This window comes from Streptomyces tsukubensis, assembly GCF_003932715.1.
GTDB lineage: Bacteria > Actinomycetota > Actinomycetes > Streptomycetales > Streptomycetaceae > Streptomyces > Streptomyces tsukubensis.
Genome location: NZ_CP020700.1, coordinates 4,257,161 through 4,313,576 on the forward strand (window position 1 = coordinate 4,257,161; position 56,416 = coordinate 4,313,576).

Here is a 56,416-nt window from a genome sequence, read left to right on the forward strand (position 1 = left end):
CGAAGGCGGGTGACCATGGCTCGAAAAGTGCGTCCATAATCGGACGTTAACCGCCGGTAGGGGGTTCTGGCCAGGCCCCCACCAGCACGGATGCCGAAAAGCTATGAAGGCGTGACGAGCCGGGCCTCGTAGGCGAATACAGCGGCCTGGGTCCGGTCCCGCAGCCCCAGCTTCACCAGTACCCGGCTGACGTGCGTTTTGATCGTCGACTCGGCGACCACCAGATGCTCCGCGATCTCCGCGTTCGACAGCCCCTGCGCGATCAGTACGAGGACCTCCGTCTCCCGCTCGGTGAGATCACCGACCTGGGCCACGGCCCCCGCTTTCGGCGCCTGGGTGATCCGGGAGAACTCGGTGATCAGCCGGCGGGTCACGGTCGGGGCCAGCAGCGCCTCGCCCGCGGCGACGACCCGGACGCCGTCCGCGAGCTGCCGGGCGGAGGCGTCCTTCAGCAGGAACCCGGACGCCCCCGCGCGCAGCGCCTGGTACACGTACTCGTCCAGGTCGAACGTGGTCAGCACCAGCACCTTGGTTTCGGCGGCCGAGGCGACGATCTCGCGGGTGGCTTCGATCCCGTTCAGCTCCGGCATCCGGATGTCCATCAGGATCACGTCGGGCGCCAGCTCGGCGACCTTGGTGACCGCCTCGCGGCCGTTGACGGCCTCACCGACGACCTCGATGTCCGGCATGGCGTTGAGGAGGACGGAGAAGCCTTCCCGGACCATCATCTGGTCGTCGCAGATCATGACGCGGATGGCGGAGGCGGTCATGAGGGCTTCTCCTCGGTGGGGGCGGTCACGGCGGTGGGCTTCTCCAGGATGACGGTCCGCCGCTCCTCTCCGGCCGCCGGGCCCGTACCGTGGGTGCCGGGGTTCCCGGTGGCACGCGCCCGCTCCGGTCCCGCCGGCTCCGGCTCCGGCGTCGTCTCCTGCTCCGTGAGCGCGACCGGGACGAACGCGACCACCTCGTACCCGCCGTCCCGCGTCGCCCCGGCCGTCAGCTCGCCGCCGAGCATCGCGATCCGCTCCCGCATCCCGGTGATCCCGTGCCCGGCGCCCGGCGACGGCCGCACCTCGCCCTGCGGCGCGGTGTTCACCACCCGCAGCCCGAGCCCCCCGAGGACATAGCTGACCTCCACCCGGGCGGTCGCGCCGGGCGCATGGCGCAGCACGTTGCTCAGCGCTTCCTGCACGATGCGGTACGCGGACAGCTCGACGCCCTGGGGAAGGGGCCGGACCGCTCCGGTGACGATCTTCTCCGCGTCGAGACCGGTCTCCCGGACATTGGCGACGAGGCTGTCGAGGTCGGCGAGGACGGGCTGGGGCGCGTCGGGCGCCTCGTAGTCCTCCGCGCGGACGACCCCGAGGATGCGGCGCAGCTCGGTCAGGGCGGAGACGGCGTTCTCGCGGATGGTGGCGAAGGCCTTCACCAGCTCCTCGGGCGGGTCCTCGACGCGGTAGGGCGCGGCCTCGGCCTGGATGGCCACCACGGACATGTGGTGGGCGACGACGTCGTGCAGTTCGCGGGCGATGGTCGTGCGCTCCTCCAGTACGGTCCGCTTGCCGCGCTCCACGGCGGTCACGGTCCGCTCGGCGCGCACCTCCTGGTCGGCGGTCCTGCGGACACTGATCGCGACGGCCACCACGAGCACCACGGCGGAGGCCAGGAACATCTGCGGATTGTTCTGGAAGTAGAAGTCGCCGATGACGACCTCGGCGCCGACGCTGCTGGCGGTGGTGAGCAGCCACATCCAGGCGGCGGTCCTGGGCCGGGACCGGACCGCGATCACGAACATGATCAGCAGATGGGCGACGAAGGCGCCCGGCAGCCAGTGGTAGGAGTCGTAGTAGCCGGTGAACAGCGAGGTCCAGGTGGGCGCGGTCAGGGTGAGCCAGAAGGCGCCGACGGGCCGGATCACGGCAAGGGCGATCAGCGCGGCCGGCAGCATGTTTTCGAAGAACATGTCGGCGTTCAGCCCCTGGTAGACCAGTCCGGCCATGGCGATGACGGCCGCGACGGAGAGTATGAAGGCGTGCGGTACCCATTGCACGCCCTTCCGTATCAGGTCGGGCAGCCCTCCGAGCAGGGGCCCGTCGGTTCGCATCGGCGGCAAGGGGCGGTAGGCGAAGGCGTCGTGGATGAGGTCCTCCCGTAGGCCGTGGAGGACCCCGACGGCCAGGTGGTATTCGGGGCTGCGGTTCGTCTCGGTCACGACAACGACGGTACGGGGGCCGTGGGGGCCCGTCGTCCGTACGGATACGGATCCCGCGCCGTCCGCCTCAAGGACTACGCCCCCTCCTCAGGACGGGCAAGCACCCCCGCGCCGCCAGGCGTTTCCCGGGCCGCTGGGCGGGGGCCCAGGGGCGCTGGGGGCACCTCCCACGCCGCCAGGCGTAGGTGGAGGAACTGCGCGATCGGCCACGGACTGCCCGCAGTCGGTTACGGCGCATTCCCCTGCGGGCAGGTGTTTTCCGGGTCCCTGGCCAGGAGCACTCAGGGGCGCTGGGGGCACCTCCCACGCCGCCAGGCGTAGGGGGAGGAACTGCGCGACCAGCCACAGACTGCCCGCAGTCGGCAACGTGACAGCAACCCGCCCCCACCTGACCCGCCCCCCCCAACCCCGCCGGACGGCTCACGGCAGGGTCAGGCCCCACGCCCCCGCCCTCAGCACCCACGTCCTCGTCCTCACCGGTCCCGTGACCGTCGTGTCCGCCCGGTAGCGGAAGTCCGCTCCGGAGACCGTCACCGTCGACGCCTTCACGGTGACCGGCCGGCCCGGCGCGGGGTGGTGCACGGTGACCACCGCACGCCCGTGCGCCGTACGGAGAGTGACTCCTGCCACTTCCTGGTGGAGATCGCACAGCAGCGCGCCGTCCGCCTCCACCCGCAGCCGGTGGCCGGGACCGGGCTCGGGCGCGGGTGCGGCCCGCCGCGCTCCCCGCCGCCCCCGGAACAGCGCCCGCCACGCGCCCCGCAGCGCCGTCCCGGCCCCGCCGCGGCCGCCCGGCGGCGCCGGGATGGCCACATCCCCGACCACGATCCCGTCGCTCTCGTCGACCAGCAGGTCGAGCCGGCGCACCACCCCGTCCAGCACCGCACGCGCCGCCGCGACCGGCCCCGGCGGCACGCCCAGGGAGTGCGCGAGCCCCACCCCGGGCCCCACCGGGACCAGGGAGAGCGTGCCGTCGCCCGGCGGCCGGTCGCGGTGCAGCAGGGCGACCGCGCGCAGCAGCGCCCGGTCGTCGCCGACGATCACGGGCCGCCGGGAGCCCCGCCGGGCGAGCGCCCTGGCGAACTCCTCCGGACTCTCCGGAAGGCAGATTTTCGCCCGCGATCCACCGCACAGCACATCTTTCGCGATCCGCACGGACTCGCCGTCATTACGGCGGGCGACCGGGTCGATGACCACCAGGAGCTGGTCGTGAGCCGACACCTCGGTCCTTCCTCGGGTAGCATCTTTGTGCAAGAGCCCCTTGCGCGATTGCGCCAGGGGCTTCGTCTATTCCGGGGCAACCGGTCCAATGGATCCAGGACGAACGAGGGACGCACTGATCCCCCTGACCTTGGACATGCCCCGCCCGGAAGGGGTGTACGCCTGTGCCCGCACTTGTGCTGCTCGGTGCTCAGTGGGGTGACGAGGGCAAGGGGAAGGCCACCGACCTCCTCGGTGGATCCGTCGACTATGTGGTGCGTTACCAGGGCGGCAACAATGCCGGCCACACGGTCGTCGTCGGCGACCAGAAGTACGCACTGCACCTCCTCCCCTCCGGGATCCTCTCACCGGGGTGCACCCCGGTGATCGGCAACGGCGTGGTGGTCGACCCGGCCGTCCTTCTTTCCGAGCTGAGCGGGCTCAACGATCGGGGCATCGACACCTCGAAGCTCCTGATCAGCGGAAACGCCCATCTGATCACCCCGTACAACGTCACGCTGGACAAGGTGACGGAACGGTTCCTCGGAACGCGCAAGATCGGCACCACGGGCCGTGGCATCGGCCCGACCTACGCCGACAAGATCAACCGTGTGGGCATCCGGGTCCAGGACCTCTACGACGAGTCGATCCTGACCCAGAAGGTCGAGGCGGCGCTGGAGGCGAAGAACCAGCTCCTCGCCAAGGTCTTCAACCGCCGGGCCATCGAGTCCGAGCGGATCGTCGAGGAGATGCTCCAGTACGCGGACCGGATCCGGCCGTACGTCGCGGACACCACGCTGATCCTGAACAACGCCATCGACGAGGGCAAGGTCGTGCTCTTCGAGGGCGGCCAGGGCACCCTGCTGGACGTCGACCACGGCACGTACCCCTTCGTCACCTCGTCGAACCCGACGGCGGGCGGCGCGTGCACGGGTGCGGGCGTCGGCCCCACCAAGATCAGCCGGGTCATCGGCATCCTCAAGGCGTACACGACCCGCGTCGGTGCCGGCCCGTTCCCGACGGAGCTGTTCGACGAGGACGGCGAGGCGCTGCGCCGTATCGGCGGCGAGCGGGGTGTGACCACCGGCCGTGACCGCCGCTGCGGCTGGTTCGACGCGGTGATCGCCCGTTACGCGACCCGGGTCAACGGCCTGACGGACTTCTTCCTCACCAAGCTGGACGTCCTCACCGGCTGGGAGCAGATCCCGGTCTGCGTCGCGTACGAGATCGACGGCAAGCGGGTCGAGGAGCTGCCGTACTCGCAGACCGACTTCCACCACGCCAAGCCGGTCTACGAGATGCTGCCGGGCTGGTCGGAGGACATCACCAAGGCCAAGACCTTCGCCGATCTGCCGAAGAACGCGCAGGCGTACGTGAAGGCGCTGGAGGAGATGTCGGGCGCGCCGATCTCGGCGATCGGTGTCGGTCCCGGCCGTACCGAGACCATCGAGATCAACTCCTTCCTCTGACGCGGTGACCCCGGGCGCAGAGCCCGGGGACCGGAGTGCCGGACGGCGCCCCGGGCGGGACCCCGCGGTCCCGCCCGGGGCGCCGCTGTATGCGCTCCGCGTGCGCCCCGGGTGTGCTCATCCGTCTAATGGCGCGTTGTAGCGACCCCCGGCATGGCCGCCCCGAACGCTGGTTACGTATGGCGACGATCAGTAACCGAGTGTGGGTGAAGGGATGGTTGTCCTATGCGTTCTGTGCTGAAGGCGAGTGCCGCTGTTGTCGCGGCTGCCGGTGCGCTGGCCCTGGGGATGTCCGGTACGGCGACGGCGGGCGCGCCGGTGCCGGTGACGGAGGGCGCCGCGGCTGCCGCGGTGAGCGTCCAGAAGGTCACGCTGCGGCTGGCGAGCGACCCGGGTCAGACCGCCGACGTCAGTGGTGCGTCCACCGAGAACGGCGCGAACGTCATCCAGTGGGCGCTGACGCGCAACACCAACCAGCTCTGGGAGCCGGAGGCGACGGGCGGCGGCTACTACCGCTTCAAGGCGGTCCACAGCGGGCTCTGTCTGAACGTCAAGGGCGCCGGCAACGAGGACGGCGCGCAGATCATCCAGTGGACCTGCGGCACCGACGCCAACGAGCAGTGGAAGTTCGTCGCGAAGGGCAACGGCTACCAGCTCGTGGCCCGCTCCAGCGGTAAGTGCCTCAACGTCGAGGGCGGGGTCGGCCAGGGCCGCAACCTCATCCAGTGGACCTGCACGGCCGACGGCGCGGCCAACGACGTCTGGCTGCCGGTCTGGGAGACCGTCTGACGGTGACGGCCGGGGCCGCCGCCGGGTGCTCAGCCCCGGCGGCGGCCCCGCGGGCGTCCGTAGGGCCTTCCGTAGGGCCTTCCGTGGGGACGCCCCGGGGGGACGCGTTTCTCCAGGAACGCCCAGACGCCGAAGAGCGCGGTGGTCGCCGTGGTGGTCCAGAGCACGGGGGCGACCCAGACCGGCGCGGACGAGACCCGTTCGGTCCCGTCGTAGACGCACCACTGGTCGGGCGGGAAGGCGTCGTAGCCGGTGTCGGTGAGATCACCGGAAGCCGCCGCGTAGCGGCAGTCGTGGGACTCCGGCAGCAGCATCAGCAGAGCCGTCGTATAGGCGACGCTCAGGGCGATGAAGGACCAGCTGAACGCGGTCCATAAGGGGCTGCGGTCCGTGTGGGGGCCGGGGGCGCAGGCTGTCATCTCCACATGATGCGGATGGCGGTGGGGGGAGGGGCAGGTGGGGTGGGTGTTGTCCCTGTGATCAAGTGCGCCGGGCCGTGGGGAGGTTGGCCGGTACGGGCCCCGGAACGGCCATCGGCACCGCCCCGGGGCGGGTCGCGGCGGGGCACACCCCACCGCAACCCGCCCCGGGAGCCCGGCACGGTCCACAGAAAACTCTCTAGACCGCAGCCCGCGTCCCCTCTTCCGCGAGGCGTTCCGCGAAGCCTTCCGCGAACTGCGTGTCGTGCAGCTCCGCGTACCGTCCCCCCGCCGCCAGCAGCGCATCGTGCGTCCCCCGCTCCACCACCCGGCCGTCCTCGACCACCAGGATCTGGTCCGCCGCCCGGACCGTGGACAGCCGGTGGGCGATGACCAGGGCCGTACGGTCGGCGAGCGCCTCCGCGAGCGCGGCCTGGACCGCCGCCTCCGAGGTGTTGTCGAGATGTGCGGTCGCCTCGTCGAGGATCACCACCCGCTGCCGGGCCAGCAGCAGCCGGGCGATGGTCATGCGCTGCCGCTCGCCGCCGGAGAGCCGGTAGCCGCGTTCGCCGACGACGGTGTCGAGACCGTCCGGCAGGGCGCGTACGAGTGGGGCCAGCCGGGCCCGTTCCAGCGCGGACCACAGGTCGTCCTCGGTCGCTTCCGGCCGGGCGAGCTGCAGATTCGCCCGTACGGACTCGTGGAAGAGGTGTCCGTCCTGGGTGACCATGCCGACGGTGGCCCGCAGCGATTCCGCCGTCAGCCCGCGGACGTCGACCCCGCCGATCCGGATCGCCCCGGAATCCACGTCGTACAGCCGCGGCAGCAGGCCCGCGATCGTCGACTTGCCCGCGCCCGAGGTACCGACGAGGGCGATCGTCTGCCCCGGTTCGGCGCGGAACGAGATTCCCTTGAGGACCTCGTCGCCGCCGCGGGTGTCCAGCGCCGCGACCTCCTCCAGCGACGCGAGGGAGATCTTGTCGGCGGACGGGTAGCCGAACCGCACGTCGTCGAACTCCACCGACAGCGCGCCGCCGGGCGTCTCGCGGGCATCGTCCGCCTCTTCGATCAGCGGCTTGAGGTCGAGGACCTCGAAGACCCGCTCGAAGCTGACGAGCGCGCTCATCACCTCGACCCGGGCGCCCGCCAGCGCGGTCAGCGGGGCGTAGAGCCTGGTCAGCAGCAGGGCGAGGGCGACGACGGCCCCGGGCTCCATGCTGCCGCGCAGCGCGTACCAGCCGCCGAGTCCGTAGACCAGGGCCAGCGCGAGCGCGGAGACCAGGGTCAGCGCGGTGATGAAGACGGTCTGCGCCATCGCCGTACGGACACCGATGTCCCGTACCCGGCGGGCCCGTTGGGCGAACTCGCGCGACTCCTCGTCGGGCCGCCCGAACAGCTTCACCAGGGTCGCCCCGGGCGCGGAGAACCGTTCGGTCATCCGCGTCCCCATCTCCGCGTCGAGCCGGGCCCCTTCCCGCTGGAGGGCGGCCATCCGGGTGCCCATGCGCCGCGCGGGCAGCACGAACACCGGCAGCAGGACCAGCGCGAGGAGGGTGATCTGCCACGAGAGGGTGAGCATCACGACGAGCGTGAACAGCAGTGTCACCAGATCCCCGGCGACCCCGGACAGTGTGGTGCTGAAGGCCCGCTGCGCGCCGATGACGTCGTTGTTGAGCCTGCTGACCAGCGCGCCGGTACGGGTCCGGGTGAAGAAGGCGACGGGCATCTTCTGCACATGGTCGAAGACGGCCTTCCGCAGGTCGAGGATGAGCCCCTCCCCGAGCCGTGCCGACAACAGGCGCTCGACCAGGCCGAGTCCGGCCTCGGCGACGGCGATGACCGCGATCAGCACCGCGATCTTCACCACGGTCCCGGTCTCGCCGCCGCTGACGATCGTGTTCACGACCCGCCCGGCGAGTACGGGTGTGGCGACGGCCAGCAGTGCGGTGGCGACGCTGAGCGCGAGGAACTGTGCGATGCGTCTGCGGTGAGGCCGGGCGAACTCCCCGATCCGCCGCAGGCTCGCCCGGTTGAAGGGACGCCGGTCCTGCTCGGCGTGCATGGCGCGGTAGGCCTGCACCCAGGCCGTGGTCTCCATACTCATAACGGGAACCGTAGAACCTCAACTAATCTTGAGGTCAACTGCCGAGGCGGCCGGGCGCCCTCGGGAGTCACGACGGCCGGTTGCCCTTGGGGGTCACGACGGCCGGCCGGCGCGTACGTAGACCCCGATCCGGACCTTCCCCACCAGCCGTTCCTCCCGGAGCGTGAACTCCGCCGCCAGCACCTCCCGCTTCATCCGCTCCCCGGGGAACGGGTCCAGCGGCTGGCCCCGGCGGTCCTGGACGACCACGATGCGCGGGGTCCGCAGCATCCGGGCACGGATCCCCTCCGGCGGAAGTTCCCTGCCGTAGAGCGTGTTCGAGGCGCGGGGGGACGCTGCCAGGGAGACGTCCGTCAGCCCGTCCAGCGACGAGGGGTGGACCAGGATCTGCACCCGGCGGCGTACCGGGGTGAACAGGACGCCGTCGCCCGGCTCCGCGGCCGCCGCGATCGCCGCCGCCACCTCGCCCACATCCTCCTTCCGGCTGTCGGGGGTGCGCAGCGCCGGGCCCTGGACCACCAGGGTGAGCAGCGAGGCCGCCGCCGTCGCCAGGACCAGCCCGCGGGACCAGTAGCGGTCGAGCGCGGCGCCCAGCAGCAGGGCTGCGCCGATGGCGTACGACAGGACATAGCGGCCGACGAAGAGCTGGTGCACGGTCGACACCGCCAGCAGCAGGGCCGTCGGGACGACCAGCACCGGGACGGCGACCCTCCGCAGCACCGCCGGGCCCGGGCCGCGCAGGCTCAGCAGGGCGAGGGCGGCCACCAGACCGACGGTGATCAGATCGGGCGTGCTGGGGAACGCTATCCAGTCGACCTGCTGGGACTGGGTGACGCTGAACCCGGCCAGCGGCGCCAGCCCCAGCAGGACCGCGGCCGCCGCGTTCCGCCAGCCCCGCGGCAAGGCGTGGAGCGGCCCCTTGGCCCGCGGCAGGCTCTTCGCCCGGGCCTCCAGCAGGAGCGTCGCCCCGTGCGCCACCAGCATCAGCACCGCGAATTCGTGGAGCAGACAGGCGACGAGCATCACCGCCGCGTACGCCGTCCACTTCCGGCGCAGCAGCAGCCAGGTCCCCCAGGTGACGCAGGCGCAGACCAGGGCGTACGACCTGCCCTCCTGCGCGTACCACTGCACCGAAGGCAGCAGCGGCAGCAGCAGCCCCGCCAGCAGCCCGGCGCGCGGCCCCGCCAGTTGCCTGCCGATGACCGCGACCCCGGCCGCGGTTGCGGACATCGCCAGCGCGGACGGCAGCCGCAGCGGCACCGTCCCCGGCTCCCAGACCGTGAACACGCCGTGCATCAGCAGGTAGTAGAGGCCGTGGACCGCGTCCGCCGAACCGAGCGTGCGCCAGATCTCCGGGACCGTACGCGACGCCATGTCGTACGTGACCGCCTCGTCCGCCCACAGCGCGCCCTCCCGCTCGATGCCCCACAGCCCGAGCGCCAGCATCAGCAGCGCGGGCGGCAGGGCGACCCGCCACGCATCGCTAGGTGCCCGGGTCACAGGAGGGGCGGGCAGGGAAGAGGGGGCGTGGCGGGCCGGTGAGAGCAGTGCGATATCGGGCATGCACCGAGCACACCGGTCCCGGCCATTGATGCGCAGTCCCCGCCGCCGGACCCATCAATTCATTACCCTCGCAGGTCAGCAGGGGTGGCAGGACCGGTCCCGCCCTGGTGGGTCGTGATCCGGGGCCGTGCCGGACGAGACGGAGGAGTCGGGGGATGGGGCGCAGGGAGAAGCCGCTGGACCCGGGCGCCGGGCCCGTCCAGCGGTTCGCGTACGAACTCCGGGAGCTGCGCAGGTCGGCCGGTGGCCCCTCGTACCGTGCGATGGCCCGCGACGCGCCCTACACCGCCCCCACCCTCTCCGCCGCCGCGTCCGGCGAGAAGCTTCCGTCCCTCGCCGTCGCCCTCGCCTATGTCGCCGCCTGCGGCGGCGGGGAGCGGGCCGCCGCGGCGTGGGAGCGCCGCTGGCACGAGACCGCCGCCGCCACCGAGGGGCCCGCCCCGGACGACGGGCCCGCGCCCTACCCCGGTCTCGCCCGCTACGGCCCCGAGGACAGCGACCACTTCTTCGGCCGCGACGAACTCGTCGCCGAACTGCTCGACCTCACCCGCCGACGGCCCTTCGCCGCCGTCGTCGGCGCCTCGGGCAGCGGGAAGTCGTCCCTGCTGCGGGCCGGGCTGGTGCCTGCCGTACGGGAGGCGGACCGGCCACCGGACGTCATCCGGATCCTTACCCCGGGCCCCACCCCGGCCCGTACCCACAAGGAACTCTTCACCCCCGGCGCCCTCGTCCTCGTCGACCAGTTCGAAGAGGTCTTCACCCTCTGCGACGACCCCGCCGAACGCGCCGCTTTCACCGCGCTGATGCTCCACGGCGCGGCCCGTGTCGTGGTCGCCGTCCGCGCCGACTTCTACGGCCGCTGCGCCGAACAGCCCGCGCTGGTGCGTGCGTTGAAGGACGCGGTGCTGCTGGTGGGGCCGATGGAGCGGGAGCAGCTGCGCCGGGCCGTGGTCGGTCCGGCCGGGGTCCGGAACCTCGTCGTCGAACGCGCCCTGACCGCCCGGGTGGTGGCCGATGTCGCCGACGAGCCCGGCGGGCTGCCGCTGATGTCCCACGCCCTGCGCGAGGTGTGGCGCCGCCGCCGCGGCCGGACGCTGACGGTCGCCGCCTACCAGGCGGTCGGCGGGGTGCAGGGCGCGATCGCGCATACCGCCGAGGACGTCTTCGGCGCGTTACGGGACGACGAGGCGGAGGTCGCGCGGGCGCTGCTGCTGCGGCTGGTCGCCCCCGGCGACGGCACGGAGGACACCCGCCGCCCCGCCGCTCCCGCCGAGGTGGTGCCGGAGGGGTACGGGCATGTTCTGGAGCGTCTGGTACGGGCCCGGCTGCTCACGGTCGACGATACGGCGGTCAACCTGGCCCACGAGGCGCTGATCACGGCGTGGCCGCGGCTGCGCGGGTGGATCGACGCGGACCGGGACGTCCTGCGGCTGCACCGGCGGCTGGCGGAGGCGGCGCGAACGTGGGAGCAGGTGGGCCGGGACGCGGGTGCGCTGCTGCGCGGCAGCCAACTGGAGGCGGCGCGGGAGGCGTTCGCAGCGGAAGCCGACGCAGCGACAGTGGCGACGGCGACGGCGACGGCGGTGTCGGCTGGTGCGGGGCGGATCCGGCGCCGGTACGGGAGCGGCGCCGAGCGCCCGGGGCCGTACCCCCGCCCCTCTCACCGGCCCACCGGCCCCGGCCCCGGCCTCCGATCCCGTCGGCCCGCCGTCCGCCTCCCCCTCACCCCCACCGAGCGCGCCTTCCTCGACGCCTCCACCGCCGCCCGCGACCGGGAGGCCCGGGCCGCCGTCCGGGCCGCCAGGGCCCAGCGGCTGCTGCTGCTCACCCTCTCCGTCCTGCTCTGTCTGGCCTCCGTCGCCGGGGTGATCGCCTGGCGGGAGAGCCGGACCGGCGAACGGCGGGCCGTCGAGGCCGAGGCGCGGCTGACCGCGGCCGTCGCGGACGCCCGCCGGGCCACCGATCCGCGGACCGCGATGCGCCTCAGCGTGGCCGCGTGGCGGCTCGCCGAGACACCGGAGACCCGGCAGGCGCTGTTCGCCGCGGCCGCGCAGCCGCACACCGACGTCTACGCCACCGCGCTGCCCGAGTCGCTCGTCGAGACCAACGACATCTGGAACCGGCTCAGCGACGACGGCCGCACCATGACGTCCGTCGGCCCGGAGACCGTCGCCCGCTGGGACATACCCGGCCGTTCCGAACTGCCCGCGCTCCCCGGTATGGGCGCCGACGCCCGGCGCATCCTCGACCTCAGCCCGGACACCACGAAGGCCGTCTACGCGGCCGCGGACGGCATCCGGATCCGCGATCTGATCACCGGGCAGCCGACGGGCATCCGCTACGGGCCCGCCCGCCCCCGTACCGAACCGCACTCCGACTACGCCTGGTTCGGCCCCGGCGGCCGGACCCTCGCCACCCACCGCGACGGGGAACCGGTCCGCCTCTTCTCCACCCGCACCGGCCGCGAACTGCTCCGCACCGGCCCCGAACGGCACGACATCCGGCTGCCGCTGGTGTCCCCGGACACCGGGCTGTTCTCCTTCTGCCCCGCCGAGGGCCCGTTCCAGGTCTGGGACGTCCGCACCGGCCGCAGACTGCCCGCCGCCCGGGGCGGTTTCGACTTCTGCAAGGACGCCGACGACCACTGGTCCCACCCGGACGGCCGGTCCCTGGCCGTCGAAACCGACCAGGGCATCCGGATCCGCGACCTCCGCACCGGGCGCGAGCGCGCCGTGATCCCCACCGGGCCCGCGGCCTCCGTCGCGTTCAGCGCCGACGGCAGCCATGCCGCCACGGTCACCACCGACGAGATCCGGCTCTGGCGGCTGCCGTCCGGGGCCGCGCCGGTGAGCGTGTTCCGGGTCGCGACCGGACTGCAGAGCTTCTCGGAGCTCCGTCTCGACCTGGCCGGGGGGACGATCAGATACCGGGACGGCCGGCTGCCCGGCGCCTCCGTCTGGACGCTCTCTTTCACCCTTCCCCCGGCGACCGGTTCATCTGCGGGCGGCACCCCCGCCGTCTCGGCGCTCTACGGCCCCGACGGCCGGACCCTCGCCGTCGAGTACGACGGGATCCGGCGGCTCCACGAAATCCCCGAGCTCCGCGAGCTCCCCGAACGTCCCGGCGGCCGTACCGCCGGACCCCCCGGTCTGCGTACCCTCGCCGAACTGCCCGCGGCCCGGCGCCCCGAACCCTGTATCGACCCCTGCGGCGGAATGGCGTTCGCCCCGGACGGCCGCCACTTCGCGCATATCCCGGCCCCGGGCACGGTCTCCGTCCGCGCACTGCGCTCCGGCACGTCCCGGTCGGTACCGCTGCCCGCCGGCGCCGACGGCACCCTGGCCGTCGCGACGGGCGGCCGGACGGTGCTGGCGCCCCGCTGGAGCATGGAGCACAAGTCGCTCGCCGTCCTCGACACCATCCGCCGCCGCTGGTCGACGCTGACCGCGGACCCCCACTACCGCCTGATCGCGACCGCGCCGGACGGCCGGGTCCTGAGCGCGTACCGCCAGTTGACCGCCCCCCGTACCGGCCGTTCCCGGATCGTGGCGCGCGGCGAGTCCGAGACGACGGCGGCGGCGTTCAGCCGGGACGGCCGCTTCCTGGCGGTGTCCGACGTCTACGGCCGTACGACCCTGTGGGACGGGACCGGCCAGGCGTTGATCGCCGTCCTGGTGGACACCGCCCCGGACCTGGCCCGCAGGTCCGACGGGCGTATGCCGGTGCTCGCGTTCTCGGCGGACGGCAGGCGCCTCGCCCGCGGTGATCCGGACGGCGGGATACGGGTCTGGGACACCGCGGTGCCCGACGCGGACGGCTTCCCGCTGCCCGCCGCGGACGGCCCGGTGCTGGCTTTGGCGTTCGCCGCGGACGCGGAGGAGCTGCGGGTCACCACCCCGTACACGGTGATACGTACGTACTCCCTCTCCGCGGAGGATGCGGTACGGGCCGTCTGCGCCCGGGCCGGGGGAGGGCCGGAGCCCGCGGAGTGGGCGGCCCATCTGCCGGACGTGCCGTACCGGGAGGTCTGCCCGGACCGGTGAGCGGCGCCTGTGCGGGGCGCGGGACCGGGACGAAGGGCATCGACGCGGAGGTGTCCCCGATGTCAGCATGTGCCGCATGACGAATATCCCCAAGGGCGCGAACGTCCATGTGCCGCATGCGCCGTTGCGTGTCCTGATGGGGTACACGCCCACTCCGGCCGTTCCCGTCATCGAGTCGCTCGCGCTGCTGTTGGACGCCGGGGACCGGGCGCGCTCGCGGTGCGACCTGCTCTACGTACCCGACCAGACCCGGCACCCTTCGGGCGCGGTCGCCCACCTCGGGCGGACGAACGTCCTCGGGATCCTCGGCTACGAGGACCAGATCGTCCAGTGGGACGTGATCCTGCCGGTCGTGGAGCCGGAGGTGGGGCGCATCCTGATCCTCGCCACCGCCGACGGGCTCTCCGACGGCCCGGTGCTCGGCCAGGTGCCGGGGCTGTACGTCCAGGTGCAGACGGTGGAGGGGGCACCGGTCGCGCGGTACGACGTGACCGACGCGGGCAGCGAGAAGGCGCTGCTGCTGGGCGAGTTCTACCGGCGGGACGGCGGCTGGAAGTTCCGGGCGGTGGGGCAGGGGTACGACTCGGGGCTGGCGGGGATCGTCGCGGACTACAAGCGGCTGGGCGGGGCGGCCGGGGCGGCCCCGGCGGCGGGGGCGCCGCAGTTCGCACCGCCTCCGGCCGGGGGTGCCGTACCGCAATTCGCACCGCCTCCGGCCGCGGGTGCCGCCTCCGGATCCGTACCGCAGTTCGCACCGCCGCCGTACCAGGCACCGCCTCCGGCCGCGGGCGCCGCCTCCGGATCCGTACCGCAGTTCGCACCGCCGCCGTACCAGGCACCGCAGCAGGCACCGCAACAGATGCCGCAGCAGCAACAGCACACACCCCCCGGCCCGTATCACCAGCAGTACGGCACCCAGCCCGGAAACCAGCAGTACGACCCGTACGCGCCGCCCGTCATGCCCCAGCAGGCAGGTGCCACGGGCCAGATGCGGGCGCCCCTGCCCGGGCGTTCGTACGCCCCCGGCCATCGCATCGTCGACCCGGTGGCCCCGGCGGCGGCGCCCGCTCCGGCGCCCCCGTTCCAGGTCCCGCAGCCGCCCCAACAGCATCACCATCAGCACCAGGCCCAGCAGCCGTACCAGCCCCCGCACGACCCCTTGTTCGGACCGGTCGCGGACCTGTACCGGACCCCGGCCCAGCAGCCCCCGGAGCCGGCCGCCCCCGCCGACCCCTTCGCCCGCTACCCCGCCTTCGCGCCCCAGTCCGTCCGCGGTTCGGGCAACGGCGCCCCGCTCTTCCCCGGCCCCTTCCCGCCCGGCCCGATCCTGCTGGAGATGGTCTTCCGCGACCGGGACACGGACTGGCCGGTGGTGCACCAGCTCAACCAGCGCCGGGAATCGGCGAATCTGCTGCTGGGCGGCGAGTGCGAGGGCGAACTCGTCGCCCGGGCGCCCGCGGTGGCGCCCGACAGCTACCCCCTGGGCGTCAAGGTGATGGCCTCCTCGGACTGGACGATCACCGCGCTCCCGCTGTCGGGGGCCCGGCGGCTCGGCGCGCGGGTGCCCGCCCACGGCGAGGGCTCGGACGTCCTCTCGTACCACGGCCCGGAGGCCCGGCTGGAGATCGACTACCGGGGCGATCCGCGCGACCACGAATCGTCGATGAGCCTGATCGCCATGGGTCTCGACGAGATCGACATGGCCGAGGCGGACTTCGTCGACACCGACTACCTCCTCACCTCGGCCGTCGGCCCGTTCCGGCAGACGGTGCATCTGCCCGGTGGCACCCGGCTGATCCACGTATCGGCCAAGGGGGGATGGACGCTGACCGCCCACCCCCACCACTGAGTCCGGGGAGGACTGTCAGTCGGCGTAGGCGTCGGCCGCCGACAGCGCGGCGTCCAGCGCCTCCAGGCCCTCCTCCGCCTCGGCCGGAGTGATGGTGCACGGCGGCACCACGTGCGTGCGGTTCATATTGACGAACGGCCAGAGCCCGTTCGCCTTGCAGCCCGCGGCGAAGCCCGCCATGGCCACGTTGTCGGCCGGTCCCGGGTTGTACGGCACCAGGGGCTCCCGGGTCTCCTTGTTCCGTACGAGTTCGAGCGCCCAGAACACGCCCGTACCGCGGACCTCGCCGACGCTCGGATGCCGTTCGGCCAGTTCGCGCAGGCCCGGTCCGAGGACGGTCTCGCCGATCGTGGCCGCGTGCTCGACGACGCCCTCCTCCTCCATCACCCGGATCGTGGCGACGGCGGCGGCGCAGGCCAGCGGATGGCCGGAGTAGGTGAGTCCGCCGGGGTAGGGGCGCTTGTCGAACGTGGCGGCGATCTCCGCGGAGATCGCGACCCCGCCGAGGGGTACGTAACCCGAGTTGACGCCCTTGGCGAAGGTCAGCAGATCGGGGACGACGCCGAAGTGCTCGGCCGCGAACCACTTCCCCGTCCGCCCGAAGCCGGTCATCACCTCGTCGAGGACGAAGACGATGCCGTGCCGGTCGCAGAGCTCGCGGACGCCCGCGAGATAGCCGGGCGGCGGAACCATGATCCCGGCGGTGCCGGGGATGGTCTCCAGCACGATCGCGGCGATCGTGCCCGGCCCCTCGAAGGCGATCGTGTCCTCCAGATGCTTCAGCGCGCGGGCGCACTCCTCGGCCTCGGTGACGGCGTGGAACGGGGAGCGGTAGAGGAACGGCGTCCAGAAGTGGACGACCCCTGCGGTGCCGGTGTCGGACGCCCAGCGGCGCGGATCGCCGGTGACGTTGACCGCGGTGTGGGTGCCGCCGTGGTACGAGCGGTACGCGGCGAGGACCTTGGGGCGGCCGGTGTGCAGCCGGGCCATCCGTACGGCGTTCTCGACGGCCTCGGCACCGCCGTTGGTGAAGAAGATCTTGTCGAGGTCGCCGGGGGTGCGCTCGGCGATCAGCCGGGCCGCCTCGGAGCGCGGTTCGACGGCGAAGGCGGGGGCGAAGGTGACGAGCTTCGCGGCCTGCTCCTGGATCGCGGCGACGACCTTCGGGTGCTGGTAGCCGATGTTGGTGTAGACGAGACCGCTGGTGAAGTCGAGATAGCGGCGGCCGTCGTAGTCCCAGAAGTACGAGCCCTCGGCACCGGCGACGGCGAGGGGGTCGATCAGGCCCTGGGCGGACCAGGAGTGGAAGACATGCGCCCGGTCGGCGGCCTTCACAGCGGCACCGGCGGCCCGGGACACGGCCGGAAGGGCGTCGTCCTGTGTGCCGTCGGCCGGGGAGGGGGCGGTGGTTCGAGGGGTCATGCGCGTCAGCGTAAGGAGGGACTGCCCCGCCCCGGCAGCGGCACGTTGTCTGCGATGCGCCCCTGAGCTGCGGCGTTCTGTCGCTTCGGCGGGGTCGTCCACAAGATGATTGACAGCATGCTGTCATGATGACAGTCTTCTGTCATGACAGCAGCCACGGAGCAGCAGAACAGCGGCAACGGCACCGACCGCACCGACCGCGTCGTTCACCTTGCGGTCTACGACACCTGGGCGGACTGGGAGACGGGCCACGCTGCCGCCTTCCTCGCCCAGCACGGCTGGACCGTGCGCACGGTCGGTCCGGCCACCGACACCGTGACCACCATGGGCGGTCTGAGGATCCGGCCCGATCTGGCCCTCGCCGATCTCGAACCGGCCGACAGCGCGCTGCTGATCCTGGCGGGCGCGGGCGCCTGGGACGCGGGCGACGACCTCGCGCCGTTCGCCGCGAAGGCGCGGGAGTTCCTCGGCGCGGGCGTGCCGGTGGCCGCGATCTGCGGCGCGACGGCCGGGCTCGCCCGTGAGGGGCTGCTCGACGACCGGGACCACACGAGCGCGGTCTCCTTCTATCTGGCGGCGACCGGTTACGGGGGCGGCGAGCGCTACCGGGAGGCGGACGCGGTCACGGACGGCGATCTGATCACGGCCGGCCCGACCGAGCCCGTCGCGTTCGCCCGGGAGATCCTGGCCCGGCTCGGGGTCTACGAGGGCGAGAAACTCGACGCCTGGTATCGCCTCTTCCACGATTCGGACCCGTCGGCGTACGCGGTCCTGGAGGGCGAGGCGGCGTGAACGGTCCGGACGGGGCGGCGGAGACCCCGGACGAGCGCCGGCGACGGCTGGAACAGCAGGCGCTGCTGACCCGTACCGCGCTCGGGGTGTTCCGGCTCAACGGCCACTTCATCGCGGTCTCGGAGCGGATCGCGAAGGCGGGCGGGCTGACGGCGGCCTCGTGGCAGGTACTGGGCGCGGTGGCCCGGGTCCCGCAGCCGGTGTCGGCGCTGGCCCGCGCGATGGGCCTGACCCGCCAGAGCGTCCAGCGGACGGCGGACCTCCTGGTCGACCAGGGCCTGGCGGTCTACCGCCCCAACCCGGCCCACCGCCGCGCCAAACTGCTCTCCGCGACCGCCGATGGCCGCGCCGCCCTGGGCCGCCTGAGCCCGGGCCACGCAACCCTCGCGTCCTACTTGGCGGAAACACTGGGCCCGGAGGCCTTCGCGGAAACGGCAGAGGTCCTGGAACGCCTGTCGGACGCCATGGCAGCGGCGGACGCACCGGACCCGACGGGGCCGGGCGAGTAGGGGGTGCGCACCCGTACCCGCACCGACAGGGCGAGGGGCGGCAAGAGAGGGGCGCTGGGGGCACTCCCCCTGGGCTTCGCCCGGAGGCACCCCCACCCACGCCGCCAGGCGTAGGGGTGGGGGTACCTCCCACGCCGCCAGGCGTAGGGGGAGGAACTGCGCGACCAGCCACCCACAGCCCGCGGCCGGCCACGCATCCGCCACCACCAACGGCGCGTCCCGCACCCCCTCCCCGGGGCCCGAGGCCTACGGCTGAAGACGTTCGATGGTGAACGTCTGGCTCTCCTTCGCCAGCTCGCACTCCGTCTGCACGATCGGCGCCCCCGCCGCCTCACTCCCGCCCTTCACATCCAGGCACTTCCCGGCGAACGTCTCGATCACATAGCCCTCGCCGCCCGGCACCACCCGGAACCGCTGGTTCGGCTGCCCGCCGCACTCGTAGCCGATGACCGGCGCGTCGGCCGCGGTGCTGGCTTCCTTCACGTCGAGGCACTGGTTGGTGCCCAGCTCCCGGATCTCGTACGCGCCCCCGCCGACCGACGCGAACTCGAACTGCTGGTCGGCCGCGCCCGTACAGTCCGACTGGACCAGCAATTTGTCGGCGGCCCGGAGTTCGAGGCAGAGGCCCGCGAACGATTCGGCCGTGTAGAGGGTCGCGGCCGCGGCGGCCTGGGCGCCGGGCGCGCCGAGCAGTCCGGTCGCCGCCGCGCCCGCGATGACCGCGGCCGCCAGGGTCTTCTTCCCCGCACGCACAAGCATGGGAGCACCTTTCGAGAGTTTCGGACGTCGCACTGGAGGCGACAGGAGGGGGCCGGGGCAGGCGCCCCGGCCCGCCCAGTCTTCGGCCGCGCGAGATCACCGGGAAAGGGCGACCGGCGATCTTCCCGCCTTCGGGTGAACCCCGGCGCACGCCCGTGACGCCGGTCGGCGCAACCCCCCTGCCCGGCCGCCGTCCGCAACCGCTTCCCGGTAGCTGATCAGGGGTGGGGCACGGCCTGCGCCGGGCGCGGCCTATCCTCATGGAATCCAGCGACGGGGATGACGGGGCCGGGGGGAACGATGGAGATGCTGGCGCCTGAGGATCCGCGCCGGATAGGCGCGTACCGGCTGCTCGCCCGTCTCGGCGCGGGCGGTATGGGCCAGGTGTATCTGGCCCGCAGCGACCGGGGCCGTACGGTCGCCGTCAAGCTGGTCCGGGCCGAACTCGCCGCCCAGGAGTCCTTCCGGGAGCGTTTCCGGCTGGAGGTGAACGCGGCCCGCCGGGTGGGTGGCGAGTGGACCGCGCCCGTTCTGGATGCGGACACCGAAGCGGCCGTGCCGTGGGTGGCCACCGGCTATGTCGCGGGCCCGTCGCTGAGCGACGTGGTCGCCAAGGGGTACGGCCCGCTGCCGGAGCGTTCGGTACGCATCCTGGGGACGGGGCTTGCGCACGCCCTGCGCTCCATTCACGGCGCGGGTCTGATCCACCGCGATCTGAAGCCGTCGAACATCCTGGTCACCATCGACGGCCCCCGGGTCATCGACTTCGGTATCGCCCGCGCCCTGGAGGCCGCGGACATGGGCATCACCCGTACCGGGGCGGTGGTCGGTTCGCCCGGTTTCATGGCGCCCGAGCAGGTGCGGGGCCTGCGGGTGACGGCGGCGAGCGACGTGTTCTGCGTCGGTTCGATCCTGATGTTCGCGGCGACCGGGCGGCTGCCGTTCGGCGGTACGGAGAACAGTCACGCCGTCATGTTCCGGATCGCGGAGGAGGAGCCGGACCTCGGCGGGCTTCCGGCCGGTCTGGTGGAGCTGGTACGGGACTGTCTGCACAAGGACCCGGCGCGGCGGCCGTCGCCGGACGAACTCCTCGCCCGGACGGCGGGACCGGTGCCGGAGACGGACGGCGAACCCTGGCTGCCGGGAGCGCTGGTGGCGCAACTGGGGCGGCATGCAGTCCAGTTGCTGGAGGTGGAGCACAGTACGGGCCCGCAGCCGCGGGTCTCGCTGCCGCAGCCGCAGCCGCAGCCGTACGGCTATCACGGGGCACCGGCCCCGGCACCCGCCCCGGCCACGGCGGTGGCGCCGACACCACCGGCACCGGCGGTGCTCACGACCGCGCCGCAGCCCCCGGCTCGCCGGGGCCGCCGGATCGGCATCTATCTGGCGCTCGCCTTCGTCCTGCTGGTCGCCGTCCCCGTGGTGGCCGGACTGGTCTACGCGAAATTCATGGCGGACGACGGCGACGACGGCACGAAAGGCTCGGGCCGGGACACGACACCGGTTGCCACCGGCAGGAACTCCCCTGCGCCGGAGGGAGACGGGGACGTAACACCCGGTGATATCACGCGTGATGACGGAAACAACGTGCCGGAGGCCTACATTGGCACGTGGCGTGCGACATCCACGTCCGCGCAGGGGGAGCGCGTGCACACGATGACCATCGAAGGCGGCACGTCCGGCGAGAAGGTCATGAGACTGGTTGAGACGGCGCCCGAGTACGAGTGTGTCTGGTCGGCCACGTTGAAGTCCGCGGGCAGTCCGCTCGAACTCGGCCCCAGCACGGTCGAATCGGGGGAACCGAAGTGGTGCGGGCCGGGGGCGTGGAGCAGGCTGGAGATGCCCGACGGCTCGACGATCGTCCGCGAACTGGTCGGATCGGATAAAACTCCGCTCCGCTACACGAAGCAGTAGCAGTATGTCCCGCGGCGGCCCGACGGCCGCCGCGACCCTGTACCGCCTGTCATGTCCCGCCCATCCCTCAAGGAAGCCTTTTCATGCAGACCGCCATTGTCCGTCGTGGTGCCGTTGCCGCGTCCGCCGTCTCTCTCGCCCTGCTGCTCGCCGCCTGCGGCGGGGAGGACGGTACGAAGGACTCCAAGGTGGACAAGGCGGGCGGTGAGGGAACGAAGCAGTCGGCTCCGGCCAAGTCGCAGGCCGAGCTGGAGAAGCTGATCGTCGCGCAGACGGATCTCAAGGGCCACAGCGTGAAGACCCCGCTGCCCGCCGAGCTGAAGGACGCGACGACCGCCACGGTCGACAAGAACGAGTGCGCGACCCTGAACGAGGTCCTCGTGATCGGCGCCCCCGGCGCCGAGGGCGCGCTCGCGGCCCGGCAGACGTCGCGGACGCCGGGAAGCGAGCCGGCGACCGGTACCTCCGACGAGAAGGCCCAGGCCGCGCTGGAGGCACTCAAGAGCGCGTCCATCAACCTGCTCACCCTCGGCTCGTACGCGGACGCCGACGCCGCCGGGAAGGCCATGGCCGACCTGAAGAAGTCGGCCGAGTCCTGCGCCTCGGGCTTCACCAACACGGTGACGACCGAGAAGACCAAGTTCACCAAGATCGCCCCCGGCTCCTACAAGGGCGGCGACGAGGCCCTTGCCTACACCGTCACGGCGGAGACGGGCGAGGGCCCGGTGGAGACCGAGGTCGTCGTGGTCCGCAAGGGCACGGAGATCTTCTCCGCACACACCGTCAGCATGAGCGGCAAGGCCGCACAGCCGCTGGACATCCTCGAAGCCCAGCTCAAGAAGCTGGGCTGACCCGGTCCGGGCCACCGGGTACGGTCGGCAACAACCGCCGTACCCCTGCCTTCCGCCTCCTCGGCGGGGCCGCACGGCTGGACCGGTGCCCACCGGCGGATCAGGGCGCGTATCGGGTTCCACCCGGGGGTGCCCTGATCCGACGTTTACGTGGTGGTGGCATCCTTGCCCGGTGTCCTCATCCGATCATGCGAGCGCCGTGTTCTTCGATGTCGACGGCACCCTCGTCCCCCGCACGAGTTCGTCGGTCTTTCTGGCCGACTTCCTCGGCCACCGGGACGAGTTGGCCGAGGCCGAGAACGCCTATGCCGCCGGCGCCCTGGACAATCGGCAGGTCGCCGAGCTCGATGCCGCGGGCTGGACGGGATTTCCCGAAGACCAGGTCGCCGGTCGGCTGAATGGGCTTCCCTTGGTGTCGGGCATCAAGGAGACCGTGTCCTGGTGTCGGCAGAACGCGGTGGTACCCGTGCTGGCGACCCTTGCCTGGTCGCCGGTCGGCGAGTATCTGACCGACCGCTTCCGCTTCCACCGGTTCAGCGGACCCCGGCTGGAGACCGTCGGCGGCCGGTTCACGGGTCGGGTCGCCCGTCATTTCGACGAGTACGACAAACGAGATTTCGCCCTCGCGCAGGCACGGGAACTCGGACTGGATCCCCGCTCTTGCGGAGCTGTCGGAGACAGCCGCTCCGACTTACCGCTGTTCGCATCCGTAGGGTTGAGCGTGGCGTTCAACGCCTCCGCGGGAGCGCGCGAGACGGCCACTGTCGCCGTCGACGACGACGATCTGCGGAGCGTGCTTCCGTTCCTGAGTCGCCTGGTCGCATCCGCTCCCTGACGGCCACGACAAGAGGGCGCCTCGCGCCCGTGAGCGTGTTCGTCGCGTACCGACGCGCGGACACCGGCAGCAGCAGCATGCGGCCGCACCGCTCGAACTCCGGAGATGCCCGAGGCCTCGACGACCGTCCGCGAACCGGTCGGGTCGGGGGAACTCAGCTCCGCTGCACCAAGCAGTAACAACAAGTCCCGTGGTGGCTCGTCCATCACGGTCCTGTTCCGCACTCATGCCCAGCCATTCCTCAAGGAAGCCTTTTCATGCAGACCGCCATTGTCCGTCGTGGTGCCGTTGCCGCGTCCGCCGTTTCCCTCGCCCTGCTGCTCGCCGCCTGCGGTGGTGAGGACGGTACGAAGGACTCCAAGGTGGACAAGGCGGGCGGTGAGGGGACGAAGCAGTCGGCTCCGGCCAAGTCGCAGGCCGAGCTGGAAAAGCTGATGTTCGCCAAGACGGACCTCAAGGGTTACGAGGTGGAGGCCCCGACTCCGGCGGAGCTGAAGGATGCGAAGGCCGCCACCGTCGACAAGAAGGAGTGCGCGACGCTGAACGAGGCCCTCGTCGTGGGAGCTCCCGGCCCCGAGGGTGCCTTCGCCGCGCGCAAGGTGGGGCACTCACCGGGTACCCCCGAGAAGGCGACCGGCACCATCGAAGAGAAGACCGAAGCAGCGATCCAGGCCATCAACAACGTGACGGTGAACCTGCTCTCGCTGGGTTCGTACGCGGACGGCGACACCGCCGGGAAGGCCATGGCCGATCTGAAGAAGTCGGCAGAGTCCTGCGCCTCGGGCTTCACCAGTACGGTGGCGACGGAGAAGACCGAGTACACCAAGGTCGCCCCCGCCTCCTACACCGGCGGCGACGAGGCCCTGGCCTACACCGTCACGATGGATTTCGACGGCGAGCCGATGCAGAGCCGGCTCGTCGTGGTCCGCCAGGGCACGGAGATCCTGACTACCTACAGCGTGAAGTTCAGTGGTGGCGAGCCCGCGTCGTCGAAGGACCTCCTCGACGCGCAGCTCAAGAAGCTCGGCTGACCCGGTCCGGGTAGCAGGGCCCGGCGCACTCCACGACCGTGGATGCGCCGGGCCGGCTCCTTGTGGCCCCTGTGGCCGACTTCCGGCGGGGTGCGTGGGGGCCGGGGTCCCTGCTTCCCCTCCCACTGGTCGGCCGGAGCCGGTGGGTCAGCGTTCGAGCAGGGCGATACGGATGGCGCGTTCGACGTGGGCCGCGGTGTTGGCGTACCCGGTGGCGTTGGGGTGGACCAGGGTGACGCGCTTGCCGATGAGACCGCAGTTCAGCAGCGTGCCGGGAAGGCTCTTGGGCCAGTAGTCCGCGGCGGTGCCGCAGAGCCCTTCGACCCACTTGGTGTCCGCGGGCTGGCAGGCGTCGTGCCCGATGCTGGAGGAGTAGATGTCGACGTACCGGTCGCCGAAGAAGTCCGTGACCCGCTTGATCGTGCTGTTCAGCGGCTTGAGGACCTCTTCACGCAGCCAGTCGATGTCCGCGTGGTTGATCGGGCCGAGCTCGTTGAGGGAGAGGCGGTTGCATTCGCTGCCCGTCTCCGGCAGGACGGCCGGGTAGCCGACCGTGATCACCTTGGCGTTGGGCGCGGCCTGGTGCACCTGGGCCAGCATCTCGATGTACTCGTCCTGCACCCGGGCGAGCTTGTCCTGGACGCTCTCCTCGCCCTCGGGCGGGTTGGTGTAGAAGTCGCGACAGTTCTTGCCCACCGCGCCCTGCTCCAGGCACTTGAGGAGAATGCCGCCGAAGGGCAGGCTGTTGCCGCCGACGCCGATGGTGACGACATCGGTCCCGTCACCGAGCCCGGCCCGCTGGACCTGCGGGTCCACCGCGGGCCAGCCGTCCGCCGGGGGCTCGACGGGGCTGATCGGTGTCTGCTTGGCCGCGGCGATATCGGCGATGGTCGCGTTGCCGCAGCTGACATTGGTCAGGTTCACGGGCTTGCCGGGCGGGAACTCGGCCAGCTCGCGGTCGACGACGTCGGGGTAGGCGTTGGTGGTGCGGTCGCAGCCGTCCCGTGAGGGGTCACCCAGTGGGGGCTGCGGGTCCCCGACGAATCCGCCGGCGGTGTACGAGTCGCCGAGCGCGGCCCACTCGTACTGGTCGGCCGCACCGGCGGAGCCGGAGGGCGCCAGCACGGACGCCGCCAGCGCGAGCCCGACGGCCAGCGCTCGTACACGCGGGCGGGAGACAGGGTGTCGCATAAATCCTCCGTGATCTGGGGGAAGGCGTCCGGGGCCGGAATGCGGCTCCGGGCGGAAGGGCACCTCGCCCAAGATCATCTACGCTGCTGCCCCGCATTTCCGAAGGATCGGACCTATCGCCTCCCATTGGGGTAAATGGTCAGATCTATCGTGTCCCCGCGGGCCTGGTGGCACGGGTGGATGTCAGTGGCAGCGTGCAGCATGGGCGCCATGACCGATGAGCGGTACTCCCGCCTCGCTGCCGAACATCTGCCCACCGACCTTGCCGAGCGGTGGACCGCGCTGCTGCGCCCGTGCATACGTCTGCACCGGTCCGCCCAGGGCGAGCGGACCGTCGCCGTCCTCGGCGGTACGCCGGAACTGCCCGCCGGGGTCGGCTGGCCCGAGTGGCAGGGGCACGGCCCGCTGTCCTTCATCGCGTCGGTGCGGTGCGCGGAGCTGCCGCGTGAGGGGCTGACCGAGGAGTTCCCGCACGGCGGGACCCTGCTCTTCTTCTTCTACGACGGCCGGGCCGACGCCGACGGGGCCTTTGTCTCCGTCTGCGAACCCGAGTCGCGGGCCGGGGCCCAGGTGCTGTACGTCCCGGAAGGCACCCCGGTCTTCCCGGCGGACGTACCGGAGGGTCTGGAGCCCTACCCGCGCCTGGACCTGACCGCTGTCTCGGAGCTGAGTGCTCCCGATCTCTGGCTGCCCCAGGTCCGGGAAGCTCTGCTCGGGGACGGCAGGCCGTGGCCCGAGCTGCGTGAGACCCCGGCCGAGATCCGGTCGTTCCGCCGCGCTTTGATGCGGTTGAACGACCGGGTCGGCCACCAGCTCGGCGGCCATGCCGTACCCGTCCAGGGCCCGGTGGAGTACGAGGTCGCGAATGCGGAGGTCGGTGTCGAACGCGCCTGGGGTGATGGGCTCCTGGACGAGGAAGCCGGACGCTGGTTGGTTCTCGCCCAGTTCGACAGCGACGGAGACGCGGACATGGTGTGGGGCGACGAGGGCGCCCTCTACTGGCTGATCCGCCCGGAGGACCTCACCGCCTGCCGCTTCGACGAAGCCCGGCTTGTCGTACAGCACTAGACAGGTGGGGTTCCTGGTGGGGACTTGGGCGTGGGCTTGGGCGGGTGAGGTCCAGGGTTCGGCGGGAGTTGAGGCTTGGGCTTGGCGTGTTTGCCCATATCGAGCCGGCGCTCGGTGAGCCGGTAGATCCCCAGAGGCGGGAAGAGCACGACCCTGGGCGGGTTGTCGGCGAGCGCACAGGGCGTGCAGAGCAGGTCGCGGCCTTCGGTGGTGATGCGTGCGGTGGTGACGGGCTCGCGCCAGCAGGCTTCGCAGTGGGTGACGGCGGTGACGCTGTGCGGTAAGTCCGAGCTGAGGATCATGTGCGGGCTCCGGGTGGGCTGAGGGCGTCGGTGATGTGATCGGGGCAGGTGATCTGCCCGGGGTGTACTTCGACGGGTGCGGTCGTGTTCCGCCCGCAGATGCAGCAGTGGGCGGTGACGGGCTCCGGGGCTCGGACGAGGAGCCCTTCGAGGGTCACCCGACCCACGTCCAGGCAGGTCCGGGCCGGGAGGCGCGTACGGCGACGGGCTGAGCGAGCCGGATCCCGTACGGCGCGATGACCAGCCGCCGGGGGCGCGGGTGCGGGGTGCTGGCCTGGTCCCGGAGGATGGCCTGGGCCTGTTCCTTGGTGGGGCTGGTCCAAGGCCGGGTCCACGGATCCGTACGAAGAGGCGCGGCCACTAGGACGACCACGGTCCGAGTCGTGCGCCGGTCGAAGAAAGCCCATAGGCGGGCGAGGGCTGTGGCGATAGGGTTCCGCATACGACGGATCAGCTCCTCTACAAGCTGGTCGGTTGAGCCCCGACGGACCGTTGCACCGGTCTCTCGGGGCGTTTGTGTGTACGTGGCTTGGGTGGTCCCGGCCCCGTGCCGGGGGTCGTGCACGAGGCCGGGACCGGTGGCCCGTACGCGGGGCATTTGGGGCTGCGGCGCGTACGGGAGCCTTCAGCGCCTCGCGCGCACCTTGCGGGGGCGGGGGCACTCGGGGTGCGCGTACAGGGAGGGCCGCGCCCCGGACGCGGAGAACCCGAGCATCACGAGGTTCTCCTCGGACCGCTCGACCGGCCGGTCGCAGTAGACGCAGTACTCCGGCATTGAACCGGGCACGGAGCCCGGACTATTGGTCATGATCGTTTCCGTTACCGGGGCCGCTGCCGGTACACCGGTTCGGGGCGTGCGACGGAGGCGGCGATCGTGGAAGGCGCGGGCACCTCTACCACCGGCCCGGGTGGCGTATCGGCGCGAATCGGGTCCGGGCATACCGGTCGGCCGCACTTGCACGGCGGCCAGGCTTCCACCGGAGCGGCCGGATCCAGCGTCACCCCGGGGCCGGGACTGCTCAGCCCGGTCCGGTCGTCAGTACGATGCATGCGTCGACTCCGTTTCAGTCGGCCAGACCCCCGGGCCCTGCACGGCTGCGGGGGTCTCGCATTGTCTATATATACCGCAGTTCACCGCGGTTAACCGCAGTGAATGTCAGTCAACCGCGGTCGCGCGGTCTACTGCGGTTACCTAGCGTCAAGTACATGAAGCACGAACTTGATCGCACCCGGCCCATCTGGAGACAGATCGCCGAGATCATCACCGACCGGATTGCGAACGGCACCTATCCGCTCGGAAGCCGAGTGCCACCCGTCGTCGAACTGTCTGCCGAGTTCGGAGTGGCCACGTCGACCGTGCAGAAGGCGTTCCTTCACCTGAAGCAGGAGGGGATCCTGCGGGGCGAGGTCGGGCTCGGTACGTTCGTTTCGGCTCCGCAGGCGCCCACCGACCACTGACCGAGGCGACTCGCGCGCTCCGTCACGGCGTGCTCCTCTCCGGTGATTCGGACAGGCCCGTTCCGGCAGGGATTCCTGCACGGACCGTGCCCGGCCAGGACGGCGGTCAGTGAGCGCATCCTCATGGAACCGCTGCTGCGCCGATCGCACCAGGACACTGCACGGCCATTGACCGGCCAGTCCGGAGGCCACTGAGCGGCCATCAACGACACCACCGTTCATGGGCTGTTGCTGAAGGCATGGAGCGGGTGTCGACCCGGGCGTACCGTGGATACGTGACGAGCCCGGAACGCATCAACAGGCAGTTACGGACAGCCCGAATGGGGCGGGGGTGGCACTCCCAGGAGCAGGCAGCCGAAGCGCTCAGCGTCATCGGCCGGAGCGTCCTGAACGATCCGCACTTCTGCATCAGCTCGCGGACCTATCGCCGATGGGAATCGGCAGCGCCCGGCTGGCCCCGCCCCGATACCGCAACGGTTCTCAGCGCGGCGTTCGGACTCAACCCGGCAGAGCTGGGGTTCACCCCGCCGCCAGGCCACCTCCCCGGCCACGACCCCCAGGAGGACCCCGTGAAGCGTAGGCACTTCCTCGCAGCCGGGACAGGGGGTGCGCTCGCCGCGGTCGTCCCGGGCCCCGTCCTGGCGACCGAGCGCGTCGACCCGCAGGTGGTCGACTACTTCACCCGGCAGCTCGCCCTCCACAGCACCGCCGACATGATGCTCGGCCCGCAGGAGCTGATCGGGACCGTCACCGAGCAGTACCAGCTCATCAGCGCCCTCGGGCGGGCCGCGTCTACCCAGGTACGCGACGAGCTGACCCGGCTGGGGGCCACCTACGCCGTCCTCGCCGGGTGGCTCCACCAGGACGCCGGGGAATGGAGCACTGCCCGCTCCTGGCATACCGCTGCTCTCGCTGATGCCCAGACCGTCACCGACCCGGACCTGCACGCATACACCCTGGCCAACTTGTCCTATCTGCAGACCGAGCTGGGCGACGGTCAGGCCGCAGTGGCCCTGTGCGAGCGCGGACTCCACCTCTCCGGGCTCCCGCCCGTTGCCCGTATGCAGCTCCTGTACCAGCAGGCTCACGGCCACTCGCTGCTCGGTGACCGGGACGCCGTCGACCGCCTCCTGGACACGGCGCAGAGCACCGCGGCGACCCGGCCCGAACAGCCGCCCGCTCCCTGGGGACGCAGCGCAGCCGTCGACAACCCCATCTTCTTCGATATCCAGCGCGCGACCTGTTACGGCAGGCTGGGCCTCCACGCGCAGGCACAGCCGCTGTGGCAACGCGTCACGGCTTCCGTGCCGCACACCGCCCGCCGACGCGCCGGGATCTACTTCGCCCGCCAAGCCGCCGGCCACGCGGCCCTCGGCGAACCCGGCCCAGCCCTTACCCTCGCCGCCGAATCCGCACGGATCGCCGCGGAGACCGGCTCCGCCCGCCATATCGCCGAACTCACCAGCCTCCGTACCACCATGAGCCGCTGGCAGCACGGCCCTCACGGAGAGGAGCTCCATCACGCCTTCCAGCCCATCTCGGGCTGACGTCCGAGCACACGGCGACTGTTCCCGGAGCTACCGTGGAAGCTGCTACGCAGTGGGTCATCCACGATGGGGGCGCCATGGAACGCCGAACCATTCTCGCGGTCAGCAGCGCGGCTCTCCTTGCAGGCCGAACCCGTGATCCGGCGTCGCGAGGGGTGAGCACCACCCGGAGCACCGGCATCCACTGCCCGGTCGGACCGCCTGTCACCGGGCCCGTCACCGAGGTGATTGCGGCGACCGTCGATGCCGTCCGACGGCTCGACGATGCCGAGGGCGGCAACCGCTCGTCGCTCCAGTACGCCCATCAGCAGTTCGCCCTGGTTGCCGAGTACGTGCGGAGGGAGTCCTTCACCACCCCGGCAGTTCGGGTCCGCATGGTCAACCTCTGGGCACAGCTGGCCCAGACCGTCGGATGGATGGCGATGGACGCGGGTCTGCACGGCCTGGCGCAGCGCTACTTCCGGACCGGGCTCGCCGCCGCGCACGAGTCCGGTGATCTCTCTCTGACCTCGCACCTTCACGGCTGCCTCACCTACCAGGCCATCACCCTGGGGCGGATACGGGACGCCATCGACCTCGCCAACGCCGGCATCACCGCGGCCCGTACCGAACCGCCCGCCGTACGGGCCCTGGCCGCTGCTCGTCACGCTCACGCACATGCCGCCTTCGGGGACGTACACGGACTCCGGCAGTCGACCGACGAGGCCCGGAGCCACCTCGACCACCCGGATGCGCTCGACAGCCGGCCGTCGTGGCTGTACTGGCTGACCGACCTGGACGTCGTCACCGGACAGACCCTGATCACCGCGGGCTTTGCCGACAGCCCCGGAGCCTCACGCCTCCTGGACGAAGCCGACCCGTTGATCACTCCGTGGCTGGGCACCCACGCCGAACAAACGGAGACCCGTGACGCCCTGCTCCACGGGACGTGGCTGGCCCGGTCCTATCTCCGGCGCGACGATCTGGAACAGACGCTCGCGACCGCCACTTCACTGCTGCGGTACGCAACGACGGTGCGGTCGGCGCAGGTCACGACGATTCTTCACGGCCTCTGTGCCGACCTCGACCACCGTGACGACCTCCGGAACCACCCAGGCGCCCTGGAGCTCCGGAAACAACTCAAGGCCGCGGCCGGACTGACGTAAGGAGAAGAGAGATGATCCGGTCGAAAGTCCTGAGGCGCATCAAGAGCAGGCGCGACGGTGAACTCGTCGGCAGCTACCCCTACCGGTCCGCATGCCCCTCCACGGTGTGGCACGAGCTGGTCAGCGATGCCGACGGCGACCTGTTCTTCGCCGGGTACACGAACTACTTCCTCTGGACTCAAGTGCCAGCGTTCTCCGAGACGCTCCGCCGGAAGGCCTCATCGGGGTGCCGCGTGCGCTTCCTGCTGGGTGATCCCGATGGAGAGGTCACTCATCAGCGGGAAGCCATCGAAGACGTTGCCCTGACGGTGTCAACGCGCATCAGAACCACTCTGGAACACCTTGAGCGTCTCGGCCCCCTCGAAGGGCTTGAAGCCCGCTTCAGTGCCCGGGAAGACGCGATCAACCATGTGAGCCTGTCGGTCTTCCGCTTCGACCAGAACGCGCTGGTGACGCCTCACCTCGCCCGGCTGGTGGGACACGACTCCCCACTCCTCCACCTGCGCAGGCAGGGAGACGGCGGGATGTTCGACCGCTTCGCGGAGCACGGCGAGGAGCTCTGGAGCAGGGGCACACCTGCGAACACCTGACCGGGCGATCCCGATCAGGAGAAGGCCGATGTCAGCCGGGTCCGGCAACTTCCCGATACAGCACGTCGGGCTGGACACCGCGGGCTTCCCAGCACAACCTGAGCCACCAGTTCCGTAGCATCGAGGGGATCCGGCGGTCCTACGACGACCCCCGGACCCTCGTGTCGAGGTGAAGGCAGCGATGACCGAGGGAGTCCCCGTGCCGGACCGCGCAGAGCGCACCATCACCGACGAGCAGCGGAACGACGCCGTGCTCATCTGGCGCTATCACCTGATGGGCCACGAGGTCCGGCCCTGCTCGGCGGCCATCGGCCTGGGCAGCCACGACCTCGGTGTCGCCACCGCCACCGTCGACCTCTACCGCGCCGGCCTCTTCCCCGTCGTCGTCTTCAGCGGCGGGAACAGCCCGACCACGGCAGCCCGTTTCCCGCGCGGTGAGGCGGTCCACTACCGGGAACACGCCCTCGACCTGGGTGTTCCCGACGAGGCGATCCTGCTGGAGCCCAGGGCAGGGAACACCGGCCAGAACATCGCCCTGTCCCGGGAGGTGTTGTGCAATGCCGGAGTGGAGGTCGAGTCCCTGCTCCTGATTTCCAAGCCGTACATGGAGCGCCGGTCGTACGCCACGTGCCGCAAGCTCTGGCCGGAGGCCGATGTCGTCTGCGCTTCCGAGCCGCTGGAGTTCGACGACTACATCAAGTCCATCGGGGACGAGAAGCTCGTCGTCGACATGCTCGTGGGCGATCTGCAACGGGTCATCGAGTACCCGGCACTCGGCTTCGCCGTCGCGCAGGACGTACCGGGAGTTGTCCACGATGCGTACGAGCGCCTCCTCCGCGCCGGCTTCGACAGCAGGCTCATCAACTCCTGACGCCGGCACCGCAACGGCCCTCAGCGGGGTCCCAACTCCTCCTCCAGATACCGCTGCACCGGCTCGAAGAGGCCGTACGGGACGTACTCCGGGATCTCCTTCAGGCCGACCCACGCCAGCTCCGCCAAGTCCTCCGGGTCGCCCACCCGTTCCGTGCCGCCCAGGACGACGCAGGCCGTGTAGGTCATCAGGCGGCCCGTCGCCGGGTGGACGCGTTCGCCCAGGGGGTGGAGCGCGGAGACGTCGAGGCCCGTCTCCTCGCGGGCCTCGCGGAGGGTCGCCTCCGTGGGGGATTCGCCCGGTTCGATCTCGCCCGCCGGGAACTGCCAGGACAGCGAACCCTCACTTCTGCGGCGCCTGACCATCAGGACCCGGCCCTGGTGGACGATGACCGCCGCCGCGATGCCCGGTCGGATATCGGGCTCCTGTTGCGTCATTTCGGTTCCTCCAGGACGGCAAGAACGGGTGGGAAGATCGTATGGGCGGGAATGAACCGGGGCACTGAAATGATCGGCACCCACATGACGTCGACGTTTTCGTCGGCGTCGGAGTTCGTGGCCTCGCCCGCCAGATATTCGCAGAGGAAGTATTCACAGAGCACGCTCGTCACGGGATGCAGCCGGTCGCCGAGCCGCCGGCGGACCGCGCAGTGCACTCCCGTCTCGTCGAGTGTTTCCCGTACCGTCGCCGTCTCCGGACGTGCTCCGGGTTTGACGACCCCCGCCGGGAATTGCCAGGTGATACCACTCGCATCCGTGTCCCTCCGGCAGACCAGCAGTACCTCCTGATCGCGAATGACCACCGCGATCGCCACCCGCAGCGCCTGCGCCCCGGAAGGGCCCGGCACATGGCTCCCACGTTCCCGGGAGATCAGCAGGGCAAACCGCTGCCGCACGGTCGGTACGGCCTTCTCGTGCACCGTGTCGAGAAGCTGCTGCATTTCCCGGCGGGGTACCACATGGGGATCCGAATGCCAAGAGGCCACCGTCCGCACACCGATGCCCAATTGCGCGGCGAACTGCTCATTCGTGAGCCTCAGTGACGCCTGTAAGAGACAGGCGTACCGGCCGTTCCAGACGTCGATCACATCCATCGCCGCCCCCTCCGCCCCCTGGGCGTTCCCGCTGCGGGAACATCCGCACTGAAGGTGCACTACGGCTGCACCGGCGCTGCATGGTGGCACCGGAGGCGTATCGGGAAGAATGGCGGTCAGCAGGACGGGTGATCGTGCGGGATGCCCGTCCCGGAAACCTTCCGGAAGATCTTCCCCAAAGCGAACAAGAACGCCTGGCGGCCTGTAACGCCAGTAACGGTAAAGAGTTTAAAGGAGTACCCATGGACGGTGGCCCGTCCGGCGCACAGTGGCCGGAACGGGCTCCCCGTTCGCACCGGTATTCCGCTGCTTCGATCATGGGATATCCCGCGTATGGGTGTTGATTCGGGCGACAGTTCGGGTGAGGTTCCGCCGGTAGCCTCGATACCGGACGGTCGTCCTCCGGCCGTCATCCGCAAGGTGCTGGAAATCGAAGGGACACCCATGGCCCAGGATCGGGAACATTCCGTCGAGCGCACACTCGTTCTGCTCAAGCCCGACGCACTCGCACGCGGACTCGCGGGACGGATCTTCGCGCGATTCGAGGACGCCGCATTGAAGATCGTGGGTACCAAGATGATCCGGATGGACGAGGAGTTCACCCGCCGCCACTACTTCGACCTGGAGGAACGGCTCGGCCCCGAGGTCTACCGGCTGACCGATGTCTTTATGCGGCAGGGGCCGGTGATCGCCCTGGTCCTCGAAGGATTCGACGCGATCGCCACCGTACGGAAGCTCGTCGGAAGCACCTATCCGAACGAGGCGCCCGCGGGCACCGTCCGCGGCGACTTCTCGCACTACAGCTCGGCCGCCAGCATCGCCTCAGGAAAGGCCGTGGCCAATCTCGTGCACGCCTCCGGCAACCGGGCGGAGGCGGAGCAGGAGGTCGCCCTCTGGTTCGACAAGGAGGAGCTGCACGACTACCGGACGCTGGCGGAGATCTACACGTACTGACCGGCTGACTCCGGCCGTCACCCCGGGGGCGCCGGAGCGTTGAGCCGCATCGGTGAACCACCCCGCCGACGTCCGAGAGGGACCATGAGCGACCAGAGAGCCCGTCCGGCTTCCACCGCCGAGCTGGAGGCCGTCTTCCGGCGCGAACTGCCGGCCGACCGGTGGGCCGCGGCCGAGACCGCCTACGCCCTGGCCGTGCTCCACCGCGAACAGGGCGACTGGACCGTGTCCCGGACGTGGGTACGGCAGTGCCTGCGGCTGCTGGACGGGTTCCCGGACGAGACCGAGGAGCAGATCGCCACCCGCCGGACCGCGGTCGGCGGCGTACCGCTTCCCGGGCTTCTGCACGAGGGCGTGGTCCGGGCCCGCTTCGGCGACCCGGACTGACCCCGCGCACGACCCGTACGACACAGCCCCGACACACACCCGCTCCACCCCATGGGCGACGACCGGACCGGCTCCGGAACCTGCACCACCCCCGAGCCGGCCCGGTGGCCCGTCGTGCCCCAACGAGGAGGCGATCACGCCGTGCCCGTCGAGATCGAAATGCGCGCCCGCTTCAGCCCTCACGCCCATGACCGGCTCGTCGGCCGGCTGCGGCGCGACGGCGAGGACCTGGGCCCCGACGACAAGCGCATCCACTTCTACGTACTCCCTGACCGGCTGCTGAAGGTCACCGAGAACGTGTCCACCCGTACCGCCAAGGTGAGCCTGAAGGACAGCCGGATCGGCCGCGGCCCCGCCTTCGCGGAGACCGAGTTCGCCATCGCCCCGGCGGACGTGGACACCGCCGTACGCCTGCTCGACGGCCTCGGCTTCGCCGCCGCACGGCACGAGGCCTTCACCCGGCGCCACAACTTCCGCTACGACGGCGTCGAGATCGCGGTCAAGTGGAGCGAAGCATGGGGACACCACGCCGAGTTCGAGGTCCTGCTCGAAGACGACGCGCCGGAGGCCGCCCGTACCGCGGCGGTGGAGCGCATCACGGGCGTGGCCGCCGGACTGGGCGTGGAACTGATGACCGAAGCAGAACTGGCCGAGTTCACCGCCGCCTTCGAGGCCCGGGAGCAGGAGCGCAAGGAGAGCGAGCGGTGGCCCGCAGGCACCTGACGACCGACCCCACGACCGCGTACGGCCTCCGGGACGACGGTACGCCCGCCGGGGCCCACGCCCCGCCGCCCGGCAGCCTCGTCGCGCTCGCCGCCCGCGGGCAGCTTCCCCCGCACCAGTACCCGGACCGGCCCACACTCGACTGGATAACCGCCCACCGGCCCCGCCTCGGCCCGTCGTCCCACCCGGTGCCGGGACCCGCGACCCGGGCCCTGATACGGCGGTCGGCGACGCCCCCGCACTGGACCGCCGAACCCCGGCTCGCCGACTCCCTCCACGGCGTCCGCCACGCCATGCGGACCGCGGCCCTCGCGGGCGTACTCGCCGCAGCGAACGGCCTGGACGCCGCCGATACCGCGGTCGCGGTCGTGGCCGCCGCGGTCCACGACTGCCGCCGCCGCCACGACCGGGACGACCCCGGGCACGGCGAGCGGGCGGCCCACTGGCTGACCGCCCGCGCCGACGAGGTGTGGGCCCACTTCGACCTCCCGGCCCCGGCGCCGCACACCGTCGTCCGGGCCGCCACCGCCGTACGGCTGCACGACGTCCCGTACGAGGACTTCGCCCCAGGAAACGGCGACAGCGGGCAGCGCCCGTACAACCACGTCCCGTACGAGGAACACCGCGCCGTCTGCGACCTCCTCAAGGCCGCCGACGCACTCGACCGCTACCGGCTGCCGAAGGCCTCCTGGTGGCCCGACACCCGCCGGGTCAGACAGCCCGCCTTCGACACCTTCCGCGCCCTCGCCTTCGATCTCGTCGTCGGCTCCGAGCGGGCCCGGCTCGCCGGAGCGGGCAGCGCCGACGCCGTCCTGTCCGTGCTCGCGGAGAAGGACATCGCCTGATATGACCGAGTCCACGATCAGGACCATGAAGAAGACGACGCAGACGGACCCGCACCCGGCGGTGGGAGCGGAACTCCTGGACGCCTACCGGCCGTGGGCCGATGCCCACGTCTTCTTCGACGCAGCCGGAATCCCCTTCACCGGCCCGGTGGACGGCCCGCTCGCCCGCAGGGCCGCCGCCTGGGAGCGGCGGCTGCACGCAACACCCAACGGCCATCTGCTGCGCCGGAACGCACTCTTCGACACCCTGCGCGGCAGCAGCCGGCTGCACCTCCTCCACGTCACCCACGCCCTGGAACAGATCAGCCGCCAAGGCGTCCTCTACCCGTCCGGCGGCTGTCTCGTCGGCAGCGTCTACTGCGCGCCGCTCACCGCCACCGAACGCGGTTTCCGGATGCACAACCTTGCCGAGTACATCCTCACCAAGGAGGCGCCCGCCGGACTCGCCCGGCTCGGCGTCACCGACCGGGCCCCCACCCCGCTGATCTTCGAGATCGACATGCCCCCGCAGGCGTACCGGGGGCTCGCCGGGGTGGACTACCTCCGTCTCGGCCTGATCCACCTGGGGATCTACCGGCATCTGGAGTATCTGCTGAGCGCCGCCGAACGGCACCGGCTGCGGGACGCGGTGGTCGCCCGGGTCCGTAACTCCGCGGTCTTCCTGGCGACCGCGGCGGCCGTCGCCCACCGGGGGTTGCGGATCGCCGCGGGACCGTTTCTGCGGATGCTGGTGGACGCCGTACCGCGGCTGCCCATCCTCGGCTACCTCTACTTCGAGGCCCTGTCGGAGTATCTGATGCTCCACTCGACGTCGCGGCAGACCCGGCACCTCGCCGACCTCGGCGAACTGAACAACCGGCTCTACAAGGACGTCCTGTTCGCCTCGTACCCGGGCACGGCCGGAAAGTTCGACCTCGCCGTCTTCCACCCCCGGCCCGAGGCGCTGCCGGGGCTGCTCCGCCCGATCGACCCGACCGTCGACCCCGGCCATGCCGCCGACTACCTCGTCGAACGCATCAGCCATCTCGTCGCGGCCCGGCTGATCGCACCCGGCGGGGTCCCCAGCGCCTGGCACCACACCCGCTGGGAGTTCGACGCCCTCACCCCCCGCTTCGGTCCGCTGCTGGGCCATCTGATCCACCGCGAGCTACGCACCTTCGGCCGCTATCCGGACTTCTACTTCTACTTCGACCAGTACAAGGCGCTCCAGGCCTGGAACTACTGGAACCACATGGACATCGTCGCGCCGTTCAACGGCACGATGCCCAAGGGGGAGGTGGGCATCAACCCCGCCTACCCGCACCTCGGCTACCGCGTCTGGCGGGCCGAACGGGACGACACCGGGCACGTACATCCGGTCGAACAGCTTCCGCTGACGATCGCGCCCCGGCTGGTGGACATCAAGTACACGCTCATGCGGAACAACCAGTGGGCCGCTCCGGCGTCCAGCGCGGCCTGAGAACACGGGTCCGGGGCCGTCCGCGGTCCGAGAGCCCCGGCACGCCCCCACCTCCACCCATCGGTATCGACTCCTTCCGGGAGAACCCTCATGCGTTCCTTCGGCACACCCGTGGCCGACGTCCTCGGCGAACAGATAGCCGCCACCCTCTCCGACCCGGCCACCACCCACGGCCTCGCCCGCGCCCTCCGCGCCACCGCCCGTGAGCTGGAACTCCACCGCCACCACCTCGCCGGACGCCGGTCCCGGCCCGACGGCCGGGTCGACCGGCGGCCCGCCCGGGTCCAGATCGGCGGCGGCGGGCACCGCATCGGGGGCTTCTTCAACATCGACGCGGCCCCGCCCGCCGACCTCCTGTGGGACGTCCGCGAAGGGCTGCCGCTGCACGACGACTCCGTCGAGCTGCTCTTCTCCGAACACTTCCTGGAGCACATCGACTACCCCCGCTCGGCCAAGCGGTACGCGGCGGAGGCGCACCGGGTGCTCGCGCCTGGCGGGCGGATCGTCACCGGGGTCCCGGACGCGGCCTTCGCGCTCGGCGGCTACTACGGGCCGCTGGACCCGGTGGAGGAGACCATGCGGCGCTGGTACGGCCGCCGGGACTGCCGGCCGCATATCAACACCCGGCTCGACCTGGTGAACCTCGTCTTCCGCGACCAGGACGACGATCCCCACTACACCCCGCATCTCTGGGCGTACGACCACGAGAAGCTGGTGCAGCTCTTCACCGAGGCCGGGTTCGGGGCGGTGGAGCCGTGGGACTTCGACGAGGCGCTCGCGAATCCCAAGCGGCGGTGGGGGAGCGTGTACGTGACCGCGACGAAGTAGCGGGACGGCGGTACGGGGCCGGGGCCGCCCCCTCGGCTCCGTACCGCCGCTTCGACGCCGGTCGCGGCCGGGGCCCGGGCACCCGTAACGCCCCTTCGGCACACCCCGCTACCCCAGCGGTTCCACCTCCACGAACCGCCGCCCCCGCTCCCCCCGGTACAGCAGCGCGTCCCAGCCGCCCGCCGCGTCCAGGGCCGCCACACAGGCCCGCAGCCGGGCGCCCGCCTCCGTCGGGGCGCCGCTGCCCGGCGGGCCCAGCCATTCGATGTGCGCGGTGCCGGGGCGGGGGCCGGACGAGACCCGGTAGCCGGTGGCGGCACGCTCGCCTCCGGGGGTCAGCGCGGACGGGGGGATGCCCGCCGCCTCCAGGGTCAGGGCCACCGCCCGGACCGGCTGGCCGCGCTCCCAGGCGGCCGGGGCGGAGCCGCTGATCCGGCGGATCTGGAGCAGCCCCGCATAGGCGGTACGGACCTCCTCGGCCCGCACCACCTCGGCATTCGTACCGCCGCCGGTACCCGGGCCCACGACGCCGTCACCGGTCGCCGGTTCGAAGACCTCACCCATCGTCCACCACGACCCGCTCACCTCTTCCTCACACGGGGCTGGCCTATCGTTGCCGCAAACCCCCGTGAAGGAGAAGCCCACGATGCCCGGTTCCGGCAGCACCCCGGTCACCCGCAGCACCCTGCGGCAGCAGATCGCGGACGCGTTGCGCGACGAGGTGCTCGCCGGACGCCTCCAGCCGGGGCAGGAGTTCACGGTCAAGCAGATCGCCGACCAGTACGGAGTCTCCGCGACGCCGGTACGGGAGGCGCTGGTCGACCTGGCGGCGCAGGGGCTCCTGGAGTCGGACCACCACCGCGGCTTCCGGGTCCACCAGTTCACCGTCGACGACTTCCGGGACATGGTGGAGACCCGGTCGCTGGTGATCGACGGGATAGTCCAGCACGCCCGCCGCGCGGGCCGTACCCGGGTCAACGCGGCGACCGTCGCGCCCGTACGGCGGCGCGCGGAGGAGGCCGACCGGGCCGCCCGCGGCGGGGACCTCGACATCCTGATCGGCTACGACCTCCGGTTCTGGCGCGAGCTGGGAACGATAGTTTCCAACCGCTATATTTCGGACTTTCTTCACCAGTTGCGGGTGCAGATCTGGGTCTTCGCCATGCCGCACCTGCGGATCGAGCCCGAGGTCCGGCGCTGGCTGTTCACGGGGTACGAGGAGCTGGTCGACGCGCTGGTCTCGGGGGAGGTCGAGGCGGCCCGCGAGGTGCTGTGCGCCTACAACGACCTCTCGCTGAGCTGGGCGGCCCGGTTGGACGAACGGTTGTCGTCATGAGAGACGGTACGAAGGACGGCACGAGGGACGGTACGAGGGACAGCGCGACGGACGCGGTACGCGAAGGCGACGGCACGCCCGCCGAGGCCGACCGGACCGAGGCCGACAGGACCGGGGCCGAGGGGTCCGCCGGAGGTACGGCCGTCGCAGCGGAGCCGGCCGTCGGCCCGCCCGCGGGTGACCGGTCCGCCGCCGAGGAGCCCCGCGATACCGACACCGACACCGCCCCCGCCCGCGAGACGCAGCCCGCCCGGGGCCGGGGCATCGCCGACGGCGGGATCCGGCTCAGCGTCGTCGTCCCCGCCTACAACGAGGCCGAACGCCTGCTGCCCACCCTCCACGCCGTCCGCGACCACCTCGACGCCGACCCCGGCCGCTGGGGCTCCTGGGAGCTGATCGTCGTCGACGACGGCTCCACCGACGACACCGCCGCCGTCGCCCGCGAAGCCGCCGCCGACGACCCCCGCATCCATGTCGTCACCAGCCCCGAGAACCACGGCAAGGGCCACGCCCTGCGCCAGGGCGTCCTCGCCTCGTACGGCAGCCGGGTCCTCGTCACCGACGCCGATCTGGCCACCCCCATCGAGGAGCTCGACCACCTCGACACCCTGCTCACCGACCGGGACGCGGCCGCGGTCATCGGCTCCCGCGCCCACCCCGACTCCCGGATCGACGTCCACCAGTGGCGCGGCCGCGAGTGGCTCGGCCGGGCCGGAAACCTGCTGATACAGGCCGTCGCCGTACCCGGGCTGCGGGACACCCAGTGCGGCTTCAAGCTCTTCGACGGCGAACGCGCCCGCGCGGCCTTCGCCGCCTCCGTACTCGACGGCTGGGCCATCGACGTCGAGATCCTCCGCCACTTCCGGCGCTCGGACTGGCCCGTGGTGGAAGCGCCCGTGCGCTGGTCGCACCGGCCGGGCTCCAAGGTGCGGCCGCTGGACTACGCCCGGGTCCTGGGCGAACTCGTCCGGCTGCGGACCGCCGCGCCGGCCCGTACCGGCCTCCGCACCGACCTCCTTATCGGGTTCCTGTTCTGTCTGGTGTCCCTGGTCCTCTACCAAAACCTCTGGGCCGATCTCGACCGCGGCTATCTCGCGGACGCGGGCCAGGACCAGAACCAGTGGGAGTGGTTCTTCGCGGTCACCGCCGACAACGTCGTCAACTTCCGCAACCCCCTCTTCAGCCATGCCCAGAACGCCCCCGACGGGGTGAATCTGATGGCGAACACGGTGATGCTCGGGCTCTCCGTGCCGCTCACCCCCGTCACCCTCCTCCTCGGCCCCACCGTCACCTGGGCCATCGTCCTCACCTTCGGCCTCGCCGCCACCGCCATCGCCTGGTACTGGCTGATCGTCCGCCGCATCACGGGACCCGCGGCCAGGGCCCGTTCCGGATCCCGGGCAGGAGCGGGGGCGGGAACAGAAGGGACCAGCCACCGCTGGGCCGCCGCCCTCGGCGCCGCCGTCGCCGCCTTCGCGCCGCCGATGATCTCCCACGGCAACGCCCACCCCAACTTCCTCGTCCTGTTCGTGATCCCCCTCCTCGTCGACCGGGCGCTCCGGCTCTGCGAGGGCCGCCGGGTGGTCCGCGACGGGATCGTGCTCGGCCTGCTGGCCGCGTACCAGATCTTCATCGGCGAGGAGCCGCTGCTGCTCGCCGCCATGGGCATGCTGCTCTTCGCGCTCTTCTACGCCCTGCTGGACCGCGAGGCCGCCCGCCGCTCCTGGCGCCCGCTGCTGCGCGGCATCGGGATCGGGCTCGCGGTCTGTCTGCCGCTGGTCGCCGGGCCGCTGGCCTGGCAGTTCTTCGGGCCGCAGAGCTACTCGGGGGTGCTGCACGGCTCCGAGACGTACAACAGTCCCCGCGCCTTCCTCGAATTCGCGGGCCGTTCGCTGCTCGGTACGGACGAGCGCGCCGACCCGCTGGCGATGAACCGCACCGAGCAGAACGCCTTCTACGGCTGGCCGCTGATCGCGCTGGTCGCGGGCATCGTGGTCCAGTGGTGGCGCCGGACCCTCGTCGCCGCCCTCGCCCTGACCGCCGGGGCCGCGGCGCTGCTCTCCCTCGGCGCGGAGATCCCGGTCCCGCTGACCGACCACTCCGTGCCCGGCCCGTGGGCGCCGCTCGGCAAGGCGCCGCTGTTCGAGGCCGTCATCGAGTCGCGGGTGGCGATGATCTGCGCGCCCGTGCTCGGCATGATCCTCGCCGTGGCGGCCGTACGGCTCGCCGGGCAGCCCCGCCGGACGGTACGGATCCTGGGCGCGGCGGCGCTGGCCGCGGCGCTGGTCCCCATCGTGCCCACCCCCTATCCGGTACGGGAACGGAACACCGTCCCCGCCTTCGTCACCGAGGGCACCTACCGCGACTACCTGGGGCCCGGCGAGTCGATGGTGATCGTGCCGCTGCCGAACCCGGGAGACGCCGACGCCCTGCACTGGCAGTCCACGACCGGCTTCCGCTTCCCGATCGCCGGGGGCTACTTCATGGGTCCCTGGGGCCCGGACGACCTCGGTATCTACGGAGCCGTACCCCGCCACACCGCCAACCTCCTGAGCGATGTGCGCCATTCCGGAAAGGTCCCGGACATCGGCCCGCTCCAGCGCGAGCAGGCCCGTGCCGATCTCCAGGACTGGCGGGCGGGCGTCGTCGTCCTGCCGCCGCAGTACAACGAGGATCCGCTCCAGGAGGCGCTGGAGGCGCTGCTGGAGCGGCCCGGCCGATGGGTCGGCGGGGTGCTGGTGTGGGACGTGGGGGACCTGGTGCGCAGGGGGTAGCGGCATGGGTGAACGGGCCGGTCCGGCATGAGTGGGGGAGCGGGCGGGTACGGACTCGGTCCGGGGTACGGTCCCCGGCGGCGCCCGGGGCTCCGGATCCGGACCGGTCCCGGGGCCGTACTGCGCACCGGGCCCGGCGCCGCATAGTCTGGTGCGCCGCGCCGCCCCCGTTGTCTCCCGTCCGTCTCCCGTCCGTCTCGTCGTCCCTATCGTGGAGAGCGAGCCCTTCCTTGGCCTGTGACCTGTGGCTGGTCCCCCTCGTCGACGTGCTCTGTCACAGCCCCGACAACCCCTTCGCCGAAGAGCTCGCCTCGTACGACAAGGCGCTGGCGGAGGCGGGGCTGCCGACCGTGCCGGTGTTCGCTTACATGCCGGGGCTGGCCGGAGACGTCGCCCCCGTCGCCGGATTCGACTACGACGCCCTGCACTTCCTGCGCCGCGCCTATCTGCTCCAGCTCTGCGGACTCGCCGTCACCCCGGTGGACGAACTCGGCGGCGACTACGAGCAGTTGCTGGAGATGTTCGAGCCGACGGCCCGGCAGTCGCATCTGGTCTGGCACTACGACCACGCGGGCGCCTATGTCCCGGTCGACTTCACCGCCCCGCTGTCCAACGACGAACTCCTCTCCGGCGGCGGCCCGCTGGGCTCGACGCAGGGGCTGCTGCGGGAGCTGGAGTACGTCGCCCCGGCGATCGGCATCGACCCGGCGAACCCGCCCGCCGCGCCCCGGCCCCCCGAGCGGGGCACGGATCTGGAGGAGCCCGCCGGCCCGATTCCGTACGACGAAAGCCCGTTCGCGCGCGAGCGGTACGTCTGGCTGGGACTGCACGCCGCGGCCACCCGCAGCCTCGGCCAGGGCTCGATGATCGTCTTCAGCTAGACCGGGCCCGGGAGCCGGTCCTTGAGCCGGTCCCGGAGTCGGCCTTTGAGCCGGTTCAGCGGGGCGGCTCCGGCGGGCGCTGGCGCGGCATGTTCGGGCGGGCGCCCGGAGGGAGTGCGGTACGGAGCCCGGGGGCGCCCGGCTCCGGCCCGCGCGCCGAGGCGGCGCCGGGGCCCGGCAGAGTGCCCGACTGGAGCACCAGCGCATCCAGACCGCCGTGGAAGGAGCGCATCCAGTCCGCGGTCTCGGCCCGTACCAGCTCCTGGATGTCCTCCGAGAAGCGCCGCAGCACCGCGAGACAGCGCTCCGCCGCCTCGCTCGCGGTGCCGTCGGTCGGGCCGAGGATCTCCCGTACGCTCTCCGAAGCCCAGTCGAATTGCAGCATCTGCAACCGCCGCTGCACGGCCTGCGCGGTCGCCATATTCCGCATCCATCCCGCGGTGACCCCGAAGTAGCGGTCGCAGGCATGGCAGGCCGCGCCCAGGAGCAGCGAAAGATAGCCCCACCCCGCGGCGCCCGCCAGCCGGCCGGTCAGGTCCAGCAGGGGGAGGGCGGCCCCGGCGATGGTGCCCAGGGCCGTACCGAGCCGCAGCAGCCGCCCCGTACGCCGCTTCCAGACCCGGTCCGCCAGATACCAGTCCACCGTCCGCAGCGCGGCCGCCTCCACCCAGCGGTACAGCTCGTCGAGGCGCTCGGCGGGCTCGCCCCAGTCGCCCAGCGGGAAGGGCCGTCCGGTCAGATCACCGCGCGGCGGCTCGCTCCGTTCGCTCCGCTCCTCCGGGGCCGGGCCCCCGGGCTGCATCTCCGGCTGGCTCACCGGGACACTCCTCTGCGACGTATAGGACGGTTCTCAGGCGTTGCTGCCGTGGCCGGCGGTGTCCCCGGGTGCGGTGCGAACCGCGTGCGCGGTGATGCGCCCGCATACGGGAACGACATGTCCTTTCCTACCGCCGAATGGGTGGCCGTGTGAGGGAAATCCCGGTATTTCCGTCGGCGGAAGGCCCTGGAGAGGGCCCTGATCGGAAGACGGCCCCGCAGCTTAGCCCCTCCGACGGCCGGACCGCCGCTCGGTGCGGCGCTCCGATCCGGGACCACGTAGGCTCGACGGAGTACCCGTTGTGATGTACGGCGTACCCGTTTGTGATGCCGAGATGCCAGGAGTGACCGTGTTCCCCGGTGGTGGCCAGCCCAATATGCAGCAGCTCCTCCAGCAGGCCCAGAAGATGCAGCAGGACCTCGCGCAGGCCCAGGAGGAACTGGCGCGGACCGAGGTCGACGGGCAGGCGGGCGGCGGTCTGGTCAAGGCCACCGTGACCGGCTCCGGTGAACTGCGCGCCCTGGTGATCGACCCCAAGGCGGTCGACCCCGAGGACACCGAGACCCTCGCGGACCTCGTGGTCGCCGCCGTACAGGCCGCCAACGAGAACGCACAGCAGCTGGCGCAGCAGAAGCTCGGCCCGCTGACGCAGGGGCTGGGCGGGATGCCGGGTCTGCCGTTCTGATCCGGCATCCGGGCTGCTTCCGGTCCTCCGGTCTTCTGGACGGGGCGGCTCAGCCACTACGGTGAGACGGGCCGCGGGATCCCGGCAACCGAGTGTCCGGATGGCCGGGGTGTCCGGCGGCCGGTACTCCGGTCGTAGAGCAGCGGCCAGGAGCAGAGGAAAGGCAGTCCGTTGTACGAAGGCGTGGTTCAGGATCTGATCGACGAGCTGGGCAGGCTGCCCGGCGTCGGTCCCAAGAGCGCGCAGCGGATCGCCTTCCACATCCTCCAGGCCGAACCGGCCGACGTCCGCCGGCTCGCCCACGCCCTGCTGGAAGTGAAGGACAAGGTCCGCTTCTGCTCCGTCTGCGGCAACGTCGCCCAGCAGGAACAGTGCAACATCTGCCGCGACCCGCGCCGCGACCCCTCCGTCATCTGTGTGGTGGAGGAGTCGAAGGACGTCGTGGCGGTCGAGCGGACCCGTGAGTTCCGGGGCCGCTACCACGTGCTCGGCGGGGCGATCAGCCCCATCGAGGGCGTCGGCCCCGACGACCTGCGGATCCGGGAGCTGCTGGCGCGGCTCGCGGACGGCACGGTCACCGAGCTGATCCTGGCCACGGACCCCAATCTGGAGGGCGAGGCCACGGCCACCTACCTGGCCCGGATGATCAAACCCATGGGTTTGAAGGTCACCCGGCTGGCCAGTGGTCTCCCTGTGGGGGGAGACTTGGAATACGCCGACGAGGTCACGCTGGGACGTGCCTTCGAGGGGAGACGACTTCTCGATGTCTGACGCCATGCTGCACGCCGTGAACCAGGACCCCGCCGATTTCGCGGTCCAGATCGCGGACTCGGTCGAGTCCTTCATCGTCGCTGTGACGGAAGTCGCGAAGGGCGACGAACCGGACAGCGCCGTACCGTTTCTGCTGCTGGAGGTCTCCCAGTTGCTGCTGACCGGCGGCCGGCTGGGTGCACATGAGGACATCGTTCCGGACGAGCGGTACGAACCGGACACCGGGCCGGAGCCGGACGTGGACGAGCTGCGGGAGCGGCTCGCCCGGATGCTGGAACCGGTCGATGTGTTCTCCGAGGTCTTCGATCCGTACGAGCCCCGCAAGGCGCCCGTCGCGTTCCGCATCTCGGACAACATCGCGGACATCGTCACCGATCTGCGGCACGGCCTCGCCCACTACCGGGCCGGGCGCACCACCGAAGCGCTGTGGTGGTGGCAGTTCTCGTACTTCTCCAACTGGGGGCCGACCGCTTCGGCGACCCTGCGGGCGCTCCAGTCACTGGTGTCGCACGTCCGGCTGGACCAGCCGCTGGCCGAGCTGGACGGACTGGACACGGACGAGGACCTCGCCGAGGAAGCGCTGGCCGAGGAGGCCGGGCGGGTGATGGCGGCGGAGATCGCCGCACCGCTGGGGCTGCGCAGCCCCTGACCCGTACCGCGGACCCGTGGCGGCTTCGGCCCTGTCCGGGTGGACGCGGCGCGTCCGTTCCTGTGAGGCCGCCCACATGGTGCGTACCAAGGTCCTCTCCGGGGCAGTAGGCCTGCCGGGCGGAACTGTTCATCAGGCGAGCCGGGCATCTCAGCATGTGATGTGCCGGAGGCCGGACCGGGGCCGCTCGTTAAACTGGGCCGACCGCAGACCACAGGACTGCGGCGGAAGAAACCGAGCGAGGAGCGCACGTGGGCCTTGTCGTGCAGAAGTACGGAGGCTCCTCCGTTGCCGATGCCGAAGGCATCAAGCGCGTCGCCAAGCGGATCGTGGATGCCAAGAAGGACGGCCACCAAGTGGTCGTCGTGGTCTCCGCGATGGGCGACACGACGGACGAGCTGATCGACCTCGCGGAGCAGGTGTCGCCGATCCCTGCGGGCCGCGAGTTCGACATGCTGCTGACCGCGGGGGAGCGGATCTCCATGGCCCTGCTGGCCATGGCGATCAAAAACCTGGGCCACGAGGCCCAGTCCTTCACCGGCAGCCAGGCCGGCGTCATCACCGACTCGGTCCACAACAAAGCGCGCATCATTGATGTCACGCCGGGCCGGATCCGTACCGCGCTGGACGAGGGCAATATCGCCATCGTCGCCGGGTTCCAGGGTGTGTCCCAGGACAAGAAGGACATCACCACCCTCGGCCGCGGCGGCTCCGACACCACCGCCGTCGCCCTGGCCGCCGCGCTGGACGCCGAGGTCTGCGAGATCTACACGGACGTCGACGGCGTCTTCACCGCCGACCCCCGGGTCGTCCCCAAGGCCAGGAAGATCGACTGGATCTCCTTCGAGGACATGCTGGAGCTGGCCTCCTCCGGCTCCAAGGTGCTGCTCCACCGCTGTGTCGAGTACGCCCGCCGCTACAACATTCCGATCCACGTCCGCTCGTCCTTCTCCGGGCTGCGCGGCACCTGGGTGAGCAACGAACCGCAGGGAGACCAGCAGATGGAGCACGCCATCATCTCCGGAGTCGCCCATGACGTCTCCGAGGCCAAGATCACGGTCGTCGGGGTGCCCGACAAGCCGGGCGAGGCGGCGGCCATCTTCCGTGCGATCGCGGACGCCGACATCAATCTGGACATGATCGTCCAGAATGTGTCCGCGGCCACCACCGCTCTGACCGACATCTCCTTCACGCTGCCCAAGACGGACGGCGCCCGGGCGATCGAAGAGCTGGAGAGGGCCAAGGACCGGATCGGCTTCGAATCGCTGCGCTACGACGACCAGATCGGCAAGATCTCCCTGGTCGGCGCCGGTATGAAGACCAACCCGGGGGTTACGGCCTCCTTCTTCGAGGCGCTCACGGACGCCGGGGTCAACATCGAGCTGATCTCGACCTCCGAGATTCGTATCTCGGTCGTCACCCGTGCCGACGACGTCACCGAGGCGGTGCGCGCCGTGCACAGCCGCTTCGGTCTGGACAGCGACACCGACGAGGCCGTGGTCTACGGAGGCACCGGCCGATGATCCGCAAGCCGGCGCTCGCGGTCGTCGGAGCGACCGGAGCCGTCGGTGCGGTGATGCTGGAGCTGCTCTCCCGCAACGAGGACGTCTGGGGCGCGATCCGCCTCGTCGCCTCCCCGCGCTCGGCCGGCCGCAAGCTGGCCGTGCGCGGGGAGGAGTGCGAGGTCGTCCCGCTGACGGAGGAGGCGCTCGGCGGGATCGACGTGGCGATGTTCCTGGTGCCCGCGGAGGTGTCCGCGCAGTGGGCGCCGGTCGCCGCCGCCAAGGGCGCGGTCGTCGTGGACGCGTCCGCGGCGTTCCGGCTCGACCCGGACGTGCCGCTGGTCGTCCCCGAAATCAATCCCCACGCGATACGGGTACGGCCGCGGGGCATCGTCGCCGGACCCCATGACACCACCCTCGCCATGCTCCCGGCGGTGGGCGCCCTGCATGCCGAGTTCGGGCTGCGGCAGCTGGTCGTCGCCTCGTACCAGGCCGTCAGCGGCGCGGGCCGGGACGCCGTCGCCGTACTGCGGGCGCAGACCGCGCTGGTCGCGGGGACCGGACTGGGCGAGACGCCCGGGGACGTACGCCGCGCCGTGGAGGCGACGGCGGGCCGCCGCCCGGGCGGCGCGAGTCACGGCGCTTCGGGTGCGGGGTTCGGAGGTTCCGGCGCGGGCTTCGGAGCGCCGGGCTCCGGTACGGGCCACAGTGCTTCGGGTACGGGCTCCGGTGCCGCGGCCACCGGCTTCGGGCCCTTCCCCGCGCCCGTCGCCCTCAACGTCGTGCCCTGGACCGGCGAACCCGCCGAGGACGGCTGGTCCTCCGAGGAACTGGGGCTGCGGGCGGAGGTCCGCAAAGTCCTCGACCTGCCGGGGCTGCACGTCTCGGCAACCTGCGTCAGGGTCCCCGTACTGACCACGCACTCCCTCGCCGTGCACGCCCGCTTCGAAACGGAGGTGACGGTCGCCCGGGCCCACGAGATCCTCGCGACCTCGCCCGGTGTGGTCCTCTTCGACGATCCGGCGGCCGGGGAGTTCCCGACGCCCGCCGATGTCGTCGGCACCGATCCGACCTGGGTGGGCCGGGTACGCCGGTCGCCGGACGACCCCTGCGCCCTGGAGCTCTTCGTCTGCGGGGACAACCTCCGCAAGGGCGCCGCGCTGAACACCGCTCAGATCGCCGAGTCCGTCGCACAGTCGCTGACGCCCTCCCACCCTGTCCGATGATCGGTTCGCGGCTTATTTCGGGCCCTTCGACCTGTCTAAATGGTGCCTACACTTTGTAGGATCTGTGAACGCCCCGTGAGTGCAACCGCAGGTCCGTACCGGCTCGGCGCGGGTGCGAAGATGGCCAACGGTTCCCTACTCCCGTACTGCAACCGTCAGTTGGGCGGGGAGCGTCTTTGCGGGCACCGCCGGTCGGCGCCGCGAAACAGGGGCATTGGGGAAGAGCGACGACGCATGGCTGCAGAGAACTCACGGTCGGAAACCGAAGCATGCGCGTACAACCCTGAGGGGGGGACGCGGGTCCAACAGACGTGGCAGAGGTACTCGACTTCGCAAGGGTGGCGGCACCCGGTGTCTCCGTACGCCCTTTCCGCAGGCCGCGCCTGCCGGGGGGCATGCCGGTGATCGCGCCCGTGCCGTCCACGCCCTCGACGCCCCCCGGAGCCGCGCTCTCCCCGGGCATCCCCGCCCAGCGGGAGAACGCCGCGGCCGCGGCACCGGCCGTGGCCCTCGGCACGACCGTCGACCACCTCACGGAGACCTACCGCGCGCACTACCGCTCCCTGCTGGGACTGGCCGCGCTGCTCCTCGACGACACCGCCTCCTGCGAGGACGTCGTCCAGGAGGCCTTCATCCGGGTGCACTCCGCGCGGAACCGGGTCCGTGACCCCGAGAAGACCCTCGCCTATCTGCGGCAGACCGTCGTCAACCTCTCCCGTTCGGCGCTGCGCCGGCGCATCCTCGGCCTCAAGCTGCTCTCCAAGCCGATGCCCGACATGGCGAGCGCGGAGGAGGGGGCGTACGACCGGCTGGAACGGGACGACCTGATCAAGGCGATGCGCGGCCTCCAGCGCCGTCAGCGCGAGGTCCTCGTCCTGCGGTACTTCGCGGATATGACCGAGGCCCAGGTCGCCCAGACGCTGGGCATATCCCTCGGTTCGGTGAAGGCGTACGGCTCCCGTGGCATAGCGGCCCTGCGGGTGGCCATGGGGGCCACGAAGTGAGCGGCGGGCACGGCAAGGACCCGGGTACCGGGCAGAACGAGCAGCCGGAGGGGCAACCGGACGGGCCGCTCGACGACCGGACGGAAAACGGAAACGTGAACAACAGGCCGGACAACGGATACGGCGCGGATGCGCCGGAGCCCTCGGAACAGCGGGACCCGCGGCCCGGACACGCCGCCGCCCCGGGCCCCGGCGCGGGCCCCGGACCGGATTCCGGCTCCGACCCCGGATTCGACCTCTCGTCCGATCTGGGGCAGCTCTTCCACCATGCGGTCGACGGGCTCCAGCCCTCCGACGGCGCCCTGGACCGGCTGCGTACGGCCGTTCCCGCGCGGCGTGCCCGCAAGCGGCAGATGCTGGTGGGCGCGGTCGCCGCGGTCGTACTGACCGGGACCGCGGTGCCCGCACTCGTCCATGTGGCGAGCTCCGGCGGCACCACCAGCACCAACACCGCCAACGCCGGGCACGACCAGCCGACCGGCGGCGAGGGCGAACCCTCCGGCACCTCCGGCGGCGGGGACGACGCCGAGCGTCCCCGGCCGGATTCCGGCAAGGGCCGGGACGACGAGACGGGCACCCGCCCCGGCGGCCCTTCGACGGGCCCTTCGGACGGCAACTACACGGCCAAGAACCCCGAGGCCACCGGCGGCAGCGGCGACGCACCCGCCGACTCCTCCCCGGCCTGTGAATCCGCCCAGCTCGGCGTCACATCGGCGGCGGCCGATGCACCGGACGCGGACGGCAAGGTGTACGGCGCGTTCCGGGTCGCCAACGTCTCCAAGAGCGAATGCGCGGTCAAGGGCGAGGGCACGATCGCCTTCACCGTCAGCGGCGCCGCCGACCAGTCGAAGATCAACGTCGTCGACCACACCGGCGGCGACGCGGCCCCGGGCCTGCCCTCGCCCGCGAAGGAGCAGCAGACCCCGCTGGTGCTGAAGCCCGCCTCGGCGTACGAGGTGCGGTTCGCGTTCGTCCCGGACGAGAGCTGTCCCACCGGCCAGCCGTCCCCGGACCCCTCCGCCACGGAGGGCACGACCACCGGTGGCACCGGCAGCCCCGCGGGCCCGCCGCCCACCGGGACCGAACCGCAGCTGAGCGGCTCCGACCCGGCTTCCACCGAAGGCAGCGTCTCGGTCACCCACACCGCCGACCCCGGCGCCCCCACGGCCGAGGCCACCATCCCCAACGCCTGCTCCGGCACGATCTACCGGACCGGCGTCCTGGGCGGCTAGCCGTTGAGCGGACGGCCTCTGGGCGGAGGACCGGTCATGGGGAAAGGGCGGACCATGGGCGACGGGCTTCCCGCGGACGGCGGCACCTCTGCGGATGACGGTACGGAGACACTCCGCAGCTATCTGCACGGGTGCTACGAGCGGGGCGACCGGGTCGGCTTCCTGCTCCACGACGGCCGTGATTTCCTGGGCTGGGTCCTGGACGTCCACCCGTCCCCGGCCGGGGACGGCGAGACCGGTGAGGACGGCGAGGCCGGAGAGGCCGGTGACTGCGACTCGGACCTCCCGGAGCGCCCCGCGTCCATGACCGGTCCCTGCGCCCTGCTCGGCTGGGCCCCCAGCCCCTTCCACGCCCAGGCCTCCGCCGACGGCTCCTGGGCGCCCGACGACGAGTGGATCCTGCTGACCGCCGTCGTCCCGGGCTCCCCGTCCCGCCGCACGCGTGCCACTCCCGGCTGGATTCCCTACCCCGGCTGAACACCGGCAGGGCGGGCGCGGGCGTCTCCGGGTCAGACCGAGGTGCGCCCGGCCGCCGAGCCCGTACCCGTACCCGTGTCCGAGCCTTGGCCCCGGCCTTCCGCACCACCGGGACCCGGCACCGCAGCCGCAGCCACGGGAGCCGCCTCGGCCGCACCGGCACCCGCGTCCTCGCCGCCCGTCGCCGTCTCCGCTTCCAGGGCCAGCCCCAGTTCCTCGTCCTTCAGCATTTCCACTTCACGCCGGAACAGCCGGACCCACATAAAGAGGATGAACGCCACCCCGGCGAACCACTCGCCCGAGTACCCCAGGTTCTGGAAGGCCTTCAGGTCCAGCCCGGCACCCTCCGGCAGGGTCGCCGGTACGGGCCGCAGGCCCGCGTCCGCCTCGGTGAGGGTGACCCACCCGTCGTACACCTGGTCCGGGACCACATTGACCAGCGACGCCGCACTGATCATGGCCAGCTGTCCCCGGGGCAGCCCGCCCGCCGCGTGGACCCCGTCCTTGCCGACGGTCTCGGAAGCCTGGAGCGCACCCTCGACCGAGACCCGGCCCCCCGGCGCCGCGGGCGCCGCGGCACCCTCCGGAAGCCAGCCCCGGACCACCGGGAGGGCCCGGCCCCCGTCGGTCTTCAGCAGCGTCAGCACATAGGAACCGGTCCGGCCCTCCAGCTGCCGCCCCGGGACGAGGAACTGCTCGCCGTAGCTCCCGGAGGCCGTCGCCGTCCGGCCGGACGTCTCCTTGTCGACGGGCAGCAGCTCGTCCAGCGGCGTCGGCCTCAGCTCCTCCGCCGTCGGCGCCCGCTCCGCCTCCTTCTGGGCCTCGGCGCGATCCTCGAACCGGCCGAGCTGCCAGGTCCCCATGAAGATGCACAGCGGGATCGCCAGCGCGACGAAGACATTGATGCCCCACCAGCGGGGCGTCAGCAGGAACCTGTACACCCCTCCACGGTACGGAACGCCTTCCGGCTACTCCTGCGCGCCCCCCTCTCCGGCCGGGCCGTCCTGACGCCCCGCGCCGCCGCCCGGGCCGGGCAGATGCGCCGCCGCGAACGCGATCTCCATCGCCACCTGCTTGATCCGCTCCTCGACCACCAGAGAGCCGTGCCCCGCGTCGTACCGGTAGACCTCGTGGACCGCGCCCCGGGCGGCCAGCCGGTCGACGTAGTTCTCCACCTGGCGGATGGGACAGCGCGGGTCGTTCACCCCCGCCGAGATATAGACCGGCGCCCGCACCGCATCCACATAGGTCAGCGGCGACGACGCCGCGAACCGCTCGGGCACCTCCTCCGGGGTCCCGCCCAGCAGCGTGCGGTCCATCGACTTCAGCGCCTCGATCTCGTCGTGGTACGCCGTGACGTAGTCCGCGACGGGCACCGCGGCCAGACCCAGCGCCCAGGCCCCCGGCTGGGTCCCCAGCCCGAGGAGGGTGAGATAGCCGCCCCAGGAGCCACCCGCCAGGATCAGCCGCTCCGGATCGGCCAGCCCCGACGCCACCGCCCACTCGCGGACCGCCGCGATGTCCTCCAACTCGATCAGCCCGACCCGGTGCTTGAGCGCGTCCGTCCACGCCCGGCCGTAGCCCGTCGAGCCCCGGTAGTTCACCCGGACCACCGCATAGCCCTGGTCCACCCAGGCCGCCGGGCCCGCCGCGAAGGAGTCGCTGTCGTGCCACGTCGGGCCGCCGTGGATCTCGAAGACCGTCGGCAGCGGACCCTCCGCCCCCGCGGGCCGCTGCACCAGCGCATGCACCTTCCCGCCCGGCCCCTCCACCCAGACGTCCTCCACCGGCACCGACTCCGGCGCCTTCGCACCCGGCGGGTCCAGCACGATCCCGCCCGCCGTCGACCGCACCTGCGGCGGCAGCGCCGCCGACGACCACAGATACTCGACCTCGCCGCCCGGGCGGGCCGTCGCCCCCGAGACCGAACCGGCCGGACTGTCGATCCGGGTCAGCCCGCCCGACGCCAGGTCGTACCGCCACAGCTCACCGCGGGCCTCGAAGCTGTGCGCGACCAGCAGCCCGGAGCCGTCGGGATACCACTCGGCGTTCACATCGCCCGGCAGGTCGATCGCCAGCGGCGTCTCGGCCCCGGAGGCCACGTCCCAGATCATCGGCTCCCAGCGGCCCCGCCGCTGATGCCCCACCAGCAGCCGGGTGTCCCCGTCGACCGGGGCGAAGCCGAGGACCTCCAGCCCCAGCTCCTTGGTGCCGCCCTCGGTGTCGTCCAGCTCGGCGACCGTCTCACCGCCGAGGCCGACCACCCGCAGCGCCGAGTGCATCGCATCGCCGTGCTCGGTGTGCTCGACGGCGATCAGTGTCCCGTCACGGGACAGATCGCCCACCCCGGCCGACTCCCGGTGCCGGTAGATCTCCACCGGCGGGCTGCACGCCGCCGCGTTCCGGACGACATGAATCGTCGTGCCGTCCTCGTCGGTGGACCGCCCGACCACCGCGACGCCGTTCCGGCCGATCGCCAGCCCCGCCGGATACGACGGATCCAGCCCCGGGGCGGCCGGCACGTCCGGCCCGCCGCCGAAGGGCTGCCGCAGCCATATGCCGAACTCGTCCCCGTCCTTGTCCGAGAACCACCAGATCCACTCGCCGTCCGGAGACAGCACCCCGTCGGTCGTGCCGTTCGGCCGGTCGGTGACCTGCCGCTGCTCGCCGCTCGCCCGGTCCCATGCGTACAACTCGTACGTCCCCGTCGCATTGGAGACGAAGAGGGAACGGTCCGGAGCGTCCTGCGCCCAGTCGGGAAGCGACACGCGCGGCGCCCGGAAGCGCTGCTCCCACAACGGGGACTGCCCGGGAAGCGACGACGCGGACCCCTGAGCCGCGGACCCCTGAGCCGCGGACCCCTGAGCCGCGGACCCCTGAGCCGCGGGCGTCCGAGCCGCGGAACCCTGCGGTGAGGACGGCGACGAATGCTGCGGCGACTCCGGCGCGTCCGGCTGTGTGTTCTCAGTCATGACCCCATTCTGCGCCGGGCGCCGACAAACCGTTCGCGCTGTCCGCAGCCTGTGGATAACGTCGGGATTCATGTACCTGCGAGAGATCCCCGAAGGCTGGCGAGAGACCAATAAATCCAACTGGGACGAGCGCGTCCCCATTCATATGACCGGTGACTTCTACGAGATCGACGCCTTCCTCGCGGGCAAGGACCCGCTGCGCGATTTCGAAGTCGCGGAGGTCGGTGACGTGAGCGGACGCAGCCTGCTCCACCTCCAGTGCCACATCGGCCTCGACACCCTGGGCTGGGCACGCCACGGCGCCTCGCGCGTCGTCGGCCTCGACTTCTCCGAACCGGCCGTCGAGAGCGCCCGCGCGCTCGCCGCGAAGATCGGTCTGGGCCCGGAGCGCGCCGCGTTCGTGGCCGCCGATGTGTACGACGCCGCGGCAGCCGTGCCCGAAGGGCCGTACGACATCGTCTACACCGGTGTCGGAGCCCTCAGCTGGCTCCCCGACATCAAGCGCTGGGCCGAGACCGCGGCGTCCTTCGTGGCGCCCGGCGGATTCCTCTACCTCGCAGAGTTCCACCCGATCACCGACGTCCTCGACGACGAGACCGGTTCGCGCATCGTCCACGACTACTTCGCCCGCGAGCCGTGGCAGGAGGACGAGCCCGGAACGTACGCCGACCGGTCCGCCGAGACCGTCCACAACCGAACGGTGGAGTGGCAGCATCCGATCGGCGAGGTCGTCTCGGCGCTCTGCGCCACCGGGCTGCGGCTGGAGTTCCTCCACGAACACGACGTGTCGCTGTTCGAACGCTTCGACTCCCTGGAGAAGCGGGACGGCTACCTCCGCTTCCCGGCCGGGCAGCCGCGGGTCCCGCTGATGTACTCCCTGAAGGCGAGCCGACCGGCTGCCTCCTGACCACCGGCCGACCACCGGCCGACCCGCCGGTCCCGGGTGCCGCCCCGCGGTCGCCGCGGGCGGCACCGTACCGCCCTGACCGGGTCCGGCCGGCACCGTACTGTCGTGACCGGGCCCGGCCGGTCCGAGCCCCGGCCTGGCCCGGGCGACAGCCGCACGTACCGCCGTGACCCGTCTCAGCGGGCGCTGCCCCCGGCCCCCGCGGGCGGCAGCCGTACCACCGCCACCCCGCCGTCGAGATCCACGACGGAACGATTCGGCGGAGCGCCGTCCTCGTCGTCGTCCTTCATCAGCAGCGAACTCTGCCGCTCCTTCAGCTCCGTGGCCTTGCCCGGGGAGAACGCCGCGTGCAGTTGCTCGAAGCCGGTGGCGGACACCCGCCCGGTCCGTTTGCCACGGCCCGTCGCCCGCATCAGATAGTCGACGAAGGCTATGACCGTGAGCAGGATCACCAGCCCCGGAAGCGTCATGAAAATGATGAACTGCATGCGTCAGTCTCCGTCGAGGTCGGGGGACGGGCCGGGGGTCCGCGCAGGTGTCCCCAGCACGGCGACGGCGGCCGCATAGCCGGGCCCGGCGGGGAGATCGGTCAGCGCACAGGGGAGTTCGGCCCCCATGGGCCGCTGCTGCGGGACCGGCCCCGCGCCTACGTGAATGCCACTGACCCCCTCGCCCAGCCCGGCGCCGGTCGCCTTCAGCACGGACTCCTTACGGGTCCAGCAGCGGGCGAAGGCCAGTGGCCGGTCCGCCGGATGCAGCGCGTCCAGTTCGGTCCGCTCATGGGGATGCAGCTGCCGGCTCACCTCAGCGACCGTCTGTTCGCCCGGGACCACTTCGACATCCACCCCCACGGCGGTGCGGGCGAGCGCGATCAGCACTCTGCCGTCCGTCGTACGGCTGGTGTGCGAGAGGGAGAAGTGCACCCGGTCTTCGGGGACCGCGGGCCGCCCGTGGGGCCCTC

54 protein-coding genes (2 of these 54 cut by a window edge) are annotated in these 56,416 nt (G+C 71.6%); 34 read left to right on the forward strand and 20 right to left on the reverse strand.

The features are described from left to right. From B7R87_RS17385 to B7R87_RS17400, 4 genes are all read right to left on the reverse strand, one after another. A protein-coding gene (locus tag B7R87_RS17385) for a cytochrome P450 (protein WP_006347772.1) crosses the window boundary here: on the reverse strand, positions 1-37 show its 5' portion. 1,169 nt of this gene lie to the left of the window's left edge; only the first 37 of its 1,206 coding nucleotides appear in the window; the start codon lies at positions 35-37; the stop codon falls past the left edge of the window. Between the two features lie 64 nt (positions 38-101). Then, positions 102-770, reverse strand: a complete 669-nt coding sequence (locus B7R87_RS17390; RefSeq protein ID WP_006347771.1) for a response regulator — start codon at positions 768-770, stop codon at positions 102-104. Continuing rightward, positions 767-2,212 carry a sensor histidine kinase gene (locus B7R87_RS17395; protein ID WP_006347770.1) on the reverse strand — a complete coding sequence of 482 codons (1,446 nt, stop codon included), beginning with the start codon at positions 2,210-2,212 and terminating at the stop codon, positions 767-769. Before B7R87_RS17395 ends, B7R87_RS17390 begins: the two co-directional genes overlap by 4 nt. Before the next feature lie 420 nt (positions 2,213-2,632). Further along, a complete protein-coding gene (locus tag B7R87_RS17400) occupies positions 2,633-3,433 on the reverse strand; it encodes a diacylglycerol kinase family protein (RefSeq protein ID WP_130584962.1) in 801 nt (266 codons plus the stop codon). A gap of 164 nt (positions 3,434-3,597) precedes the next feature. Between B7R87_RS17400 and B7R87_RS17405 the strand changes: the two genes are divergently transcribed. Together B7R87_RS17405 and B7R87_RS17410 are read left to right on the forward strand one after the other, a co-directional pair. Further along, entirely contained in the window at positions 3,598-4,881 is a 1,284-nt protein-coding gene (locus B7R87_RS17405) for an adenylosuccinate synthase (protein WP_006347768.1), read from the forward strand. 225 nt (positions 4,882-5,106) lie between these two features. Next, positions 5,107-5,670 (forward strand): RICIN domain-containing protein, encoded by a 564-nt coding sequence (locus tag B7R87_RS17410; RefSeq protein ID WP_100249140.1) that lies wholly within the window; start codon positions 5,107-5,109, stop codon positions 5,668-5,670. Positions 5,671-5,699: 29 nt separating this feature from the next. Here B7R87_RS17410 and B7R87_RS17415 read toward each other — a convergent pair whose 3' ends face one another. From B7R87_RS17415 to B7R87_RS17425, 3 genes are all read right to left on the reverse strand, one after another. Continuing rightward, the gene (locus B7R87_RS17415; RefSeq protein ID WP_040915327.1) at positions 5,700-6,089 is read right to left on the reverse strand and encodes a hypothetical protein; all 390 of its coding nucleotides are present in this window, start codon (positions 6,087-6,089) and stop codon (positions 5,700-5,702) included. Between the two features lie 199 nt (positions 6,090-6,288). Further along, the gene (locus B7R87_RS17420; RefSeq protein ID WP_040915326.1) at positions 6,289-8,193 is read right to left on the reverse strand and encodes an ABC transporter ATP-binding protein; all 1,905 of its coding nucleotides are present in this window, start codon (positions 8,191-8,193) and stop codon (positions 6,289-6,291) included. 93 nt (positions 8,194-8,286) lie between these two features. Then, a complete protein-coding gene (locus tag B7R87_RS17425; protein WP_045852944.1) occupies positions 8,287-9,756 on the reverse strand; it encodes a glycosyltransferase family 39 protein in 1,470 nt (489 codons plus the stop codon). A gap of 155 nt (positions 9,757-9,911) precedes the next feature. On the opposite strand from B7R87_RS17425, the gene B7R87_RS17430 reads away from it, so the two are divergent. Together B7R87_RS17430 and B7R87_RS34145 are read left to right on the forward strand one after the other, a co-directional pair. Beyond that, positions 9,912-13,799, forward strand: coding sequence for a WD40 repeat domain-containing protein (locus tag B7R87_RS17430; protein WP_130584961.1), 3,888 nt, complete (start codon positions 9,912-9,914; stop codon positions 13,797-13,799). A gap of 76 nt (positions 13,800-13,875) precedes the next feature. After that, positions 13,876-15,648, forward strand: coding sequence for a TerD family protein (locus B7R87_RS34145; protein ID WP_052704621.1), 1,773 nt, complete (start codon positions 13,876-13,878; stop codon positions 15,646-15,648). A gap of 15 nt (positions 15,649-15,663) precedes the next feature. On the opposite strand, the gene B7R87_RS17440 is transcribed toward B7R87_RS34145, so the two are convergent. Then, entirely contained in the window at positions 15,664-17,070 is a 1,407-nt protein-coding gene (locus tag B7R87_RS17440) for an aspartate aminotransferase family protein (RefSeq protein WP_006347760.1), read from the reverse strand. A 144-nt stretch (positions 17,071-17,214) separates the two neighbouring features. Here B7R87_RS17440 and B7R87_RS17445 point away from each other — a divergent pair, with 144 nt between their 5' ends. Beyond that, entirely contained in the window at positions 17,215-17,862 is a 648-nt protein-coding gene (locus B7R87_RS17445; protein ID WP_006347759.1) for a DJ-1/PfpI family protein, read from the forward strand. Then, the gene (locus tag B7R87_RS17450) at positions 17,859-18,371 is read left to right on the forward strand and encodes a MarR family winged helix-turn-helix transcriptional regulator (RefSeq protein ID WP_006347758.1); all 513 of its coding nucleotides are present in this window, start codon (positions 17,859-17,861) and stop codon (positions 18,369-18,371) included. Before B7R87_RS17445 ends, B7R87_RS17450 begins: the two co-directional genes overlap by 4 nt. 246 nt (positions 18,372-18,617) lie before the next feature. On the opposite strand, the gene B7R87_RS17455 is transcribed toward B7R87_RS17450, so the two are convergent. After that, the gene (locus B7R87_RS17455; RefSeq protein ID WP_006347757.1) at positions 18,618-19,130 is read right to left on the reverse strand and encodes an RICIN domain-containing protein; all 513 of its coding nucleotides are present in this window, start codon (positions 19,128-19,130) and stop codon (positions 18,618-18,620) included. A 300-nt stretch (positions 19,131-19,430) separates the two neighbouring features. Here B7R87_RS17455 and B7R87_RS17460 point away from each other — a divergent pair, with 300 nt between their 5' ends. From B7R87_RS17460 to B7R87_RS17475, 4 genes are all read left to right on the forward strand, one after another. Next, complete coding sequence (locus B7R87_RS17460) at positions 19,431-21,044, forward strand: serine/threonine-protein kinase (protein ID WP_006347756.1); 1,614 nt, start codon at positions 19,431-19,433, stop codon at positions 21,042-21,044. 83 nt (positions 21,045-21,127) lie between these two features. Continuing rightward, positions 21,128-21,895 (forward strand): sensor domain-containing protein, encoded by a 768-nt coding sequence (locus B7R87_RS17465; RefSeq protein WP_006347755.1) that lies wholly within the window; start codon positions 21,128-21,130, stop codon positions 21,893-21,895. A gap of 172 nt (positions 21,896-22,067) precedes the next feature. Continuing rightward, the gene (locus B7R87_RS17470) at positions 22,068-22,730 is read left to right on the forward strand and encodes an HAD family hydrolase (RefSeq protein WP_100249139.1); all 663 of its coding nucleotides are present in this window, start codon (positions 22,068-22,070) and stop codon (positions 22,728-22,730) included. Positions 22,731-22,987: 257 nt separating this feature from the next. Continuing rightward, complete coding sequence (locus tag B7R87_RS17475) at positions 22,988-23,761, forward strand: hypothetical protein (RefSeq protein ID WP_006347753.1); 774 nt, start codon at positions 22,988-22,990, stop codon at positions 23,759-23,761. Positions 23,762-23,908: 147 nt separating this feature from the next. Here B7R87_RS17475 and B7R87_RS17480 read toward each other — a convergent pair whose 3' ends face one another. Next, the gene (locus tag B7R87_RS17480; protein WP_006347752.1) at positions 23,909-24,952 is read right to left on the reverse strand and encodes an SGNH/GDSL hydrolase family protein; all 1,044 of its coding nucleotides are present in this window, start codon (positions 24,950-24,952) and stop codon (positions 23,909-23,911) included. 210 nt (positions 24,953-25,162) lie between these two features. Between B7R87_RS17480 and B7R87_RS17485 the strand changes: the two genes are divergently transcribed. Then, positions 25,163-26,020: a YwqG family protein gene (locus tag B7R87_RS17485; RefSeq protein ID WP_233168858.1), complete on the forward strand. Its 858-nt coding sequence runs from the start codon at positions 25,163-25,165 to the stop codon at positions 26,018-26,020. On the opposite strand, the gene B7R87_RS17490 is transcribed toward B7R87_RS17485, so the two are convergent. Next, entirely contained in the window at positions 26,017-26,322 is a 306-nt protein-coding gene (locus tag B7R87_RS17490; protein ID WP_006347750.1) for a hypothetical protein, read from the reverse strand. The genes B7R87_RS17485 and B7R87_RS17490 overlap by 4 nt on opposite strands. Positions 26,323-26,947: 625 nt before the next feature. Beyond that, positions 26,948-27,130 (reverse strand): hypothetical protein, encoded by a 183-nt coding sequence (locus tag B7R87_RS17495; protein ID WP_045852942.1) that lies wholly within the window; start codon positions 27,128-27,130, stop codon positions 26,948-26,950. A gap of 398 nt (positions 27,131-27,528) precedes the next feature. Here B7R87_RS17495 and B7R87_RS17500 point away from each other — a divergent pair, with 398 nt between their 5' ends. The 5 genes from B7R87_RS17500 (at position 27,529) to B7R87_RS17520 (ending at position 31,933) form a co-directional block, all read left to right on the forward strand. After that, a complete protein-coding gene (locus tag B7R87_RS17500; protein WP_006347748.1) occupies positions 27,529-27,780 on the forward strand; it encodes a GntR family transcriptional regulator in 252 nt (83 codons plus the stop codon). A gap of 569 nt (positions 27,781-28,349) precedes the next feature. Further along, the gene (locus tag B7R87_RS17505) at positions 28,350-29,327 is read left to right on the forward strand and encodes a hypothetical protein (protein WP_040915316.1); all 978 of its coding nucleotides are present in this window, start codon (positions 28,350-28,352) and stop codon (positions 29,325-29,327) included. Positions 29,328-29,482: 155 nt separating this feature from the next. Beyond that, positions 29,483-30,472 (forward strand): hypothetical protein, encoded by a 990-nt coding sequence (locus B7R87_RS17510; protein ID WP_006347746.1) that lies wholly within the window; start codon positions 29,483-29,485, stop codon positions 30,470-30,472. A gap of 11 nt (positions 30,473-30,483) precedes the next feature. After that, entirely contained in the window at positions 30,484-31,062 is a 579-nt protein-coding gene (locus tag B7R87_RS17515; RefSeq protein ID WP_006347745.1) for a hypothetical protein, read from the forward strand. Positions 31,063-31,243: 181 nt separating this feature from the next. Continuing rightward, positions 31,244-31,933: a YdcF family protein gene (locus tag B7R87_RS17520; RefSeq protein WP_006347744.1), complete on the forward strand. Its 690-nt coding sequence runs from the start codon at positions 31,244-31,246 to the stop codon at positions 31,931-31,933. Positions 31,934-31,953: 20 nt separating this feature from the next. Here the strand turns inward: B7R87_RS17520 and B7R87_RS17525 are convergent, their stop codons facing one another. Both B7R87_RS17525 and B7R87_RS17530 read right to left on the reverse strand, forming a co-directional pair. Continuing rightward, a complete protein-coding gene (locus B7R87_RS17525) occupies positions 31,954-32,370 on the reverse strand; it encodes an NUDIX hydrolase (RefSeq protein WP_006347743.1) in 417 nt (138 codons plus the stop codon). Continuing rightward, positions 32,367-33,026, reverse strand: coding sequence for an NUDIX hydrolase (locus B7R87_RS17530; RefSeq protein ID WP_006347742.1), 660 nt, complete (start codon positions 33,024-33,026; stop codon positions 32,367-32,369). The genes B7R87_RS17525 and B7R87_RS17530 overlap by 4 nt, the downstream gene beginning before the upstream one ends. A 444-nt stretch (positions 33,027-33,470) precedes the next feature. Between B7R87_RS17530 and B7R87_RS17535 the strand changes: the two genes are divergently transcribed. The 6 genes from B7R87_RS17535 (at position 33,471) to B7R87_RS17560 (ending at position 38,222) form a co-directional block, all read left to right on the forward strand. Further along, positions 33,471-33,980: a nucleoside-diphosphate kinase gene (locus B7R87_RS17535; protein WP_006347741.1), complete on the forward strand. Its 510-nt coding sequence runs from the start codon at positions 33,471-33,473 to the stop codon at positions 33,978-33,980. A gap of 84 nt (positions 33,981-34,064) precedes the next feature. After that, the gene (locus B7R87_RS17540) at positions 34,065-34,367 is read left to right on the forward strand and encodes a hypothetical protein (RefSeq protein WP_006347740.1); all 303 of its coding nucleotides are present in this window, start codon (positions 34,065-34,067) and stop codon (positions 34,365-34,367) included. Positions 34,368-34,508: 141 nt separating this feature from the next. Beyond that, the gene (locus B7R87_RS17545) at positions 34,509-35,090 is read left to right on the forward strand and encodes a CYTH domain-containing protein (RefSeq protein ID WP_040915309.1); all 582 of its coding nucleotides are present in this window, start codon (positions 34,509-34,511) and stop codon (positions 35,088-35,090) included. After that, complete coding sequence (locus tag B7R87_RS17550; protein ID WP_233168859.1) at positions 35,072-35,935, forward strand: hypothetical protein; 864 nt, start codon at positions 35,072-35,074, stop codon at positions 35,933-35,935. Before B7R87_RS17545 ends, B7R87_RS17550 begins: the two co-directional genes overlap by 19 nt. Before the next feature lie 25 nt (positions 35,936-35,960). Next, entirely contained in the window at positions 35,961-37,394 is a 1,434-nt protein-coding gene (locus B7R87_RS17555; protein WP_045852941.1) for a hypothetical protein, read from the forward strand. 90 nt (positions 37,395-37,484) lie between these two features. After that, the gene (locus B7R87_RS17560; protein ID WP_006347736.1) at positions 37,485-38,222 is read left to right on the forward strand and encodes a class I SAM-dependent methyltransferase; all 738 of its coding nucleotides are present in this window, start codon (positions 37,485-37,487) and stop codon (positions 38,220-38,222) included. 108 nt (positions 38,223-38,330) lie between these two features. On the opposite strand, the gene B7R87_RS17565 is transcribed toward B7R87_RS17560, so the two are convergent. Further along, positions 38,331-38,786: a hypothetical protein gene (locus B7R87_RS17565; protein ID WP_006347735.1), complete on the reverse strand. Its 456-nt coding sequence runs from the start codon at positions 38,784-38,786 to the stop codon at positions 38,331-38,333. An 82-nt stretch (positions 38,787-38,868) separates the two neighbouring features. Here B7R87_RS17565 and B7R87_RS17570 point away from each other — a divergent pair, with 82 nt between their 5' ends. The 3 genes from B7R87_RS17570 (at position 38,869) to B7R87_RS17580 (ending at position 43,213) form a co-directional block, all read left to right on the forward strand. Then, positions 38,869-39,558 (forward strand): GntR family transcriptional regulator, encoded by a 690-nt coding sequence (locus tag B7R87_RS17570; RefSeq protein WP_006347734.1) that lies wholly within the window; start codon positions 38,869-38,871, stop codon positions 39,556-39,558. Then, entirely contained in the window at positions 39,555-42,332 is a 2,778-nt protein-coding gene (locus B7R87_RS17575; RefSeq protein ID WP_130584960.1) for a dolichyl-phosphate beta-glucosyltransferase, read from the forward strand. The genes B7R87_RS17570 and B7R87_RS17575 overlap by 4 nt, the downstream gene beginning before the upstream one ends. A 230-nt stretch (positions 42,333-42,562) precedes the next feature. Continuing rightward, entirely contained in the window at positions 42,563-43,213 is a 651-nt protein-coding gene (locus tag B7R87_RS17580; RefSeq protein WP_006347730.1) for a hypothetical protein, read from the forward strand. 55 nt (positions 43,214-43,268) lie between these two features. On the opposite strand, the gene B7R87_RS17585 is transcribed toward B7R87_RS17580, so the two are convergent. Next, complete coding sequence (locus B7R87_RS17585; protein WP_187144548.1) at positions 43,269-44,030, reverse strand: SLATT domain-containing protein; 762 nt, start codon at positions 44,028-44,030, stop codon at positions 43,269-43,271. A 349-nt stretch (positions 44,031-44,379) separates the two neighbouring features. Between B7R87_RS17585 and B7R87_RS17590 the strand changes: the two genes are divergently transcribed. The 8 genes from B7R87_RS17590 to B7R87_RS17625 all read left to right on the forward strand — a co-directional run bounded on the left by B7R87_RS17590 (position 44,380) and on the right by B7R87_RS17625 (position 51,576). Further along, positions 44,380-44,715 (forward strand): YbaB/EbfC family nucleoid-associated protein, encoded by a 336-nt coding sequence (locus tag B7R87_RS17590; RefSeq protein ID WP_078902221.1) that lies wholly within the window; start codon positions 44,380-44,382, stop codon positions 44,713-44,715. A gap of 171 nt (positions 44,716-44,886) precedes the next feature. Beyond that, positions 44,887-45,486, forward strand: a complete 600-nt coding sequence (gene recR, locus B7R87_RS17595; protein WP_006347727.1) for a recombination mediator RecR — start codon at positions 44,887-44,889, stop codon at positions 45,484-45,486. Continuing rightward, positions 45,479-46,135, forward strand: coding sequence for a DUF5063 domain-containing protein (locus tag B7R87_RS17600; protein WP_040915277.1), 657 nt, complete (start codon positions 45,479-45,481; stop codon positions 46,133-46,135). The genes recR and B7R87_RS17600 overlap by 8 nt, the downstream gene beginning before the upstream one ends. Before the next feature lie 251 nt (positions 46,136-46,386). After that, the gene (locus tag B7R87_RS17605) at positions 46,387-47,658 is read left to right on the forward strand and encodes an aspartate kinase (RefSeq protein ID WP_006347725.1); all 1,272 of its coding nucleotides are present in this window, start codon (positions 46,387-46,389) and stop codon (positions 47,656-47,658) included. Continuing rightward, positions 47,655-48,863 (forward strand): aspartate-semialdehyde dehydrogenase, encoded by a 1,209-nt coding sequence (locus B7R87_RS17610; RefSeq protein WP_006347724.1) that lies wholly within the window; start codon positions 47,655-47,657, stop codon positions 48,861-48,863. Before B7R87_RS17605 ends, B7R87_RS17610 begins: the two co-directional genes overlap by 4 nt. A 311-nt stretch (positions 48,864-49,174) precedes the next feature. After that, positions 49,175-49,867 carry a SigE family RNA polymerase sigma factor gene (locus B7R87_RS17615; protein WP_100249136.1) on the forward strand — a complete coding sequence of 231 codons (693 nt, stop codon included), beginning with the start codon at positions 49,175-49,177 and terminating at the stop codon, positions 49,865-49,867. Positions 49,868-49,962: 95 nt separating this feature from the next. After that, a complete protein-coding gene (locus tag B7R87_RS17620) occupies positions 49,963-51,099 on the forward strand; it encodes a hypothetical protein (protein ID WP_233168861.1) in 1,137 nt (378 codons plus the stop codon). A 36-nt stretch (positions 51,100-51,135) separates the two neighbouring features. Then, positions 51,136-51,576, forward strand: coding sequence for a hypothetical protein (locus B7R87_RS17625; RefSeq protein WP_157997784.1), 441 nt, complete (start codon positions 51,136-51,138; stop codon positions 51,574-51,576). 32 nt (positions 51,577-51,608) lie between these two features. Here B7R87_RS17625 and B7R87_RS17630 read toward each other — a convergent pair whose 3' ends face one another. Next, positions 51,609-52,517, reverse strand: a complete 909-nt coding sequence (locus B7R87_RS17630) for an SURF1 family protein (protein WP_006347720.1) — start codon at positions 52,515-52,517, stop codon at positions 51,609-51,611. Positions 52,518-52,544: 27 nt separating this feature from the next. Further along, positions 52,545-54,374 (reverse strand): S9 family peptidase, encoded by a 1,830-nt coding sequence (locus B7R87_RS17635; RefSeq protein WP_040915275.1) that lies wholly within the window; start codon positions 54,372-54,374, stop codon positions 52,545-52,547. Positions 54,375-54,618: 244 nt separating this feature from the next. Between B7R87_RS17635 and B7R87_RS17640 the strand changes: the two genes are divergently transcribed. Then, the gene (locus B7R87_RS17640; protein WP_040915273.1) at positions 54,619-55,455 is read left to right on the forward strand and encodes a class I SAM-dependent methyltransferase; all 837 of its coding nucleotides are present in this window, start codon (positions 54,619-54,621) and stop codon (positions 55,453-55,455) included. A gap of 176 nt (positions 55,456-55,631) precedes the next feature. Here the strand turns inward: B7R87_RS17640 and B7R87_RS17645 are convergent, their stop codons facing one another. Next, entirely contained in the window at positions 55,632-55,943 is a 312-nt protein-coding gene (locus B7R87_RS17645) for a DUF6191 domain-containing protein (protein ID WP_006347717.1), read from the reverse strand. Between the two features lie 3 nt (positions 55,944-55,946). Further along, on the reverse strand, positions 55,947-56,416 hold the 3' portion of the coding sequence (locus tag B7R87_RS17650) for a 4'-phosphopantetheinyl transferase family protein (protein WP_006347716.1). It continues 265 nt past the right edge of the window; 470 of the gene's 735 nt are visible here — the last part of the coding sequence; the start codon falls outside the window, past its right edge; it ends in the stop codon at positions 55,947-55,949.

Coding starts and splice junctions, on each gene's coding strand:
- B7R87_RS17495 (WP_045852942.1), bottom strand. CDS start 27,130: ATGACCAATAGTCCGGGCTCCGTGCCCGGTTCAATGCCGGAGTACTGC.
- B7R87_RS17640 (WP_040915273.1), top strand. CDS start 54,619: ATGTACCTGCGAGAGATCCCCGAAGGCTGGCGAGAGACCAATAAATCC.
- B7R87_RS17570 (WP_006347734.1), top strand. CDS start 38,869: ATGCCCGGTTCCGGCAGCACCCCGGTCACCCGCAGCACCCTGCGGCAG.
- B7R87_RS17610 (WP_006347724.1), top strand. CDS start 47,655: ATGATCCGCAAGCCGGCGCTCGCGGTCGTCGGAGCGACCGGAGCCGTC.
- B7R87_RS17515 (WP_006347745.1), top strand. CDS start 30,484: ATGATCCGGTCGAAAGTCCTGAGGCGCATCAAGAGCAGGCGCGACGGT.
- B7R87_RS17460 (WP_006347756.1), top strand. CDS start 19,431: ATGGAGATGCTGGCGCCTGAGGATCCGCGCCGGATAGGCGCGTACCGG.
- B7R87_RS17645 (WP_006347717.1), bottom strand. CDS start 55,943: ATGCAGTTCATCATTTTCATGACGCTTCCGGGGCTGGTGATCCTGCTC.
- B7R87_RS17485 (WP_233168858.1), top strand. CDS start 25,163: ATGACCGATGAGCGGTACTCCCGCCTCGCTGCCGAACATCTGCCCACC.
- B7R87_RS17475 (WP_006347753.1), top strand. CDS start 22,988: ATGCAGACCGCCATTGTCCGTCGTGGTGCCGTTGCCGCGTCCGCCGTT.
- B7R87_RS17490 (WP_006347750.1), bottom strand. CDS start 26,322: ATGATCCTCAGCTCGGACTTACCGCACAGCGTCACCGCCGTCACCCAC.
- B7R87_RS17600 (WP_040915277.1), top strand. CDS start 45,479: ATGTCTGACGCCATGCTGCACGCCGTGAACCAGGACCCCGCCGATTTC.
- B7R87_RS17575 (WP_130584960.1), top strand. CDS start 39,555: ATGAGAGACGGTACGAAGGACGGCACGAGGGACGGTACGAGGGACAGC.
- B7R87_RS17445 (WP_006347759.1), top strand. CDS start 17,215: ATGACAGCAGCCACGGAGCAGCAGAACAGCGGCAACGGCACCGACCGC.
- B7R87_RS17480 (WP_006347752.1), bottom strand. CDS start 24,952: ATGCGACACCCTGTCTCCCGCCCGCGTGTACGAGCGCTGGCCGTCGGG.
- B7R87_RS17390 (WP_006347771.1), bottom strand. CDS start 770: ATGACCGCCTCCGCCATCCGCGTCATGATCTGCGACGACCAGATGATG.
- B7R87_RS17540 (WP_006347740.1), top strand. CDS start 34,065: ATGAGCGACCAGAGAGCCCGTCCGGCTTCCACCGCCGAGCTGGAGGCC.
- B7R87_RS17440 (WP_006347760.1), bottom strand. CDS start 17,070: ATGACCCCTCGAACCACCGCCCCCTCCCCGGCCGACGGCACACAGGAC.
- B7R87_RS17555 (WP_045852941.1), top strand. CDS start 35,961: ATGAAGAAGACGACGCAGACGGACCCGCACCCGGCGGTGGGAGCGGAA.
- B7R87_RS17625 (WP_157997784.1), top strand. CDS start 51,136: ATGGGGAAAGGGCGGACCATGGGCGACGGGCTTCCCGCGGACGGCGGC.
- B7R87_RS17535 (WP_006347741.1), top strand. CDS start 33,471: ATGGCCCAGGATCGGGAACATTCCGTCGAGCGCACACTCGTTCTGCTC.
- B7R87_RS17530 (WP_006347742.1), bottom strand. CDS start 33,026: ATGGATGTGATCGACGTCTGGAACGGCCGGTACGCCTGTCTCTTACAG.
- B7R87_RS17525 (WP_006347743.1), bottom strand. CDS start 32,370: ATGACGCAACAGGAGCCCGATATCCGACCGGGCATCGCGGCGGCGGTC.
- B7R87_RS17415 (WP_040915327.1), bottom strand. CDS start 6,089: ATGACAGCCTGCGCCCCCGGCCCCCACACGGACCGCAGCCCCTTATGG.
- B7R87_RS17520 (WP_006347744.1), top strand. CDS start 31,244: ATGACCGAGGGAGTCCCCGTGCCGGACCGCGCAGAGCGCACCATCACC.
- B7R87_RS17560 (WP_006347736.1), top strand. CDS start 37,485: ATGCGTTCCTTCGGCACACCCGTGGCCGACGTCCTCGGCGAACAGATA.
- B7R87_RS17430 (WP_130584961.1), top strand. CDS start 9,912: ATGGGGCGCAGGGAGAAGCCGCTGGACCCGGGCGCCGGGCCCGTCCAG.
- B7R87_RS17425 (WP_045852944.1), bottom strand. CDS start 9,756: ATGCCCGATATCGCACTGCTCTCACCGGCCCGCCACGCCCCCTCTTCC.
- B7R87_RS17420 (WP_040915326.1), bottom strand. CDS start 8,193: ATGAGTATGGAGACCACGGCCTGGGTGCAGGCCTACCGCGCCATGCAC.
- B7R87_RS17500 (WP_006347748.1), top strand. CDS start 27,529: ATGAAGCACGAACTTGATCGCACCCGGCCCATCTGGAGACAGATCGCC.
- B7R87_RS17455 (WP_006347757.1), bottom strand. CDS start 19,130: ATGCTTGTGCGTGCGGGGAAGAAGACCCTGGCGGCCGCGGTCATCGCG.
- B7R87_RS17565 (WP_006347735.1), bottom strand. CDS start 38,786: ATGGGTGAGGTCTTCGAACCGGCGACCGGTGACGGCGTCGTGGGCCCG.
- B7R87_RS34145 (WP_052704621.1), top strand. CDS start 13,876: ATGACGAATATCCCCAAGGGCGCGAACGTCCATGTGCCGCATGCGCCG.
- B7R87_RS17410 (WP_100249140.1), top strand. CDS start 5,107: ATGCGTTCTGTGCTGAAGGCGAGTGCCGCTGTTGTCGCGGCTGCCGGT.
- B7R87_RS17465 (WP_006347755.1), top strand. CDS start 21,128: ATGCAGACCGCCATTGTCCGTCGTGGTGCCGTTGCCGCGTCCGCCGTC.